Here is a 57014-nt window from a genome sequence, read left to right on the forward strand (position 1 = left end):
ACGAGGGCACGCATGACGTCCATGCGCTGATCCTCGGCAAGGCCCAGACCGGCCTCCAGGCCTTCTTCTGAGCCGCGCCGCAGAGAACGACACGAGGAACGACGAGGCATGAGCCAGATGGTGGACGCGGCAATCACGGATTTTGACACGGCCTATGGCAATGCCGGCGCGATTGCCGGGGCCGAGACCTATCCGCCGCGCTGGCGCGAACGGGCAGCCGCCTTCCGACGGGAGCTGGAAGCCGCCGGTCGCGCCCGCCTCGCCTGCCCCTATGGCGACGGCGAACGGGCGGTCTACGATCTCTTCCTGCCCGAAGGGACGCCCGCCGGTCTCGCCGTCTATGTCCATGGCGGTTACTGGAAGGCCTTCGGCCGGTCCGAATGGTCGCATCTGGCGGCCGGCACGCTGGCGCGCGGCTTTGCCGTCGCCATGCCGTCCTATCCGCTGTGCCCGGCGGTTCGCATCGCTGAAATCACCCGTCACGTGGGGCAGTTCCTCGACATGGTCGCCGCGGAGGTTTCCGGCCCGATCCGCCTGTCCGGCCATTCGGCCGGCGGCCATCTGGTGACGCGGATGATCTGCACGGATTCGCCGCTTTCCGAGGCGACCGCCGCCCGGATCGACCGGGTGCTGTCGATCAGCGGCGTGCACGACCTGCGTCCGCTCCTGAAGACGCAGATGAACGAGATCCTGGCCCTCGATCTCTCCGAAGCCCGCGCCGAAAGCCCGGCGCTGCTCGAACCGCACGGCGACGCAGCCCTCACCTGTCTCGTCGGCGGCGACGAACTGCCCGAATTTCGTCGGCAGAACACGCTGCTTGCCAGCGCCTGGCGCGGGCTCGGCCTGCGCACCGCGGCGATCGAAGCGCCGGGGCAGCACCATTTCGACGTCATCGATGCGCTGGAAGACCCCGCCAGCGACGCGGTTGCGCTGCTGGCGGGGTGACAGGCGTCCGGCTTAGCGGGCGGCGGCCAGGCCGAGGATCAGCCCGGTGGCCGCGGAGATCAGCAGATACTGGTTGTCGACCTTGATCCAGTTCTGCCCCCGGCCGGGCGCGCGCAGGCCGTGCCGGCGGAAATCCCGCACGCTCTGGTGACGCTTCCAGTTGCCGTAACGCTGGCCGGACCGGAACTTGGCCCGTGCGGCGGTCGGGCGCTGCGCCCGATGCCGCTGTGCGCCATGGTCGCGAGACTGGCTCTGCTGTGCGGTGGGACGGTTGTTGTCGTGCCGGCTCTGAGCCTGCGCCTGGGCCATCGGCGCGGCCAGCATGGAGACGGCTGCGATGGCGATGAGTGTGCGCTTGAACATGATATGTGTCCTCGTTGGTGGTGAGAGGACGGTAGGCCTCGGCACATGAACCGCATATGAACCAGTATGTTACGAAGTGTAACCGCAGTCATGGTTGAAGCACGGAGCATCGCCGCGACCGTCTGCAGCGCCTCCACATGGAGCGAAGGCCGAACGCGTCAGGCGTCCTGCGCCGAGGGCCAGACCGTGCGCACCGTCTCGATGAAGGCGGCGGCGACATCGCTCGGCCGGCGGTTGCGCGGCGAGAACAGCTCGAACTCGCAGGTATAGCCGATCTCCTCTGGCCGGATCGCCCGCAGCGTGCCGGCCGCCACCCCCTCGGCTGCGTAATGGTTCGGCAGGAGGCCGATATAGCGGCCGGATTGGATCAGGATGAGCTGTGGCTCGATCTGGAAGACCGTCGCCTCGACGCGCCAGTCGAGCTGGCGCAGCGTGTCCTCATCCCGCCAGTAGCCGCGGTGAACGAAGGGCATGGCCGCCAGACGCGCATCGGTCAGCTCGGCATCGTCGGCGTTGAACGCCTCGTGCATATGCCCGCAATAGAGACTGTGGCGCTCATCGTGCAGCCGGTCGTAGACGATGCCGTCGATCCGGTTGCGATAGCTGCCGATGGCGCAGTGATAGAGCCCGTCCAGCACCTTCTGCTGCAGATCCTGCGGCCGCTCCTGCGCGATCACCAGCCGGACATGCGGCGCGATCCGGCCATAGGCGGCGATGACATCGGCGAGGCGGTTGGCCGGATCGGACACCACCGCGTCGAGAATGCCGATCCGCAATTCGCCGCGCAGCTCGCCCCGCACCGAGGCCACGTCGGTGGAGAAGTCCTGGAGCGCCTTTTCGAGCTGGCGCCCGGCCTCCCAGACCGCCCGGCCCTTCTCGGTCATGTGGAAGCCGCCGCGGCCGCGCTGGCACAGGACAAAGCCCAGCCGCTCCTCGAGCGCCGTCATGTGGTTGGAGATGGTGGACTGGCTGACATTCAGATCCACCGCCGCGGCCGCGAATCCGCCATGCCGCACCACCGCGTCGAAGACCTGCAGCAGGCGAAGATCACTTCCGGAAACGCGCATGAGCGACCGCACCACCTTGACGTTTTTCAATGTTTGAATTGATAGGCCGATATTCCACCATGCGTCCAGCGCGGCACATGATGAGGAAAAGGGCACAGGCCCGGTTTGAGCAATCCGCAAGCAGCCGGTCGCTGCCATCATCCGGTGAGCGGGCTGTCGGAGAGAGTATCCATGATCCGTTTGGAGGCGGCAATATCCCGGTGAGAGGCCCGTCGAGCGTCCTGAAGAACCCCGCTGAGGCTGCGCCCCGCACGGGTCGCATGTTGCGGCCTGCCAACGCCCATCCGGATTGCCGGTGACCGCGCCGCTGCCCAATCCGCTGCTGACCGCCGTCTCGGTGCCCCCCATCGCGCGCGCCGGCCGCTGGATCGCCGCCTATGACGGAAGGCACGGTCCGCTGATCGACTGCAGCCAGGCCGTTCCGAACCATGCCCCGCCGGCCGGCTTCGCCACGCGCCTGGCCGAAGCCGCCGCCTCGGCGGCCGGCGCCCGCTACGGCGACATTCTCGGCGACCGCGCCTTGCACGAGGCCTATGCCGGCCATGTCGCGGCGCGCTACGGCACGCCCGTTGCGGCCGGCCGCGTCGCCATCACCAGCGGCTGCAACCAGGCCTTCTTCGCCGCCATGCTGACCGTCGCGCGCGCCGGCGACGTGGTCGTGCTGCCGGCGCCCTGGTACTTCAACCACAAGATGACGCTGGAAATGCTCGGCATCGAGGCGCGCCCGCTGCAGACCGAGGCGGCCGACGGCTTCCTGCCCTCCGTCGCCGGGCTGGAGGCGGTGCTCGACCCGCGCTGCCGGGCGCTGGTGCTGGTCAGCCCGAACAACCCGACCGGCGCCGTCTATCCGCCGGAACGCCTCGCCGAACTCATGAAAGTCTGCGTGTCGCGCGGAATGTATCTCGTCCTCGACGAGACCTACCGCGACTTCCTCGACCCGGCGCTCGGGAAACCGCACGGGCTCTTTGCCAAGACGGAGGCGCGCGAAAACCTGATCGCGCTCTATTCCTTCTCCAAATCCTACGCCATTCCCGGCCACCGGGTGGGCGCCATGATCGCCGGCGAAGCGACCATCGCCGAGTTGGAAAAGGTCATTGACTGCATCCAGATCTGCGCGCCCCGCCCGGCTCAGGCGGCACTGCCCTGGGCCATCGATGAACTGGCCGACTGGCGCGACGCAAACCGCGACGAGATCGCACGGCGGGCCGACATCTTCCGCGCCGCCTTCGCCAGCCTGCCGGGCTGGGATCTCGACCAGATCGGTGCCTATTTCGCCTATGTGCGCCATCCCTTCGCCGACCGGCCGGCCGAGGCCGTCGCCGAGGCGCTGACCCGCGAACTCGGGGTGCTGGTCCTGCCCGGCAGCTTCTTCGGCCCCGGCCAGGACCGGCATCTGCGGATCGCTTTCGCCAATGTGGATGCGGACGGCATCCGCGAGATGGCGCGCCGGATCGGCCTCGGCCTGTCCGCCGGCGCCTTTGCCAACGAACCAGACCGTCCAGCGAGGAACCTTCATGGATAGCGGCAAACTGGAAGCGCTGCGGCAGCGCTTCGCCGGCGACAACGAGCGGGTCATCTACGACGAGGGCTTCGCGGCCGTCGCCGACCGGCTCTTCGACCCCAGGGGCACCCGCGTCGCCCCCTATGCCGGCGTGCCGACCCTGCTCGACGCCCCCCATCGCGCCATCGACTGGGCCGCGCCGGACCTGTCGGACCTCGACGTCGCGATGATCGGCGTGCCGATGGATCTCGGCGTCACCAACCGCAACGGCTCGCGCTTCGGCCCGCGCGCCCTGCGCACCATGGAGCGCGTCGGACCCTACAATCACGTCCTCAAGACCATGCCGACGGCCAGTCTCAAGGTTGCCGACATCGGCGACGTGCCGTTTCGCAGCCGCTTCGATCTCGCCACGTCGCACGAGGATATCGAGCGCACCGCCGCGACGATCGCCAGGGCCGGCGTCCTGCCGCTCTTCGTCGGCGGCGACCATTCGATCACCCTGCCGATCCTGCGGGCGCTGGGCGCCGAAGCTCCGGTCGGGATGATCCATATCGACGCCCATTGCGACACGTCCGGGCCTTTCGACGGCTGCAAGTTCCACCATGGCGGCCCGTTCCGGCAGGCGGTTCTGGACGGCGTGCTCGACCCCGAGCGCACCATCCAGATCGGCATCCGCGGCGCCTCCGAATATCTGTGGGAGTTCTCCTTCGAATCCGGCATGACCGTTATCCATGCCGAGGAGATCCCCAGCCTCAGCCTCGACGCGGTGATCGCCAAGGCCCGCGCCGTCGTCGGCGACGGTCCGGTCTATGTCTCCTTCGACATCGACAGCCTCGATCCGGCCTTCGCCCCCGGCACCGGCACGCCGGAGATCGGCGGCCTGACGACCCGCGAGGTGCAGATGATCCTGCGCGGCCTCGCCGGGATCAACATGATCGGCGGCGACGTGGTCGAGGTCGCCCCGCAATACGACGCCACCACCAACACCGCCCATGCCGGCGCGCAGATGCTCTTCGAGCTTCTGAGCCTTCTGGATTTCACGCCGGACCGTTCCGGCGCCGCCCGCTGATCGACGTCACGTAGCAACCAAGGAGATGAAGTCATGACCCGGAAGTCCCCGCTCATCCTGAACCGGCGGCATCTGCTCGCCGCAGCCGGCGCCGCGGGCGCCACGCTGGCCATGCCGTCGATCCTCAGGGCTCAGGAGAAGAGCCTGAAGGTCGGCGTCTATGGCGGCTATTTCAAAGATTCCTTCGACAAGAACGTCTTCCCGGCCTTCACCGAGGCCACCGGCATCGCCGTCGAAAGCGTCGCCGAGCCGACCGGCGAAGCCTGGCTGGTGCAGCTCGAGCAGGCCGCCCGCGCGGGTGTCGCCCCCGCCGACGTCTCGATGATGTCCCAGGTCGCCATGCGCAAGGGCCTCGCGACCGAGCTCTGGCAGCCGCTGGACATGGACAGGATCGCCAACTCCGGCGACGTCCTGCCGCCCTTCGTCGTGAACTACCCCGACGGCCGCGTCGCCGGCGTCGGTGCCGTGGCCTGGTACATCAACCTCGTCACCAACACCGACACCTATCCGGACGCGCCGGAAAGCTGGGCGGCCCTGTGGGACCCGGCCAACAAGGAGAAGCTCGGCCTTCTCGCCCTCGTCTCCAACTCGTTCCTTCTGGAAGTCACCGCCAAGACCTTCTTCGGCGGCACCGACGTGCTCGACACCGAGGAAGGCATCCTGAAGGTGATGGACAAGCTCGCCGAGGTGAAGCCGAACGTCCAGCTCTGGTACCGCGACGAAGCCCAGTTCGAGCAGGCGCTGAAATCCGGCGAAATCCCGATGGGCCAGTACTATCACGACGTCACGGGCCTCGCCGCGGCCGACGGCTTCCCGGTCCGCTCGACCTTCCCGAAGGAAGGCGGCATTTCGGACTCGGGCTGCTGGGCGATCTCCAAGGCCTCCGAGAAGGGCGAAATCGCCCACGAGTTCATCGACTACATGACCCAGCCGGAGGTCCAGAGCCTGCTCGCCCGCAAGGTCGGCACGGCACCGGTGATCAAGCGCGACCTTCTCGATCTGACCGACGAGGAATTCGCGGCGGTCTCCTCCGAGATCGACCCGATCGTTCCGCGCTATGATCTCTATGTCGAGAAGTCCGACTGGCTGAACCAGAAGTGGACCGAACTCATCGTCGGCTGAGCCCGACGCCCGCCCATTCACCGGCCGCCTCGTCAGGGGCGGCCGGACCCCAGAACCAGGAAACGTCCAGGCCGATGAGCGCACTCGAACTTGCCAACGTCACCAAGCGCTACGGCTCGGTCCTCGCCGTCGACGACGCCGTCCTCGACGTGCCGGCCGGCAGCTTCGTCTGCCTGCTCGGGCCGTCGGGCTGCGGCAAGACCACCTTGATGCGGATGATCGCCGGTCTCGAAACCCCGACCGCCGGCACCATCCGCTTCAACGACGAGACCATCAACGACCGCCCGGTCCACCGCCGCGATTTCGGCATGGTGTTCCAGTCACTGGCGCTGTTTCCGCATCTGAGCGTCGGCGAGAACATCGCCTATCCCCTGAAGATCCGCGGCCGGCCCCGCGCCGAGCGCGACGCCCGCGTCGTCGAACTGCTCGATCTCGTTCGCCTTCCCGGCGTCGCCGACCGGTCGGTGGCGCAATTGTCGGGCGGCCAGCGCCAGCGCGTCGCCATCGCCCGGGCCCTTGCCGTCTCGCCCAAGCTCTTCCTTCTCGACGAGCCCCTGTCGGCCCTCGACGCCAAGCTGCGCGAAGCCATGCAGGTCGAACTGCGCCAGCTGCAGGAGCGGCTCGGCATCACCACCATCGTCGTCACCCACGACCAGCGCGAAGCCATGACCATGGCCGACACCATCGTCGTCATGAAGGGCGGCCGCATCCAGCAGATGGACCGGCCGATCGACATCTACCGCCGGCCTGCCAACGCCTTTGTCGCCGACTTCCTCGGCCAGACCAATCTCCTGACCGCCCATGCCGCCAACGGGGGCGCGACCATCGCCGACGCGCCGGTCCCCGGCCTGACACTGCCGGCCGGCTGCGCCACAGCGGAGATCTCGATCCGGCCGGAGGACGTCAGCGTCGAGCGCGAGGGCGCCGCGCCCCTGCCCGCCACCGTCGAGTTCGTCCGCGACATGGGCTCCGCCGTGGAGGTATATCTGGCCACCGCCGCCGGCCGCATCGTCGCCCAGCGCGCCGCCGGCCGGAACGATCTGATGGTCGGCGACACCGTCTCCCTGGCGCTCGATCCCGCCGCCATCGTCGTCTTCCCCGCCGGAGCCTCCGCGTGAGCGCCGCCGCCCCCGGAACGAAGGCCGGAGGCTGGCGCGAACAGGCGCCGCTGATCTTTCCGGCGCTGATGCTGCTCGCCTTCTTCGTCGTGCCCTTCGGCCTGATGATCGCCGTTTCGCTGTTCGAGCGGGTGGCCGGCGGCTTCTACCAGCCGGTGCTGACGACGGCGAACTATGCCCGCTTCCTCAGCCTGTTCTTCGGCAAGATCCTCGTCTTCTCGCTCGGCCTGTCGGCGCTGGTCTCGGCACTCTGCCTGATCGTCGGCGCACCCTTCACCTATCTGCTGACCAAGCTTCGCCGGAAATGGCAGGTGCCCTGGCTGGTGGCGATGCTGGCGGTCCTCTCCCTGTCCGAGGTGATCATCGGCTTTTCCTGGTCGACGCTGCTCAGCCGCACCGCCGGTCTCTCCAACCTGTTCGTCTCCCTCGGCCTGATGGACAACCCGGATGCCTGGACGCCCGGCTTCTTCGCCGTCCTTGCCGGCATGACCTACCAGGCCTTCCCCTATGCGGTGCTGGTGCTCTACCCGTCCTTCTCCCGGCTCGACCCGTCGCTGGCAGAGGCCGCCCGCACCCTCGGCGCCTCGCCGCTCAGGGCCTTCTTCACGGTGATCCTGCCGGCGCTGCGGATGGCGCTGATCGCCACCTTCATCATCGTCTTCGTCTTCGCGCTGGGCGCCTATCTCCTGCCGCAACTGCTCGGCCGGCCGGAGCACTGGACCCTGTCGGTGCTGATCACCGACCAGGCGATCTACCAGTCGAACATGCCGTTCGCTGCGGCGATGGCGGTGTTCCTGGTGGTCACCAGCCTGTCGCTCGTGCTGCTGACCACGACTCTCGGCCGGAAGGGACGTGCGGCATGATCGGCACGTTCCTCACCCGCCTGTTCTTTGCCGCCGTCGGGCTGTTCATGGCGGCGCCCATCGTCGTCATCGCCGGCGTCTCGATCAACGAGAAGCGCAGCCTGACCTTTCCGCCCGAGGGTTTTTCGCTCGCCTGGTACGGCCAGATCTTCGCCGACGACGGCTGGCGCGGCGCCCTGACGACTTCGGTTCTGATCGCCCTCGGCGCGGCGACCATCGCCGTCCTCATCGCCCTGCCGATCGCCTATGCGCTGTGGCGCCGGGTCACGGCAATCGGCCGGGCCGTGCAGTTGCTGGGCGTCTCGCCCTTCGTCCTGCCGCCGGTGATCACCGCGCTGGGCGCCCTGTCCTTCTGGGCGACGATGGGCGGCTACGGCGCCTGGTACACGGTGGTCATTTCCCACGCGATCTTCTTCACCAGCCTGCCGCTGGTGACCATCTCGCTCGGCTTCCAGACCATCGACCGCGAGGTGACCGAGGCCGCGCGCACCATGGGCGCCAACGACCGGACCATCCTGACGACCATCGTGCTGCCGATGATCGCGCCTTACATCATCTCGGGCTTCGCCTTCGCCTTCGTCCTGTCGCTGAACGAGTACATCGTCGCCTACATGACCGTCGGCTTCACGCTGGAGACGGTGCCGATCAAGATCTTCAACGCCCTGCGCTACGGCTACACGCCGACCATGGCCTCGGTCTCGATCCTCTTCGTCGCCGTGGCGGTGGTGGTGTTCGGCTTCGTCGCCCGTTTCGGCGACCTGCCGCGCCTGCTGGGCGCCTGGTCCAGCGGAGACGGCAAGTGAAGGTCGCCGCCATCCAGATGGACGCCGCGATGACCGACGCGGCCGACCGGCACGCGGCGATCCTGCGCAGCCTCGAGGACGCGGCCGCCGCCGGCGCCGACCTCGCCGTCCTGCCCGAGCTCGCGCCGACCGGCTACGGCGCCGGCCAGACGATCGCCGACACCGCGAAGGAAGCGGACGCCAGCCTTGCCGAGTGGCAGGAGGCGTCCGACCGGCTCGGCACCGCCATCGTCATGGGCCTTGCGATCCGCACGGCTCACGGCGTCGACAACGCCGCCGCGCTGGTTGCGCCCGGCCGCGCGCCGGTCCTCTACGCCAAGCGCATGCTCTATGGCGACTACGAGAAGGGCCTGTTCCGACCCGGCAATGCGCCCTCGCCCATCGTCGAGATCGCCGGCCTGCGCTGCGGCCTGCTCGTCTGCTTCGACGTGGAATTTCCCGAGCTGTGCCGCGACCTCGCGCTGCGGGGCGCCCAGGCGATCATCGTGCCGACGGCATTGCCCAGGAGCGATGGCGCGCGCTTCATCGCGCAGAACGTCGTGCCGGTGCGCGCCTTCGAAAACCAGCTCTTCGTGGTCTATGCCGATCATTGCGGCAGCGACGGCACCTTCGCCTATCAGGGCCTGTCGGTGATCGCGGCGCCGGACGGCTCGGTGCTGGCCTCGGCCGGTGAAAGCGACGCGGCGACGATCCTCGCCGATCTCGACCCCGCGGCCTACGGCGCCAGCCGCGATCAGAACCCGTATCTCGCCGAGGTCAGAGCCCACCTGCCGACCGGTCGCTGACGCTCCCCGGAACAAGCCCGCGTCACCCAGCCGGCATCGGTTCCGTCCCGTCAGACTAACGCCGCTGCCGCCGGGCGCGCAGCGCCTTGTCGATCTCCATGACGACCAGCACCGACAGCGCCATCGGCACCAGCAGCGCCCATTGCTCCCACGGGATCGGCGCAAGATCGAGCACGTCGCGCAGGCCCGGCGTGAAGGCGGCGCCGATGTGGATCGCCTGCGCCGCGACGATCGAGGCGAGCAGCGGCCAGTTGTTCGCCAACGGCACCCGGAAGGCCGAGATCGTCTCCGATCGGCAATTCATCACATGCACGTTCTCGAAGGCGACCATCAGGAACAGAAGGACGTTGCGGGCCTCGAACTCGCTCCAGCCGGCCGAGATCGCCCAGGCGAAGACGAGATAGCCGACGATGCCGATCACCGCGCCCGACAGGGCCGTCTGGCGGATCATCAGAGCGTCGAAGATCGCCTCGCCGGTGCGCCGCGGCGGCCGTGACAGGAGGCCCGGCTCCGGCTTCTCCAGCGCCAGGGCGACATGCTGGCCGCCGTTGGTCACGAGATTCAGCCAGAGCAGCTGCACCGCCGTCAGCGGCACCGGAAAGCCGGTGAACAGCGCCATCAGGAAGAACACCGCCTCGGCAGCGCCCGTGCTGATCGCCAGATAGATCACCTTGCGGATATTGGCGTAGGCGGCGCGCCCCTCGTGGATACCGGCGGTGATCGAGGCGAAATTGTCGTCGGTCAGAACGAGATCGGCCGCGTCGCGGGCCGCATCGGTGCCGTCGCGCCCCATCGCGACGCCGAGATCGGCCCGGTGCAGCGCCGGAGCGTCGTTGACCCCGTCGCCGGTCATCGCCACGACGTGGCCACCGCGCTGCAAGGCCTCGACGATCCGCACCTTGTGGGCCGGCTCGACCCGCGCGAAGACGGAGGTCGCAGCGATCTGAGCGTCGGTGCCGGTCGCCGGGTCGTCCATCTGGCGGCCGGTCATCACCTCCTCAGGCCGGGCTGCGATGCCGAGATCGCGGGCGATCGACAGCGCCGTGGCCGCATGGTCGCCGGTGATCATCTTCACCGCGACGCCGGCCCTGCGGCAATCGGCGACGGCCGCCTTCGCTTCCGTGCGCAGCGGGTCGATGAAGCCGACGAGGCCGAGAAGGGTCAGCCCTTCCAGCGGCTGGTCCATCGGCGGCAGGCGCCCCGCGGTCTCGTCCCGGCCGTGGGTCCTGGCGGCAACCGCCATGACGCGAAAGCCCTGCCCGGCCATCTCGTCGGCGAGCGCCAGCACCGCGCCCACATCGACGCCGAGGCAGTGCGGGACCAGCACCTCCGCCGCGCCCTTGACGTGCAGGCGGATGGCGCCGTCCTGTTCATCGACGCTCGCGGCATATTTTCGCTCGGCCGAGAACGGCAGTTCGGCCACCCGTCGTGCGGCATGGCGCAGGGCCGCGACGTCCAGTCCGGTCTTCATCGCCAGAACGAGAAACGCCAGGTCGACGGTGTCGCCGCTGCGCCCCGCCTCGCCGCCGTCCGGATCGAAGGCCGCGTCGTTGCAGAGCGCGGCGGCGGCAGCGAGATCCCGGGCCGCCTCCTGCGCCGTCGGGGCGAGCGGCGCCCCGTCCTGCAGCAGCCGGCCACCCAGATCGAAGCCCGCGCCCTCGATCGCGAGGGCCCCATGCCCGGGCAACCACAGCCGCTTGGCCGTCAGCTGGTTTCGGGTCAGCGTGCCGGTCTTGTCGGTCGCCACCACCGTACAGGCGCCCAGGCCCTCGACGGCCGGCAGATGCCGCACGATGACGTTGCGCCGGGCCATCCGGCGCGTCGCTACCGACAGGGCGACCGTGACGGCCACCGGCAACCCCTCGGGAATGACCGAGACGGCCAGCGCCACCGCCACGAAGAAGGTCGCCTGCAACGACGCCCCAATGCTGAATTGCTGGGCGACGACGACCGCCACCAGGGCAAGCGCGACGAGGCCGAGCATGCGGGTGAAACGGTCGAGCTTGACGGTCAGCGGCGGCGGCGCCGAGACCTCCTGCAGCGAGCCGGCGATCTGCCCGAGCTCGGTATGCGTGCCGGTGGCGACCACCATCGCCTGGCAGCGTCCACGATGCAGCGTCGAGCCGGCGAACAGCATGGTCGCGCGTTCGGCAAGGGGCGTGTCCGGTGCCAGCACACCACCGGCGGCCTTTTCCACCGGCAGCGATTCCCCGGTGAGCGAAGATTCGTCGGCCTGGAGTTCGGACGCGGACAGGAGGCGCAGATCGGCCGGGACCCGGTCCCCGGCCTCCAGGATCACCACGTCGCCGGGCACCAGTGCCTTGCTGTCCGTCAGACGCACCGCCCCCTGCCGCCAGACGCGGCAGACGGTCGTGATCGCCGTGCGCAATGCGGCGGTATTGGCTTCCGCGCGCGATTCCTGCGCCGCCCCGATGGCGGTGTTGATGGCCAGGACGATGAAGATGAAGACCGCCTGGTCGATCTCCGCAAGGACGAGCGATACGGCCGCAGCGGCGAGCAGCAGATAGATCAGCGGGCTTTTCAACTGACCGAGGACGATCAGCGCCAGCGAGCGCGACGGCGGCTCCGGCAGCGCGTTCGGACCGTACTCGGCGAGGCGCCGTGCCGCCTCGGCATCGTCGAGCCCGGCGGCCGTCGTGCCGAGCCTGCCGAAGGTCGCAGCCTCGTCGAGCGCGTGCCATCCATCCGCCGGCCGCTGGCCCGGCTCCGGGTCTGCGCTCATGGGGCTCATCGGATCGCTCACAGTCATTGCGCGGCCCGGATCTCGGCGTGAGGGGTGGTCGTGCCGAGCCGCGGATTTGCCGTCCGACGGGGCGGGCGAAACCGCCTCGCGCGTCACCGGCGCCCTATCGCGACATCAGAACCGGCACGGTCATGTGCTGCAGGATATGCCGGGTGACGCCGCCGAAGAGCATCTCGCGCAGCCGCGAATGGCCGTAGCAGCCCATCACCAGAAGATCGTGTCCGTGATCGACGAGTTGCGCCAGGACCTCGTCGCCGACCGAGATTTCGCCGCTATGCGAACGGGCCGCCTCGGCCCTGATGTCGTGCCGTGCCAGCGCCAGCGCCATGTCGTCGGCCGGGGCGAGGCCGGCCTTGGCGCCCGCCTTGTCGGGGTCGATGCAGAGCACCCGCACCAGTGACGCGTCCTTCAGAAGCGGCAGCGCGTCGAACACGGCGCCCGCCGATTCGCGGCTGCCGTTCCAGGCGACGAGCGGCTGCTTGCCCACCTGCGTATATTCGCCGGCATAGGGCACGAACAGCACTGGTCGCCCGGTTTCGATCAGGAGATCGGTCAGCGGCACGTCGGCGCCGCCGGCCGCCTGCCCGACCACGACGAGATCGGCGACGAGGGCATTCCGGGTCCAGACCGTGTCCGCATCGCCTGCCATCGGCTCCTCGCGCCGCCATTCGGTCGAGACGCTGGCGTTCGCGGTCGCCGTCTTGAAGACCTCGGCAATGGCATCGGCCTCGCTCTGCGCGGCCTGCCGGGCCTGGTCGATATATTCCAGCGAGACCTCGGTCGGAATGCTGACCACCACGTCCTGCACGACATGCAGGCCGACCAGATGGGCGCCCTGCCGCTCGGCGATCGCCAGCGCCGTCCGCAGGATCGCGCCGGCGCGCTCGCTGTTGTCGAGGCAGACCAGTATCGTCCGGTACATGGAAAACTCCCTTGGCTGGGCCGCGACGGGGCCGTCATTCGCCCGACCGTAACTCGCCCCCGCACGAGCACCCTTGACCTCGCGCAAATCCGCCGAGGCCCGGCGGACGGATCACCCTGACCGGACGGGATTCAGCGGCGCGTCGGCGTTTTGTCGCCGGCCGGCATTGGCCGTCCCCCGTCCCCGCGGCTATAGGCAGAGGGAACGCGAATGACCGGAGTTGTCCCGTGGCCGAACATCGTTTCCAGCCGACACGCTTCCACAACACGCTGGGCCCGCACGAGCCGGCGCTGAGCATTGCGCCGGGCGACACCGTCATCACCGACACGCTCGACGCCTGGGGCGCCGACGCCACCGGCGCCTTCGTCGGCACGCGGCCGAACCCGATGACCGGTCCCTTCCTCGTCGAAGGCGCCGAGCCGGGCGATACGCTGCGCGTCACCATCGAGCGCATGACGCCGAACCGCGACCGCGGCTGGACCTTCTCCGTCCTGGCGCCGAACGTCGTCGATCCGCAGCGCGCCGCGCAGATGCCGGAGCGCGAGCGGGTCGAGTGGATCATCGACAAGGATGCCAACACCGTGCGGCTGGAGAACCCGCCGACGCGGCTGCGCGACTGGGTGTTGCCGCTGGCGCCGATGATCGGCTGCTGCGGCGTCGCGCCGGCGCTCGGCCAGGCCATCTCCACCGCCACCAGCGGTCCCCATGGCGGCAACATGGACTATCGCGGCATCACGGCCGAGGTGACCCTGTCCTTCCCGGTCTTCCGGCCCGGCGCCCTGTTCTTTCTCGGCGATTGCCATGCCTCCCAGGGCGATGGCGAGATCGTCGGCACCGGCATCGAGACCTCCTTCGAGGTCGCCTTCACCGTGGAGATCGACAAGGGCCGCACCATCGGCTGGCCGCGCGGCGAGGACGCGCAGGGCATCTTCACCCTCGGCAATGCCCGCCCCCTCGACCAGGCGCTGCAGCACGCCACGACGGAAATGCTGGACTGGCTGTCCCGCGACTACGCAATGGACGCGGTGACGGCGAGCCACTTCCTCGGCCAGACGGTCCGCTACGACGTCGCCAACGTCTTCAACCCGGCCTATTCCGTCGCCTGCCGGATCGCGAGAGAGGACCTCGAACGGGCCGGCGCCGCCGCGTGAGCACCGGGCCGTTTCCGAAGGTTTCGCAGGATCGGCGACAAGATCGTTGCGCGACGGGCTTTCCGTGCGCGGGTCTGCTGCTAGCTTCGTTCCCGTCAACGAAACGCCACTGGAAGACTGTATGAACGCGCATGCGCTCGACGAGCAGACGGACGACTGGTTCTGGCGCCGGGAACGGGCCGACAGACTGTCGGTCATCATCGACGCCGCCGACTTCTTCAAGGCGGCCAAGGAGGCCATGCTCCAGGCCCGGCATTCGATCCTCCTGATCGGCTGGGATTTCGACGCGCGGATCGACCTGGAGCCGGAAGGCAAGACGCTGGACGGCCCCAACCCCGTCGGCCCGTTCCTCACATGGCTCGGCAAGCGCCGGCCCGAGCTCGATATCCGGATCCTCAAATGGGATACCGGCATGATGTACTCGATCGGCCGCGGCGAGACGCCCCTCACCCTGCTGCGCTGGAAACTGTCCGGCCCGGTGCAGATGCGTCTCGACGGCGTGCATCCGCCGCTCTCGACGCATCACATGAAACTACTGGTCATCGACGAGGCCCTGGCCTTTTGCGGCGGCATCGACATGACCACCGGGCGCTGGGACACCCGCGAACACGCCGAGGCGAGCCCGGGCCGGCTGTCGCCCCGCAAGGCGCCGCTCGGCCCCTGGCACGACGCGACGACCTGCGTCACCGGTCCGGCGGCCAAGGCGCTCTCCGATCTCGCCCGCAGCCGCTGGGCCCATGCGACCGGCAAGATGCTCGGTCCCTTCGCCGGAGACTTCGATATCTGGCCCAGCGACGTGACGGTGGATTTCGAGAATATCGACGTCTCGATCTGCCGTACGGTGCCCGAGCATCTCGAACGTCCGCAGGTGACCGAGATCGAACGCGCGACGCTGGCGGCCATCGCGACGGCCAGGCACCGCCTCTATATCGAAAGCCAGTATTTCGCCTCCCGCCGGATCGCGGAGGCGATCGCCGAACGGCTGGCCGAACCGGACGGGCCGGAGATCCTCGTGGTCAATCCCGACACGGCCGATGGCTGGCTGGAAGCCGAGTTCATGGATTCCTCGCGCATCCGCATGATGCAGATCGTGCGCCAGGCCGACCACAATGACCGCTTCCGTCTGGTCTATCCGGTGAACGCCGCCGGCACGCCGATCTACGTCCACGCCAAGATCATGATCGCCGACGACCGCCTGTTGAAGATCGGCTCGGCCAATCTCAACAACCGGTCCATGGGCTATGACAGCGAGTGCGATCTCGTCATCGAATCCGAGGACGACCCCGCGGTCGCGAAGCGGATCGCCCATATCCGGGACGATCTCCTCGGGGAGCATCTCGACCTCTCCCAGGACGCGGTCCGCGACGCGCTGGCCGACGGCGGATCGATGATCGCCCTCGTCGACAGGGTCAGCGCCACGAACGGCCGCCGCCTGGTGCCGCTGCCGATGCGCGAACTCACCCCGGACGAGGAAATGCTGGCCGAATCCAACCTCGCCGACCCGCTGCGCCCCGGCCGTCTCAAACGGACGTTCCGCAAGCTGCTCGGCTGATCACCGCCAGCGGCGGCGATCGGGGCATGCGCGCGATCCGTGCCGCAGCCCGGTCGCCATCGGCTCAATCGGCCTCGCTCATGGCCCGGCGCAGCTTCCGGATCATCACGCCCCGCGCCTTGTCGCCGGCCGCGTTCTCCAGACGCTCGTTGATGTCGAGAAGCAGGCGGGACACCTCGTTGTGCCAGTCCAGATGGCCAGGCTGGGCCGGATCGATGCGGGAGACGGGCTCCGAGGATACCGGCACGGCCGACCACGCCGTCAGCCTGAACGCCGCGTCCAGCTGCGGGATGACGATGCGCTCCGGGGCGACCACGCCCGCAAGCCGTTCCTTCAGTGCGTCGATGGCCTCCACCTCGCCATGGACGAGAAACACGCCGGCCGCCACCGGGCAGCGCTCGGAGAGCCATTCCCGCAATTCCGGCCCGTCGGCATGGCCCGAATAGAGATCGATCGCCCGGATCTTTGCCCGCACGATCACCTCGTCGCCCTGAATGCGGACCGTCAACGCTCCGTCCCGCAGGATGCGGCCGAGCGTCCCCTGGGCCTGGAATCCGACGAAGAGCACCGTCGCCTGCGGCCGCCACAGCCAGTTGCGCAGCCGATGGCGGATCCGCCCTGCCTCGCACATGCCGCTGGCGGCGATGACGATGTGGAAACCCTTCAGCCGGTCGAGCGCCTTGCTCTCCTCGGCGGATTCGGTGAAGCGGATATTCGGCGACGTCAGCGCCCGCGACAGGATCTCGCCGTGGTCCAGCTCCCTGGCGTGCCGGGCGAAGACGCCGGTGGCGCGGGTGGCCAGCGGCGAGTCGATGATGATCGGCACCGCCGGCAGATCGCCGCTCTCGATCAGGATCTGCAGGTCGACCAGCAGCTCCTGGGTCCGCTCCACCGCAAAGGACGGAATCAGCAGTGCCCCGTCCGGGTCCAGCGCGGCCTCCACCGCCTCGCGCAGTAAGAGGCGGCGATCGGCCTCGCTCGCGCCCTCCCGGTCGCGATCGCCATAGGTGCTCTCGCAGATGACGTAGTCGAAGCCGGAGGGCGCCGATGGATCGGCTTGCAGCAGCTTGTGCTCCGGGCCGATGTCGCCGGAAAACAGCAGGCGCCGCGGCCGCTCTCCCGGCGCCGGACATTCGAGCTCGATGGACGCCGAGCCGAGCAGGTGCCCGGCGTTCCAGTAGCGCGCCCTTATGCCGCCGGCGACCGTGAACCAGTCGCCGAGCGCTACGGGCTCGAACTGCTTCAGGCAGTTCACGACATCGGCGCCGTCGTAGATCGGCACGACCGTGCGCCGGCCCCGGCGCTTGTTGCGCCGGTTCAGATGCGCGACCTCGGTGTCCTGGATGTAGGCGGAATCGGGCAGCATCACCGTGCACAGATCCTCCGTCGCGCGGCTCGCGAAGATCGGACCGGCAAAACCCGCTTTCGTCAGCTTGGGAAGCAGTCCGGAATGGTCGATATGGGCGTGGGTCAGGAGCACCGCGTCGATGCCGTTCGGATCGAAGGGAAAAGCGCGATAGTTCAGTTCCTTCTCGGCCTTCGAGCCCTGGAACAGGCCGCAGTCGATCAGGATCCGCCTGCCGTCCGCTTCGAGCTCGTAGCAGGAGCCGGTGACGGCTCGCGCCGCACCGTGAAAGCGCAGGACGGGCTCGGCGAGCCTGTCGCGTCTTTCGGTCTGCAGTGCCGGATGGTCGTCCACGGGCGTCTCCTCAGGCTTTCAGGGTCCGGGATGGAAGGGAACGGCGGCAGGGCCCGGGCGGAGGACGCCGAAAACGGATGCTGCCGCTCGTCGCCCTTATGATTCTTGCTCCGGAGACGACGCGTCGCCGATGCCGGCAGGCGCGTTACGTCGTCAGGCGCTGGCCGCCGGCAAGTGGTCCCGGACCCACTGCACGATCTGCCCCGTTCCCATGGCGCCGGAGGTCCGCGCTACCTCCCGCCCCTTGGCGAACAGGATCATCGTCGGAATGCCACGGATCGACAGGCGGGAGGCGGCCGCCTGCTCGGCGTCGGAATTGAGCTTGATCAGCCGGACATGCGGTTCGAGTTCCGCGGTCGCCGCCGCATAGGCTGGCGCCATCGACAGGCACGGTCCGCACCAGGGCGCCCAGACATCCACCAGAACCGGGATCGTGCTGCGGGAGACCTGACGCTCGAAGACCGCCGCGTCGACATCTTCGGGATGGCCGGCAAACAGCTTCGATTTGCATTTCCCGCATTTGGCGGCGAGCGCCGGGCGGTCCGGCGCGACACGGTTGATGCCGCCGCATCTGGCGCAGACGACGAGGTTTTCGCTCATGGCATCGGCCTTCGAAATTGTTGCCCGATCATGATAGCGCTGCCTCCGCCGGACGCGAGGCTACCCCCTCGCCGGCCTCGGCGCGTGCCACATGCTGCTTCACGGCGACGAAGCTGTCCGGCGTGACGGAGATCGAATCGATGCCGCATTCGACGAGGAAGGCTGCGAAGGCGGGATTGTCGCTGGGCGCCTGGCCGCAGAGGCCGACCTTGGCGCCGGCCCGGTGCGCCTCGCCGATCACGTGGCGGATCATCCATTTTACCGCCGGGTTCTCCTCGTCGAAGGAGGCGGCGAGAAGGTCCGAATCCCGGTCGATGCCCAGCGTCAGCTGGGTCAGGTCGTTGGAGCCGATGGAGAAGCCGTCGAACCTTGTGGCGAACTCGCCCGCCAGGATCACGTTCGCGGGGATCTCGCACATGACATAGACCTCCAATCCGTTCTCGCCGCGCACCAGCCCGTTCTCGGCCATCACCGCGAGCACGCGATCGGCTTCCTCGAGGGTGCGGCAGAACGGGATCATGACGATGACGCCGGTAAAGCCCATCTCCTCGCGCAGCTTGCGGATCGCCCGGCATTCCAGCGCGAAGCCCTCGCGGTACTGGGGGGAATCGTAGCGCGAGGCGCCGCGAAAGCCGAGCATGGGGTTCTCCTCCTCGGGCTCGAAGGCCCGGCCGCCGAGAAGATGGGCATATTCGTTGGTCTTGAAGTCGCTCATCCGCACGATGCAGGGCTTGGGATGGACGGTCGCGGCGATGCGGGCGAGCCCCTCGGCCAGCCGGTCGACGAAGAAGGCGGGCTTGTCCTCGTATCCGCGGGTGAGCTCGGTGATCTCGTCCCGCTCCGCCCCGTCGGCGATGCGCTCTGGATGAACCAGCGCCATCGGGTGGATCTTGATGGCGTTGTTGATGACGAATTCCATCCGCGCCAGCCCCACCCCGTCGGCCGGCAGCCGCCACCAGCGCATTGCCGCCGCGGGATTGGCGAGGTTCAGCATGATGCGGGTCCGCGTCGGCGGGACATCGGCGAGATCGAGGACGTCAGCCGTCACCTCGGCCTCCCCTTCATAGACGAAGCCGACCTCGCCCTCGGCGCAGGAGACCGTCACCTCCTGCTCGTCATGCAGGATCTGCGTCGCGTTGCCCGTACCGACGATCGCCGGCAGGCCGAGCTCGCGGCTGACGATGGCGGCGTGCGAGGTGCGCCCGCCATGGTCTGTGACGATCGCTGCGGCGCGCTTCATGACCGGTACCCAGTCGGGATCGGTGATCTCCGTGACGAGCACCGATCCGTCGACGAAGCGTGCGATCTCGCTGGCATTCCGGATCACGCAGACCGGGCCCGACACGGCGGCCTCACCGATCGACAGGCCGGCGCAGAGCTCGCGGCCATGCGCGCCGACGCGGTAGCGCTTCACCGCGCCGACCTCGCGCCGCGACTGCACCGTCTCGGGCCGCGCCTGGACGATGAACAGCGAACCGTCGCGGCCGTCCTTGGCCCATTCAATGTCCATCGGGCAGCCGTAATGGGCCTCGATGATCACCGCCCAGCGGGCCAGCGCCAGAATGTCGGCGTCACCCAGCACGAACTGCCGTCGCTCGACGAGCGATGTCGCGACGTTCTTGACCGGCCGGTCTCCGCTCGTGGCGTAGATCATCTTCTTGTCCTTCGCCCCGAGCGCCCGGTGGATGATCGGCGTCAGCGCCGGGTCGTCGAGGAAGGGCTTGAAGACCTGATACTCGTCGGGATCGACGGCGCCCTGCACGACGTTCTCGCCAAGCCCCCAGGCGGCATTGATCAACACGACGTTCTCGCAGCCGGTGTCGGTGTCGAGCGAGAACATCACCCCCGAGCCGCAGAGATCGGACCGCACCATCCGCTGCACCCCGACGGACAGGGCCACCTTGAAATGGTCGAAGCCCTTGGCCTCGCGATAGGCGATCGCCCGGTCGGTGAACAGCGAGGCGTAACAGCGACGGCAGGCATCCAGCACGGCGGACGGGCCGGACACGTTGAGAAAGGTTTCCTGCTGCCCGGCGAAGCTGGCGTCCGGCAGGTCTTCCGCCGTCGCGCTGGAGCGGACGGCCACGTCGACATTTTCGATGGACGAACGCCGCGAAAGCTCGCGATAGGCTTCGCCGATGGCCGCCGCCGTCTCCGGGGGCCAGTCGCCGCGCACGAAGGCGGCGCGGATCGTGCTGCCGGCCTCGGCCAGGGTGATCTTGCCGGCGGCGCGTGCATCCAGCGTGTCGCGCAGGACCGCGTCGAACCCGTTGGCCGTCACGAAGCGGCGATAGGCGTCCGCGGTCGTGGCAAAGCCCGGCGGCACCGCCACGCCGGCCGGGGCCAGCGCGCGCACCATCTCGCCGAGCGAGGCATTCTTGCCGCCGACCCGCGCCACGTCACCGCGCCCGGTCGCTTCGAACCAGAGGATTTCCCTGTCGGGCATGTTCCGTCTCCTTCGATGTCCGGATGGGTGGCCGCGAACTGTCGCTCTCGCCGCGTCAGAAATGCCGCGCGAGGGCGGGTGCGATCAGCGGTAACCGGCCTTGAACCCGGCGATCGCCTTCAAGGTCGCGGTGGCAATCGCCATGGCCGGGGTGTTGCCGCGGGCCGCCGCCACGGTCTGATCGTCGTGGTGGCCTTCGCCCTCCCGCAGCACGCAGTGCCAGTGCCCGCCAGGACCCGTGCCGCCGCGCAGGATGATGCTCCAGCCCGGAAGCGCCCTCGCGACCATCGCCAGAGCCCCGTCGGCGGACGCCATGGCGCGGTCGGCGTCCGCGGCGCTCTCGACTGACGACGCATGCTCATGCAGCGCCGTGCGAAGCTCGGCCTCCAGCGCAGCGTCGGGCGCGGTGGCGGCCTCGCACCGGGCCAGGATTGCGTTCAGATCGGTCGTGACCATGATGGGCTCCTTCCCCGCCGGCTCCCGGGTTTCGCATCGGGGAACCGGCCGATGTCACAATGGGGGAGGATCACCCGGACGGGATTGATCTGGCGCAAGCACACGCAGCGATCGTCGCTTTACCCATGGTCCGGGATGCTGCCGTGCCTCGGCTCCTGAAAAGTGGCCGGCCCGCGCTGCATCGGCGCTGCGCACCATCGGGCCCAATCGACGCATCGGAGAGACGCTGTTGCTGCTCAATCTCGCCATCGGCACCCTGGTGATCGCGCTCACGGTCCTCGTCCATACGCTCGGCCTCGTCGCGCTCACCCGCGCCATGGCATGGGTGATCCGCTGGCTGAACCTGAACCGCCACGCTCTGGGACGGTCCCTGTCGATGCTCGGGACCGTGCTCGGCCTGTTCGCCCTGCACACGATCGAGATCTGGCTGTGGGCCTTCGCCTATGTACTGCTGGGCGCCCATGAGAGCTTTGCCGAGGCGCTGTATTTCTCGACCTCGACCTTCTCCACCGTCGGCTATGGCGACGTCGTCCTCCTGCCAGAATGGCGGTTGCTGGGGGCGCTGGAGGGGGTCGGCGGCTTCATCCTGATCGGGTGGTCGACCGCCTATCTCGTCGCTGCCTCCACCCGCCACGGGCCGTTCAGGATCGGCGTGCATTTCTGAGCCCTGCCGCGAATGTCGGCGGCGGAGGCGTCAGTGCGGTCCCCCGGCCGTCCCCGGATTGAAGGACGGCGCATCGCTGGCCGGAAAGGATTCCTTTCCCGCCTCGTCCAGCATGTCGTCGATCCGGCGCTTCATCTCGGCGGCTTCGCGTGCGACCGTAAGATCGTGGACGTGAACGTCCGACCCGCCATTGCGCCGCATGATGTCCACGGCGCGGGCCTCATGCTCGAGATCGCGGACATGCGCCCACAAGAGCAGCCCGCCATCGGCCAGCTGCTCTTCCAGGCGCTGCGAATACTTTCGCTCGATCGTCCGGTCGAGGACGCTGCCGAGCGAGCCGGCGATGTAGCCCGAAACCGAAGCAGCCGCGATGGCCGCGGCAAGCGTGCCGCCGGAGGCCAGCATGGCGCCGGCCGCGGCCACCGCGCCGACATAGATCAGCATCCCGGCGACCATGCCTTCGGCGTCCCCGAGACTCTCTTTCGAAACATAGGCGACGACGGGCACGGACGGATCATCCTCCAGGTCGCGCACTGATCTGTAGCGATGGCCGAGCTTCGCTTCGACGGCGGCGCGGCTGGCCAACAGGCTGATCTCCGCCCGGTCGAAGCCGCCGAGCAGCAGATCGTCGATCGCCGCCTGGAACTGCGTCCGGTCGTGGAAGACACCCACGGCCTCGCGCACCTGTGTCACGTCGTTCATGGCCAATCTCCCTGGTATCGACAGCGCGGCCGGCTCGAAGCGGCATCGACGCCGGATGCCTGATGCGGCGGATGTTCCGTGCGCCCGGACCTGCGGCGCGCTCGGCATCCTGCAGGATGACCCCGACTGCGATGCCCGGCCTTGATCCCGATCAACCTTCGCAACGTCCCGGTGGATTGAGGCAGGTCAAGGTATCGCGGCTCCGCTGATGCTCGTCTGGCTGGATGACGGACAACGCTGTCTTCGCGATGCAGGACGTCACGAAGGTCTACAGGACCGGCGGAGCGGACGTCTGGGCTCTGCGCGGCGTCAGTGCCGAACTCGCGGCCGGCGAGGTGGTGGTCATGCTGGGCCCGTCCGGCTCCGGCAAGTCGACGCTTCTCAACATCATGGGCGGGCTCGACCGGCCGACCGACGGCCACGTCGGCTTTCAGGGCACGGACCTCAGCGGCGCCAGCGACCGCGAACTGACGCTGTACCGGCGCAATCATGTCGGCTTCGTCTTCCAGTTCTACAATCTCGTCCCCAGCCTGACCGCCCGCGAGAACGTCGCACTGGTCACCGAGATCGCGCGCAATCCGATGACGCCGTCGCAGGCGCTGGAACTCGTCGGCCTGACCGAGCGCCGCGACCATTTCCCGGCGCAATTGTCCGGCGGCGAACAGCAGCGCGTCGCCATCGCCCGGGCCATCGCCAAGCAGCCGGAAGTGCTGCTGTGCGACGAGCCCACCGGAGCGCTCGACTCGGCGACCGGCATCATGGTGCTGGAGGCGCTGACCACCATCAACCGGACCCTCGGCACGACCACCGCCATCATCACCCACAATGCCGGCATCCAGGCGATCGCCCACCGCGTCTTCCAGTTCGTCGACGGGCGGATCGAGAGCATGCACCGCAACGAAACGCGCCTGGCCCCGAGCCAGGTGAGCTGGTGATCCCGGTGGCGGCGCTGGACCGCAAACTCCTGCGCGATCTCATGCGCCTCTGGGCGCAGGGCCTGGCGGTGGCATTGGTCATGGCTTGTGGTGTCATGACGATCATCATCGCGGTCGGTGCGCACCGCTCCCTGCTGCTGACCCGCGAGGCCTATTACGAGCGCTATCGCTTTGCCCATGTGGTGGCCGAGGCGAACCGGGCGCCGCTGTCGCTCGGCAAGGCGATCTCGGAAATCCCCGGCGTCGCCTCCTTCGAGATGCGGATCAGCCGCCGGGTGCTGCTCGACCTGCCGCAGATGCGCGAGCCCGCCTCCGGTCAGGTGATCTCGCTGCCCGCCCATGGCGAACCCCGGGTCAATCGGCTGCTGGTGCGCCGCGGCAGGCTCCCCGAAGCTGGCCGCGCCAACGAGGTCGCGGTCAACGAGGATTTCGCCAGGGCTCACGCCTTCCGCATCGGCGACAGTTTTTCGGCGATCCTCAACGGACGCAAGGAACAGTTGCAGATCACGGGCACGGTCCTGTCCCCGGAGTTCATCTACACGATCGGTCCGGGCGACATGGTCCCCGACCCGCGCCGCTACGCCATCCTCTACATGCCCGAAGACGTGCTGGGCCCGGTGTTCGACCGAAAGGAGGCGTTCAACAATCTGGTTCTGCGGCTGATGCCCGGCGCCGGCGAACCGGCGGTGATGATGGCGGTCGACCGCTTGCTCGAACCCTATGGCGGCATGGCAGCCTATGGGCGCAAGCATCAGATGTCGCACGCCTTTCTCGATGCCGAGCTCGACCAGCTCGCGGCCATGGCGCGGATCATCCCGCCGATCTTCCTGCTCGTCTCGGCCTTCCTCATCAACATCGTGCTGACGCGGCTGGTGGCCCTGGAGCGCGAACAGATCGGCCTCCTGAAGGCGCTCGGCTATTACGATCGCACGATCGCCTGGCACTACGCCAAGCTGGTGATCGCGATCTCGGCGGTCGGCGTCGCGATCGGCGCCGGAGCCGGAACCTGGCTCGGGCGCGGGCTCGCCCGTCTCTATGGCGAGTTCTTCTCCTTCCCCTTTCTGGTGTTCCAGTCGAGCCCCGACCTCTATGCCATCGCCGCGGGCATCTCGATCGCCGCGGCGCTGGCCGGGGCGATGAAGGCGATCCTGTCCGTCCTGGCGCTCGACCCCGCCGTGTCGATGCGCCCCCCGGCGCCGGCACGCTTCGGCCGGTCGCTCCTCGCCCGCCTGGGACTGGCGAACCTGTTCTCCAAGCTCACGGTCATGGCGTTTCGCCAGCTGCTGCATCAGCCGGTCCGTGCCGCGCTGACCAGCCTCGGCATGGCCCTCGGCGTCGCGCTTCTGGTCACGGCGCTGTTTGCGCGCGACTCGGTCGACTTCATGGTGGAAACGGTGTTCTGGCGGGCCGATCGGCAGCATGCGAGCCTTGCCTTCGGTGAGCCGGCGCAGCCCTCCGTCATAGCGGCCGTGCGCCATCTGCCCGGCGTCGTCGCCGCCGAGCCCTATCTCAGCGTGCCCGTCATCCTCAGCAACGGCAACCGGTCACGTCGCCTTGCCATCACGGGAAAGCCGCCGGCAACCACGCTCTCGCGGGTTCTGGACGCCGGCTTCGATCCGATGGTGCTGCCATCCGACGGCGTCGTCATTTCCGAACGCGTCGCCCAGGTGCTCGGTCTGACCCGGGGCGGAACGGCGAATGTCGAGGTGCTCACCGGCCGTCGGAACGCGACGACCGTGCGGATCAGCGCCGTCGTCCAGAGCTTTCTGGGGCTGGGCGTCTTCATGGACATCGACACCCTGTCACGCCTCACCGGCGAGGGACCGCGCGTCGGCGGCGCGCATCTGGCGGTCGACACGGCCGCGCTCGATGCCCTCTACGCAGCGATCAAGTCGACGCCGGCGATCGCTTCGCTCGGTCTGCAGACCCTGTCGCGCGACAAGTTCCGCGAGACGATCGACCGCAACATCTCGATCATGACGACCCTCTACCTCACGCTGGCGGTCATCATCGTCTTCGGCGTGATCTACAATTCGGCGCGCATCCAGCTGTCGGAACGGGCGCGGGAACTCGCCAGCCTGCGGGTGCTCGGCTTCACCCGGATGGAGGTCTCGCAGGTCCTTCTGACCGAACTCCTGCTGGTCGTCATCCTTGCGCAGCCCCTCGGCTGGGCGCTGGGGGCCGGTTTCGCGATGCTGGTGACGGACGGCTTCGCCAGCGACCTCTTCCAGATCCCGCTGGTGCTGGAACCCGCCATCTTCGCCAAGGCCAGCCTCATCGTGCTGGCGGCCGCCGCAGGCTCCGCCCTGCTGGTGCGTCGCCGGGTCGACCGGCTCGACCTGATCCGCGTCCTGAAGACGAGGGAGTAATCCATGGCACGCTGGCTGAAATACATCCTGCTCCCGCTGGTCCTCGGCGGTGTCGCCTTCGCCGCCTACGAGGCCCTTCGGCCGAAGCCGATCCCCGTCGACATCGCCGTCGTGACCACCGGCCCTCTCACCGTCACCGTCGACGAGGAAGGCATCGCCCAGTACCGCGACGTCTACACGGTGTCGGCGCCCTATGCGGCCCGGACCGAGCGCAGCCCCCTGCATGTCGGCGACCGGCTGGTGGCCGATCGCAGCCTGATCGCGACGCTGCATCCGATCGATCCGAGCTTCATCGACATGCGCTCGGAACGCGAACTGGCGGCCGCCGTCGGCGTGGCCCGCGCAGGGATCGAGCTGGCCGAGACAGACCTGACCTTTGCCGCGACGGATCTCAGGCAGGCCGAATCGGATCTGCAACGTGCCGAGAAGCTGAAGGCGACCAACATCATCTCCGCCGCCGCGCTGGAGGCCGCGAGAACCGCCGTCGAACTCAAGCAGGCCGCGCTGCAGCGTGCCGAGAACCAGGTTGCGCTCCGACAGAGTGAACTGGTGAGCGCCCAGGTGCGTCTGATCCAGCCGGACGACGCGCCCTCGGTCGGCTCCATGTCCGACCGTTGCGTGCCCCTGCTCTCTCCGACCGACGGCGTGGTGATCTCGGTGCCGGTGGAGAGCGAGGCGGTGGTGCCGGCCGGCACCGCCCTGGCCGAGATCGGCGACCCGCGCCGGCTGGAGGTGGTCGTCGACCTCCTCTCCTCGGACGCGGTCCGGGTACGCGAGGGCGCCACGGCCATCATCGCCGACTGGGGCGGACCCGATCTGACGGCCAAGGTGCGCCGCATCGAGCCGACCGCCTTCACCAAGGTGTCCGCCCTGGGCATCGAGGAACAGCGGGTGAATGTGCGGCTCGACATGGATCCGACCGACGCCGAGACGCCGCTGCCCGGCCACCGCTACCGCGTCTTCGTCAGGATCGCGGTCTGGCAGGCCGACGCCGTCCGCCGGGTGCCGCTCGGCGCGCTGTTCCGCTCGGGCGACGCCTGGAATGTATATGTGGTCGAGGACGGCCGCGCAGTCATGCGGCCAGTCGACATCGATCACCGCGACGACGCGATGGCCGAACTGCGGGACGGCGTGCCGGAGGGCGCGCGGGTCATCCTGTTTCCCAGCGACAGCGTCACCGACGGCGTCAGCGTCGAGTCCCGCGATGCGGATGCGCTTTGAAGGCTGAAGATGCGATGCCGGGACGCTGCGTCCGAGAATACGCGTCACATGAGTTTGCCGAACGGTGCTGCGCCGTCCGGCACGCTGCAACGGTCAATCGCCGGTCTGCGAGTCCTGCGGGGACACGACGACGCTGTCGGTCTGTTCGGACGTGGTCCGGGTGGAATCCGGTTCCAGCGTATCGCCATCGGGCTGTGTCGAATAACCGATCGCTCCGACGATGAAATAACCGACCACGATGAGGAAGAGACCGGCGATCAGGATCAGGAGGACGGGACGCCCCCTGCTTCCCTGCCGGGCCTCGGTCGAACTGACTTTCTTGACCATGCGTGCTCCGCTTCGTGTTCCAACTCAAGGGGTGAAACAGTGCGTGGCGCGATAGGTTGCGGATCGATTGGCGAGCACATTGCCGCATGCCCGTCGCAGACTGACCGGCCCCGCCTCGACACAACCGCCCGGACAATGACGGACGGGCTGGCGGCACGCGCGATTGCGCAGGCGATGGCGACGCGCAAAGGGACAAGCCCAAGCGCCGCGCCGTGAACGGCACGGACAGGCCGTGTCGTCTCAGAAATCATGCTGCGATGTCATGTGGGAAAGCTGGTCGGAGCGAGAGGATTCGAACCTCCGACCCCCTGAACCCCATTCAGGTGCGCTACCAGGCTGCGCTACGCTCCGACTGCGTCACTCCTAGAGGCCGGACGCTTTCGGTGCAACAGGAAAATCGGCGCGAAAGCGCCATCGTCTGATGTCGATCGGCGGCGCATGCGGGTGGCCCGGAACGCGGCGGCGGCGACGCGATGGTAGCCCCGCAATCGCGGCCCATACCGGCCGATCAGCGGACCTGATCGAGCAGGCGCTTGCACTCGAGAAGTTCGAGAATCACGTCGTCGAGGGCGGCGATGCTTTCGGCCGGAAGTCCGGTGCCGGCATCCGCGGCCGGCTCGCGATAGCGCTTCAGGAAACCGCCGCGTGGCCTGGCCGGCTCGTCCGGCTCCCGCATCTCCGGTTCGGGCGCAGCCATCGGTGCCGGCGCGGCCTCGGCGGCCGGTGGCTCGGGCAGCGGCTCGGTGGCGATCAGATCGAGATCATGCAGCGGCGGCTGGGGCGCCTCGGCCGCGGGCGCGGCGGCAGCGGGCAGATTGGTGCGGCCCGCCTGGATCTGGGCCAGCGCGGCCATGTCGCCGGTCCCGATGGCAACGACGAAGCGCGGACCGTTCTCCCTGAGGATCCGCTGCACGCCCTTGATGGTGAAGCCCTTGACGTAGAGCAGGTAGCGGATGCCGCGCAGGAGCTCGACATCGTCGGGCCGATAGTAGCGGCGCCCCCCGCCCCGCTTCATCGGCTTGATCTGCTGGAAACGGGTTTCCCAGAACCGCAGCACATGCTGCGGCAGGTCGAGTTCGTCGGCGACCTCGCTGATGGTCCGGAAGGCGTCGGCGCTCTTGTCGGTCATGGTCGCAATCGTCGAGCCGTTTCGGCTATTCGGCCGCCGCGTTCAGCATGGCCATGGATTCGGTCTCTTTGTCGGCGCTGCCGCCGTCCTGGCGCTGTACATGCGCCTCGACGATCCGGTCCTTGAGGACGTTGGAGGGCTTGAACACGGCAACGCGGCGCGGAAGGATCGGCACTTCTTCGCCGGTCTTCGGATTGCGGCCGATCCGCTCGTTCTTCTCGCGCACCAGAAACGACCCGAAGGACGAGATTTTCACCGATTCCCCGCTGGCGATCGTCGAGCACATCTCGTCGAGGACCATTTCCACCAGCTGCGCCGACTCGGTTCGCGACAGCCCGATCTTGCGAAAGACGGCCTCCGAAAGATCCGCTCTGGTGAGAGTTCTCTCTCCCATCAATGTCCCCTAACTTTGCCGGAAGACCGCAGGGCGAAACATGCGGGCAGCGCCTTGTTCGTTGCGAACATTAACGAAAACAGCATGTGAATCAAGGATCGATGTCTACCAGCGGATCAGAACTGCCCCCCACGTAAACCCGCCGCCCATCGCCTCCAGAAGCACGAGGTCGCCGCGCTTGATCCGGCCGTCCCGCACGGCCGCGTCGAGCGCCAGCGGAATCGAGGCGGCGGAGGTGTTGCCGTGCTGATTGACGGTGATCACCACCTTTTCCGGCGCAATTCCCAGCTTGCGCGCCGAGGCGTCGATGATCCGGCGATTGGCCTGGTGCGGCACGAACCAGTCGACGTCGTCCGGCCCGATGCCGGCCGCCGCGAAGGAATCCTCGATGACGTCGGTGATCATGCCCACCGCATGCTTGAAGACCTCGCGGCCCTCCATGCGCAGCTTGCCGACGGTGCCGGTCGTGGACGGGCCGCCATCGACATAGAGCTTGCCCTGGTGGGAACCGTCCGAGCGCAGCTTGCTGGTGATGATGCCCTGGGCCGAACCGGCATCGGCCGCGTCCGCAGGCACCGCTTCCAGCACCACCGCGCCGGCGCCGTCGCCGAACAGGACGCAGGTGGAGCGGTCTTCCCAGTCGAGAATGCGCGAGAAGGTTTCCGCGCCGATCACCAGCGCCCGCTTGGCGGCGCCGCCCTTCAGATAGAGATCGGCGGTCGTCAGCGCGTAGACGAAGCCACTGCACACCGCGTGGACGTCGAAGGCGAAGCCATGGGTGATGCCCAGCTTGTGCTGCACCTGCACGGCGGAGGCCGGAAAGGTGTTGTTCGGCGTGGCGGTCGCCAGGATGATCACGTCGATATCGGCGGGCGTCAGGCCGGCCGCGTCCAGCGCCTTGCGGGCCGCGCCCTCGGCGAGCGACACCGTCGTCTCACCCTCGCCGGCGATATGGCGCGCCTCGATGCCGGTGCGCTGGCGGATCCACTCGTCGGAGGTCTCGACGATGCCGGCGAAGTCCTGGTTGCGCATCGTGCGTGCGGGCAGAACGGAGCCCGTGCCGCGGATCACGGATCGGATGGACATCGTCATTGACTGCTGCTCTCGGGGGTCGCCGGTACGTCGTCGGACACACGCAGGTGAAAGTTTTCCAGGTCGGCTTCGATCTTCTCGCGCAGGCCGTGCCGGGCCATCGCATGGGCCAGATCGATCGCCGCCGCGATCCCTTCGGCGTCGGTCCCGCCATGGCTCTTGATGACGATGCCGTTGAGGCCGAGGAAGACCCCGCCATTGACCTTGCGCGGATCCATCTTGTCGCGCAGCCGCTGGAAGGCGCTGCGGGCCAGCAGATAGCCGGCGCGGGCCATCCAGGTCCGGTTCATCGCTGCCTTCAGATAGGCGCTGATCTGCCGGGCCGTGCCCTCGGCGGTCTTCAGGGCGATGTTACCGGTGAAGCCCTCGGTCACCACCACGTCCACCGTTCCCTGTCCCAGATCGTCGCCTTCGACGAAGCCGCGATAGTCGATGCCGGGGATCGGCGTCTCCTTGAGCAGGCGGCCCGCCTCGCGGATCTCGTCCTGGCCCTTCACCTCCTCGACGCCGATATTGAGGAGGCCGACCGTCGGCCGCTCGACGCCGAAGAGCGCGCGCGCCATGGCGCCGCCCATCATCGAGAAATCGATGAGCTGCTGGGCGTCGGCGCCGATCGTGGCGCCCACGTCGAGGACGATGCTCTCGCCGCGCAGGGTCGGCCAAATCGCCGCGATGGCCGGGCGCTCGATATTGGCCATGGTGCGCAGGCAGAACTTCGCCATCGCCATCAGGGCGCCGGTGTTGCCGGCCGAGACCGCGACATCCGCCTCATGGGTCTTCACCGCCTCGATGGCGCGCCACATGGACGATTTGTACCGCCCCTGCCGCAGCGCCTGGGACGGCTTGTCGTCCATGCGGATGGAGATCTCGCAATGGTGGAAGGTCGACGCCGCCTTCAGTTCGGGATGCTGGTCGAGCACCGGCAGCACCGCCTCGCTCTGACCGAACAGCACGAACCGCGTGCCCGGATGCCGCTGGAGCGCAATGGCGGCTCCCGGCAAGACGACGGAAGGGCCGTGGTCGCCGCCCATGGCGTCGACCGAAATCGTGATACCAGTGTTTGAAATCAATGGTCTCTCGCCTTTGCGCACGGCGTCCTGGCCGCGCGGCGCGAAGATATCGGTTTACGCGTGAACAGCAACCGCCGAATTGAAACAGTCATTCGCCCTTGGCGTCCTTGGTCTCGCGCGGCACCAGCGTGGTGAGCACGTCGAAGGCCGAGCGGACGCCCGCCTTGGGGTCGGGATCGGTATCGACGGCCTCGAAGGCGACGTCGGATTCGCGCGGATAGGGATCCAGCCCCAGCGACACCGCTTCCATCAGGAACGGCCCGACGTCGATCTGCGGTCCGCGGAAGGTCTCCGGCGGGTCCTCGCTTTCCAGATCGACGTGGATCTCGTTCTCGCCGGTCTGGGGCACCGGCGCCAGCCGCGAGCCCTCCGGCACGAAGGTGGTTTCGAACGCCTCGTTCAGCGCCTGGCTGACCGGCTCCAGCGTCACGACGCTCTCCTGGACCAGGGTCGCGCGCAGGCTGCCCTTCACCTTCACCCCCTCGCCGCGCCAGCGCGAGGCGGTGAGGTCGGCCCGCAGCTCGCGAACCTCGAGGATATCGAGATGCCGGGCCAGCGCGGCGCGCTCGGCCTCGTTCGCCTCGTAGTGGATCTCGAGGCCGTCGCGCGGCAGCTTCTCGGCGGCGATGTGAAGTCGGATCGGGTCGGGCCCGGTCTGCGGATTGCTCATGGTCTGGTCCCTGGTTGAAGCGTGCCGGCCAGGATCGTCTCGGCCGCTATCGCTCCAAATCGCTCGTTTTCCGCCATCATGTAGGTCGCAAGGCGCGCGCTTGCATCCTCCGGCGCGTCCGCCGGCACCGCCCGGCCTTTCAGGCCGGCCGAAAGGGCCGCCGCGTCGTCGGCGTCGAGCGCGGCATCATAGACCGACACCCGCTCGTAGAAGACGCCGGCCAGCTTGCGCATGCGCTTGGGCACGGACGGATCGCCGACGCCGAGTTCGCGGATCGAATCCTCGATGTCGGTGATGAAGCGATCGACCACCTCCTGCGCCAGCGGCCGCAGGGTCGCCTCGTCCCGGCAGCGCCGCAGGAACAGGAAGACGTGCACCGACAGCGCCTCGAAGCGTCCCATCACCGTGTCGGGAATGGCGCAGGCGAGATAGAGGTCGTCCTGGCGCGACCGGATCACCAGCGCGGCGTAGAGATCGTCGACGACCTCCCGGTTGCGCGCCTTGAGGCGACGGTTGGCTCTGAAACGTTGAAACATTGCTGGGCCGATCGATGGCTACACTGCCATGGGCGGTGCCACAGCGCCGGATCGATTGCAACGCTCCCGCAGGTGCTTTACCAAAACGCATCCGCCGCGCTCGCGCGTCAGCCGGAGGCGTCCGCTCGCGGACATCCCGCCGGCCGGCACTCCCGCGTCGCGGCAACGGACCTGCCAGCCGCGTATCGGCGATGGCCTCAAGGAGTAAGACAGCGTGAAGCCTTCCGTCCGACTCAAGCGCCCTCTCCTCGCCTCGGCCGCCGTTCTGGCCGCACTGACCCTGTCGAACTGCACGACCAGCGAAGTGCTGACCCAGGGCTACGTGATTGACGAAAAGACCGTCGAACTCGTGCCGGTCGGCTCGAGCCGCGAACAGGTGCTGCTGGCGCTGGGCTCACCCTCGACCACGGCGACCTTCGACAATGAGGTGTTCTACTACATCTCGCAGAAGCGGGTCCGGCCGGTCGCCTTCATGAAGCCGCAGCTCGTCGACCAGCGCGTCCTGTCGGTCTATTTCGACGGCGAGGGCCGGGTCGAGCGCATCGCCAATTACGGCCTGCAGGACGGCCAGCCCTTCGACTTCATCTCGCGCACCACGCCGACCGGCGGTCAGGACCGCACCTTCCTCGGCCAGATCCTGTCCGATACCGGCAGCGGCTCGCCGGGCCCGAACCTCTAGGGTTCGCCGACACCGTTACCGCGTCAACGAAAAGGCCCCGCAGGTTTTCGCCTGCGGGGCCTTTCTTGTTTCGGCCAGGCCGCGATCAGTTGTGCGCCAGCACCGCGAGCAGCAGCAGCGCGACGATGTTGGTGATCTTGATCGCCGGATTGACCGCCGGTCCGGCCGTATCCTTGTAGGGATCGCCCACCGTGTCGCCGGTCACCGAGGCCTTGTGGGCGTCGGAGCCCTTCTCGTGACGCACGCCTGCGCTGTCCACGAAGCCGTCCTCGAAGGACTTCTTCGCATTGTCCCAGGCACCGCCACCGGAGGTCATCGAGATGGCGACGAAGATGCCGGTGACGATGACGCCGAGCAGCATCGCGCCCACCGCCGAGAACGCCTGGCTCTTGTCGGCGATCAGATAGACGCCGAAATACACCACGATCGGCGCCAGCACCGGCAGCAGCGACGGCACGATCATCTCGCGGATCGCCGATTTGGTCAGAAGGTCGACGGCCCGTGCATAGTCCGGCCGCTCGGTGCCGGCCATGATGCCCGGCTTCTCGCGGAACTGCCGGCGCACCTCGTCCACCACCGAGCTCGCGGCGCGGCCGACGGCCGTCATCGCGATACCACCGAACAGGAACGGGATGAGGCCGCCGAGCAGCAGACCGACCACGACGAAGGGGTTGGTCAGGGCGAAATCCGGTTCGACGCCCCGGAAATATTCGAAGCCGTTGCCGGCATTCGCCTGCTCGACGAAATAGGCCAGGTCGTAATTATAGGCCGCGAACAGCACCAGCGCGCCAAGACCGGCCGAGCCGATCGCATAGCCCTTTGTAACCGCCTTCGTCGTGTTGCCGACCGCATCGAGCGCGTCCGTCGACTTGCGGACATCCGCCGGCAGCCCGGCCATTTCGGCAATGCCGCCGGCATTGTCGGTGACCGGACCGAAGGCATCGAGCGCCACGATCATGCCGGCGATGCCGAGCATGGCCGTCACGGCGATGCCGGTGCCGTAGAGCCCGGCGAGCTGGAAGGTCGAGATGATGCCGGCGACGATGACGATCGTCGGCAGCGCCGTCGATTCCAGCGAGATGGCGAGGCCCTGGATGACGTTGGTGCCATGGCCCGACACCGACGCCTCGCTGATCGAGCGGACCGGCCGGAAGCCGACGCCCGTGTAGTATTCGGTGATCCAGACGATCAGGCCGGTCACCACGAGGCCGATGATGCCGCAGACGAACAGGTTGAGACCGTTGATGGTCATGCCCGACGCCGCTTGACCGATGTCGCCGAAGCCGATGGTCGCCCAGGTGGCGACGGCGATGCCGACGATCGACAGAAGCGTTGTCGCCCACAGGCCCTTGTAGAGCGCGCCCATGATCGAGCCGTTCGAGCCGAGCCGCACGAAGAACGTGCCGACGATCGAGGTCAGGATGCAGGCACCGCCGATCGCCAGCGGGTAGATCATGACGCTTTCGATGATGTCGGTGCCGGCGAAGAAGATCGCGCCGAGCACCATGGTCGCGACGACGGTCACGGCGTAGGTCTCGAACAGATCGGCTGCCATGCCCGCGCAGTCGCCGACATTGTCACCCACATTGTCGGCGATGGTCGCCGGGTTGCGCGGGTCGTCCTCGGGAATGCCGGCTTCCACCTTGCCGACGAGATCGCCGCCGACATCGGCGCCCTTGGTGAAGATGCCGCCGCCGAGGCGGGCGAAGATCGAGATCAGCGAGGCGCCGAAGCCGAGCGAGACCAGCGAGTCGATGACCGTGCGATCGGACACGTCGAGGCCGATCGAGACCGTCAGGACGTAGAAATACACGGTGACGCCGAGCAGCGCGAGGCCGGCAACCAGAAGGCCGGTGATGGCGCCGGACTTGAAGGCGATGCCGAGACCGAGGCTGAGCGAGCGCGAGCAGGCCTGCGCGGTGCGCACATTGGCCCGGACCGAGACGTTCATGCCGATGAAGCCGGCCAGACCGGACAGGACGGCACCGATGACGAAGCCGACCGCCGCGTAGATCGACAGGAGCAGCGCGGTGACGATCGCCACGACCACGCCGACAATGGCGATCGTCGTGTACTGGCGGGCGAGATAGGCCTGGGCACCCTCGCGAATGGCCCCGGCGATTTCCTGCATCCGGGCGTTGCCCTGGTCGGCCGCAAGGACCGATCGCGTCGCCCAGCCCGCATAGGCAAGAGCCAGCAGCCCGCACAGGGCCACCACTATGAGAATTGTCGGCATGCTGTCCCCTCGATCCGTGCCGGTTTGGTCCGGCAATCTTCGATTGTTCTGCCGAAGACGGGGAAGGCTCCCCGCCTTGCCAAGCGGGTCGAGGTTATATGGAGTCGGCAAGCCGTCAAGCGCCGTGATCTTCGGCACGACGCGGTCGCGGTCAGGCTGGAATTCGGGCGCGTGTCCGTCCGGGCCGGAGGGGCGCCCGGCACGAGGATCTCAGTCGGCGGCCGGTTGCAGCGGCGCGAAGCGCGCCTGCAGGACGAGAACCACGAGACAGACCAGCACCACCGGGAAGACGACCATGTTCATCGTCTCCCATCCGGCGGCCACGAAGGTGCGCCCCGACAGGAAGGAGGCCAGCGAGACCGACGAGAACAGGACGAAGTCGTGCAGGCCTTGCGTCTTGTTCTTCTCCGAGGGGCGATAGGTCTCCGCCACGATGGCGGTGGAGCCGATGAAGCCGAAGTTCCAGCCAAGACCGAGCAGGATGAGGCCGGTCCAGAACTGCCAGACCGCGAGACCCGACAGGGAGACGGCGGCGCTGGCGGCCAGCAGCAGCAGGCCGGTCGCGACGATGCGCTCCTTGCCGAAGCGCTGGATCAGCCGGCCGGTGAAGAAGCTCGGGCCGAACATCGCCAGGACATGCCACTGGATGCCGAGCGTGCTGATGTCCTTGGACAGGCCGCAGCCGACCATGGCCAGCGGTGCGCCGGTCATCACGAAGCTCATCATGGCGAAGCTGCCGACACCGCAGCACAAGCCGGCCAGGAACCGCGGCTGCGCCACGACCGTCGTCAGCGGCCGCGCCGGCAAGGCCCAGGAAGACCAGCCCGATGAAGGCGCCGGCAAATTCCACCGGCAGGAACAGGTCGGCCGTATAGCGCACCGTCTGCGGGCCGATCACCGCGGCGAAGATGCCGCCGGCCAAAACGATGGAGATGGCCCGCGACTGGAACGAGCGGCGCGCGCCGTCGGTGGCGGCGAAGCGATATTGCTGGACGAAGGAGCCGCCGATGCCGATCAGCATCAGCGCGAAGGCGAACAGCCAGAAGCTTTCCTGGAAGAGCGCGGTCGCCGCGACGAGGCCACCGGCCGATGTCACCAGCGCTCCCGAGATGAAGCCGTAGCGCCGGCCGACCGCACGCATCAGCGCGGCGGCCGGTAGTGCGCCAAGGGCGACGCCGAGATTGTAGCCGGTCACCGGCAGGGTCGCGAGCGACTTGTCGGCCAGGAGAAGCCAGGAGCCGGCCAGGCCGCCGATCGAGATGGCGACGGGCCCGGAGGCGCCGCACAGCGCCTGTGCAGCGGCCAGGATGATGGCGTTGCGACGGACGGTCTTTTCGCCGAGCACCGGCCCGGCGGCTGGCGTTGCGGCGACCGGGGCGCTCACGCCGAGGGCTCACCGCCCGCTGCGCCGCGACGTGCGGTCCGGGTCTCGCCGGGCTTCTCGGCCCGCACACTGCGCGCCACGCGGTCGAGCACGGCATTGACCAGGCCGGGTTCGTCGCCGGTGTAGAAGGCCTTGGCGACGTCGATATATTCCGAGACGATCACCGCGACCGGCACGTCCTTGCGGTTCGACAATTCGTAGGTGCCCGCCCGCAGGATCGCCCGCAGCGTCGTGTCGATGCGCGACAGCGGCCAGTCGGTCGGCAGCGATGCGTGGATCTTGGGATCGATCTCGGTCTGGCTGCGGACGACACCCGACACCACGTCGCGGAACCAGCCGGCATCGGCCTCGCGATAGGTCTCGCCGTCGATCTCGCTGCCCAGCCGGAAATTCTCGTATTCGGCGACGGTCTCCAGCAGCGCGGTGCCGCCGACTTCCATCTGGTAGAGGGCCTGCACGGCGGCGAGCCGTGCCGCGCCGCGCTTGTTGGCCTGCTTGACCGGCCGCGCCTGGGGTTCGGAACTGGACATGATCAGGCTCCCATCCGCTCGCGCAGGGCAATCATCGCCAGTGCCGTACGGGCCGCGGCACCGCCCTTGTCCTTGCGCTTGGGGTCGGCCCGGTCGCGGGCCTGTTCCTCGTTCTCGACGGTCAGAATGCCGTTGCCGAGGGCGATCGATTCATGGACCGTCAGGTCGGTCAGCGCCCGGCCCGATTCATTCGAGACCAGCTCGAAATGATAGGTCTCGCCGCGGATCACGCAGCCGAGCGCGACGAAGCCGTCATACTCGGTGCCCGATTCATCGGCTGCGCCGAGGGCGAAACCGATCGCGGCCGGGATCTCCAGCGCACCGGGAACGGTGACGACGTCGAAATCGGCGCCGGCTTCCGTCAGCGCCGCCGTCGCACCGTCCAGAAGGAGGTCTGCGATGGGGTCATAGAAGCGGGCCTCGACGACGAGGAGATTCAGCTTGGCAGCCATTGCGGTATCCTTCGGGGAAGCGATGGCGTGGGTTACCCCTCGCGCGCCCTGCACGCAACAGGACCGAGGCGGCGAAAGCGTGTCGCGACGGGCAAAACCCGCAAAGACATGCAGAAAAGACGATAGGTCTTCGGCTCGCTCGGAGCCTCAGCTCTCCGCCGACCGTGCGCCGAACAGCCGTTCGGCATAGCGCGCGATCTGATCGACCTCGAGATTCACCCTGTCGCCGGCTTTTCGCGTGCCCCAGGTGGTCACGTCCAGCGAGTGGCGGATCAGGAGAACGTCGAAGCGGTCGCCATCGACGCCGTTCACCGTCAGCGAGGTGCCGTCGAGGCAGACGGAGCCCTTGCGGGCGATGAAACGGCTGAGGTCGCGGGGCGCCTGCAGCGTGAAGCGGACCGCCTCGCCCTCCTCGGTGACTGCGACGATCTCCGCCTGCCCGTCCACGTGACCCGACACGAGGTGCCCGCCGATCTCGTCGCCAATCTTCAGGGATCGCTCGAGATTGAGGGCGCTCCCCTCCTCCCAGCTTCCGGCCGTGGTCAGACGCAGCGCCTCCTCCCAGGCTTCCACCTCGAACCATCGGTCGGCGTCGCCCGGCTGGGGCAGCGCCGTCACGGTCAGGCAGACGCCCGAGCAGGCGATGGATGCGCCCAGCGCGATCCCGGCCGGGTCGTATTGGGTGGCGACGCGGAAGCGGCGGCCGGCGTCGAGGCGCTCGGTGCGCACGATCCGGCCGACGTCGGTGACGATCCCGGTGAACATCAGGCGGCCCTTCTCTCGAACTCGTACCAATGGTCGTCGCCGAAGCGATATTCGCGGACCAGGCGGAAGCGGCTGCGCGCCGTGGCGACATCGATGGGCGCGCGCACGCCCTCCTCGCCGATCTCCACGGGCCCCTGCACCAGGATCAGCCGGTCTACGAGATCGCTGTCGAGGAAACTGGCGCCGGTCTCGGCGCCGCCCTCCACCAGCACGCTCGCAACGCCCGTCGCCGCCAGATCCTCCAGCAGTTCGGGCAGTGCGATGCGCCCGGTCTCCGGATCGGCCTCGCAGGCGATGAACTGCACGCCCTGCCGGGCCAGCGCCGCCCGGCGCTCGGGATCGGCGCTGGCGAGGGTGGCGATCAGCGTCGGCGTCTCGGCGGCGGTGCGCGCGATGGTCAGCTCCGGTGGGGTCCGCAGCCGCGGATCGAGCACGATGCGGTTGGGCGACCGGTCGGCCATGCCCGGCAGACGGCAGTCGAGCCGCGGATCGTCTTCCTGCGCGGTCCCGGCACCGATCAGAATGGTATCGTGGCGGCCCCGAGCCAGATGGGTCTGGGCGTCGGCGACGGCCCCGGTGATCTTCACCTGGCCGCCGCCGCGAATACCGATCCGGCCATCGCGGGACAGCGCCATCTTCAGGAGGATTTCCGGCCGGCCCGCGCCATGCCGGGTCAGATAGCCCGAGATGGGCGCGGCGGCCTCGGCGGCCATGACGCGCGGGGTGACCGACAATCCGCCGGCCCGCAGGATCGCGTGGCCGCGGCCGTCGACACGCGGGTCGGGATCGGCCGCCGCCGAAACGACGCGCGTGATTCCCGCCGTCACCAGCGCCTCGGCGCAGGGGGGCGTGCGGCCGTGATGGGCGCAGGGCTCCAGCGTGACATAGGCAGTGGCGCCGCGCGCAAGCTCACCGGCTTCGGCGAGCGCGCCCGTCTCGGCATGCGGCCTGCCACCGATCGCGGTGACACCGCGCCCAACGATGCGCGGGCCGGTCTCGTCGTCGCGCACGATCAGCGTCGCGACGGACGGGTTGGTCGCCGTGCGTCCGACATGGCGCTGGGCGTAGCGGATAGCGGCCGCCATGAAGCGCCGGTCCATTTCGGTGGCCGGACGTTCGGGGCTCGTCGAAGTGCCCTGCCCGGTCACGAGGAGGTCTCGTCGGGCGGGGTCTCGTCCTCGTCGATCGCCGCGGCGCCGTCGCCGCGTCCCAGCTCGCCGATCAGCGACTGGAAATCGCGAGCCTCGCGGAAATCGCGATAGACGGAGGCGAAGCGGACATAGGCGACGTCATCGAGCCCCTTCAGGGCCTCCATGACCATCTCGCCCAGCGCTTCGGACCGCACTTCCTGTTCGCCGGACTGCTCGAGCCGGCGCACGATGCCGGAGATCAGCCGCTCGACCCGGTCGGGATCGACGGAGCGCTTGCGCAGCGCCACCTCGACCGAACGGGCCAGCTTGTCGCGATCGAACGGCACCTTGCGGCCGGACTTCTTCAGCACCTGAAGCTCGCGGAGCTGGATGCGCTCGAAGGTCGTGAAGCGACCGTTGCAATCCGGGCAGACCCGCCGGCGCCGGATCGTGCCGCCATCCTCGGCGGGGCGCGAATCCTTCACCTGACTGTCCTGCGAGCCGCAATAGGGACAGCGCATGGCACCTCTTCGATCCTGGAAGCGATCATGCGTGCCGATGGCCGACGCGCATGATCCCTGGCTGGGCCGTACCGGCCCGGGCGGCTGTCAGAGGCCTTCGTAGATCGGGAACCGGTCCGTCAGCGCGACGACCTTCTCCTTCACCGCAGCCTCGACGGCGGCGTTGCCCTCTTCGGAGTTCGCCGCCTTCAGGCCATCGAGCACCTCGACGATCATCCGGCCGACTTCCTGGAACTCCGGCACGCCGAAGCCGCGGCTGGTGGCCGCGGGGGTGCCGAGCCGGATGCCCGAGGTCACCATCGGCTTTTCCGGGTCGTTGGGCACGCCGTTCTTGTTGCAGGTGATGTTGGCCCGGCCGAGCGCCAGTTCCGACGCCTTGCCGGTCAGGCCCTTCGGCCGCAGATCGACGAGCATCAGATGGGTGTCGGTGCCGCCCGACACGATGTCGACGCCGCCCTCGCGCAGCGTCTCCGCCAGCGCCCGCGCATTCTCGCAGACCGCCCCGATATAGGAGCGGAAGCCCGGCGTCAGCGCCTCGCCGAAGGCCACGGCCTTGCCGGCGATGACATGCATCAGCGGTCCGCCCTGCAGACCTGGGAACACCGCCGAGTTGATCTTCTTGGCGATCGCCTCGTCATTGGTCAAGACGATGCCGCCGCGCGGACCGCGCAGGGTCTTGTGGGTCGTCGAGGTGGCGACATGGGCGTGCGGGAACGGGCTCGGGTGGAGACCCGCGGCCACGATGCCGGCGAAATGCGCCATGTCGACCCACAGATACGCCCCGACCTTGTCGGCGATCGCCCGGAAGCGGGCGAAGTCGATCTGGCGCGAATAGGCCGAACCGCCCGCCACGATGATCGCCGGCTTGTTCTCGATGGCCAGCGCCTCGACCTGGTCGTAGTCGATCAGGCCGGTCTCCAGGTCGAGACCATACTGCACGGCGTTGAACCAGCGGCCCGAGAGATTGGGCTTGGCGCCATGGGTCAGATGGCCGCCGGCGTCGAGGCTCATGCCGAGCAGCGTATCGCCCGGCTTCGACAGGGCAAGCAGCACCGCCTGGTTGGCCTGGCTGCCGGAATTGGGCTGCACATTGGCGAATTCGCAGCCGAACAGCTGCTTGACCCGGTCGATGGCCAGGGTCTCGACGACGTCGACGAACTCGCAGCCGCCATAATAGCGCCGGCCCGGATAGCCCTCGGCATATTTGTTGGTCAGCACCGAGCCCTGCGCCTCGAGTACGGCGCGCGACACGATGTTCTCGGACGCGATCAGTTCGATCTCGTGGCGCTGGCGCGACAGTTCGTTGCCGACGGCGCCGAAGATGTCGGGGTCGCGGTCGGCCAGCGAGGCGGTGAAGAAATCGCCGAACTCACGCGACGCATCGTTACGAATGGCCTGGCTCATGATGGTCTCCTTCGGGCGGCGCGGCGACCCGGCGGGGTCCTGCCACGAGATGGCTGCGCCAATACCATAGCCGCTAGCGCAGCACCAACGGCGAAAGGCCGCGCATGAAAAAGGCCGGGCGCATTGCTGCACCCGGCCCGCATGTCGTCGCGTTGGCTTGGCTCAGTAGCCGTCGTCGCCGCGGGCGTAGGGGTTCTGCTGGTTCGGCGCATAGGCCGTCGCCGTCAGTTCGCTCATCGCCAGCTGCTCGACGCCGTCGCGGTGATAGATATCGTCGCGGAACTGCACGACCGTCGGGTCGGTCGCCCAGGCGGTGATGTAGGTGAAATGCACCGGCACCGGGTTCAAAAGGTCGATGTCCTGACGCTCGCGGGCGGCGATCACCTGCTCGATGCGCTGGCGATCCCAGCCCGGCACGTCGCGGGCTAGCCAGACGATCAGGTCGCGCACGTTCTGCACGCGCACGCAGCCCGACGATTCGAACCGCATCAGCTCCGAGAACAGGCTCTGCTGCGGCGTATCGTGCATGTAGACCGCATGCGGGTTCGGGAAGTTGATCTTCACCGACGCCATCGCGTTGATCTTGCCCGGATCCTGGCGGAACAGGTACTTCACCGCCTCTTCCGTGTTCCAGTCGATCGTCTGCGGCGGGATTTCCTGACCATTGCCGTCGAAGATGCGGATGGCGTTCCGCTCCAGATAGGTCGGGTCCTTCTGCATCAGCGGGATGATGTCCTTGCGGACGATCGACACCGGGGCATGCCAGTACGGGTTCAGGTTGAGATTGGTGATGCGCGAGTCGAGGATCGGCGTCTGCCGGTCGACCTTGCCGACGACCGCCGTATGGCGCTGCACGACGCGGCCGTTCTCGACGGCCTCGATCGAGGCGGCCGGAATGTTGACCACGACGTAGCGCTGGCCGAGATCGGTGGCGACCTTCTCGCGAAGACGCTGCAGATTGGTCTGGAGCTGGCCGAGACGCAAATCGGCGCCGACATTCATCGCCTTGTAGGTGTGCCCCGAGACGACGCCGTCGGCCGGAAGGCCGTGGCGGGCCTGGAAGCGCTTCACCGCCGCATCGACATAGGTATCGAAGGCGGGCGATCCGCCGGCATTGCTGCCGAGGTCGCCGGCGATCGCCAGGCGCTGCCGCAGCACGGGCACGGTGCGAGACTGCACGCCGATCTTCAGCGTTTCGCCTTCCGGCACCATCGGCCAGCCGCCGCCCTGCACGATGGCGGAATAGCTGTTGATCGCCTCCTGCAGCGAATAGATCGTGTTTTCGGAGAGCACCGGGGAGTTCGAGGCGACCTGACGGACGTTGGAGCCGCGCGTGTCGAACTGATCGTCCCAATTGCCGCGGGTCGGCGCCTGCAGCAGTTCGCCGAGGGCGTTCTGCGCAAAGGCGGCACCGGGCAGCATCGCTGCACTGGCGGCCGCCGTGCCGAGCACGAAGCGACGGCGGCTGAGCCGCTTGCCGTTGCACGCGTCGTTGGAAATCGTCATCGAAACTCCTCGTGGATATGCACGTCCCTGCAGAACCTAGCCCGTCATGGTAAACGGAAGCTGACGGGTCTTGCCGGATTCGCCCGCTGACCAAGCGTTACAAGCTCGTAACGCACTCCAATATGGCCAAAGCATGAAGCCGGAAGTCCGCCTGGCACGGCCTTGCGGGCTATCGCCGCGACCGTGTCCGAACGGCCACCGATGCGTCGCGCGATTCACGCAAGCGTGAAGACAAACGCTTGGCGCCACAGGGCTTTTCCTGTCGCCCCGGGCAGCAGGGGCTAGAAAGCGCACGAGGTGCGCCCTATAACTCATGCACGGATGATACGCTGCGATTCGATATTTGCCGCCATGCCTTTTGGCAGGCGCCGCGCGCGCTCGCTGCGACACAGTCTTTAAAGGCAACTTGCCGCCGCCAGATCGGGGCAAGTTCAATGCAGTTGATATGATGATGATCTGCTTTGCGCGCGCCGGGATGGCCTGCACGCCGAGCGGAATGAGAGAGGAACCGGCTCCATGATGGAAGTGCTGCGCGAAAGACTCGCCGAACGTTCGATGCTGCGCGGCAGCGACCCCTCGGGCACCCAGACCGGGACGATCCCCTATGCGGTGGTCGGCGACCAGCCGGTCTTCCTCCTGATCACCTCGCGCCGGACCGGCCGCTGGATCTTTCCGAAGGGCTCCCTGATGGAGGGTCTGGCCCCCTGGGAGAGCGCCGCGCAGGAAGCCTTTGAGGAAGCCGGTGTCGAGGGTCACGTCGATCCGGCTCCGCTCGGCACCTACCGCACGCTCAAGCGCGGGCTTCGCCAGACCAAGGTCCTCGACGTGACGCTCTATCCGCTGCGGGTCGAGCAGCAGCACGACGCCTGGCAGGAAATGCGCCAGCGCTACCGGCACTGGGCGACTTTCGCCGAAACCCGCCGCCTCTTGACGGAAAAGCCGGTCGTCGAATTGACCGAGAAGCTCTATCGCCGGCTGACCGCTAGCTGACGACCATCGCCGACATGGCGAGGTAGAGCAGCGCCGAGAGCAGAGCTGCCGCAGGCACCGTGATCACCCAGGCGGCGGCGATGCCGAACAGGTGCTGACGCCGCACCAGACGCCGCCGCTCCCGCTTCTGGTAATTGGCGATCGCCTCCTCCGGCGTCGCGTTCAGCCGCGACGTCTTCAGGAACAAAGTCCGCGGCTGCACGCCGGGATTGACCAGCCCGCGGTTCGACTTGAACTCGCGCAGGAAGCCGACGCCGAAGATCGCGCCCACCGCGATATGGGTCGAGGACACCGGCAGGCCGAGGCTCGAGGCCAGCAGCACCGTGATCGCGGCCGACAGCGCGACGCAATAGGCGCGGATCTCGTTCATCTTGGTGATTTTCTCGCCGACGGTGCGGATCACCCGCGGTCCGAACAATGCGAGGCCGACGGCGATGCCGATCGCGCCGATCGACAGCACCCAGAGCGGCAGGACCACCTGCCCGTCGGCGGTCGATCCCGACGTGGCGGTCGCCACGATCGCGGCCAGCGGTCCGACCGCATTGGCGACGTCGTTGGCGCCATGGGCAAAGGAGAGCAGCGCGGTCGCGAAGATCAGCGGCGGCACGAACAGGCCGCTGATCGTCTTGATCCGGCTGTCCATCCCCGTGGAACGCCGGCGGATCCAGGGCCGCGCGACGAGCCAGCCGACGATGGCGAAGGCCAGCCCGCCCGCCAGCACATGCATCGGCTCCGGCTTCCACAGCCGCTTCAGGCCCTTGGTCATCAGATACATGGCGAAGATGCCGGACATCAGCGCCACCAGCACCGGCACCCAGCGCCGGGCCGCCGCGAGACGGTCCTCGCGGTTGAGAATCAGGGTCTCGACCAATGCCAGGAGCAGCGCCGCGATGCCGCCGCCCAGCGCCGGCGAAATGATCCAGCTCGCGACGATCGCGCCCAGCATCGGCCACGCGACGATCCCGGCGCCGGCTGCCGCCACGCCGGAGCCGACGACACCGCCGACGATGGCGTGGGTGGTGGAGATCGGCGCGCCGAAGACGGTTGCCAGATGAATCCACAGGCCGGCCGCCAGGAACGCCGCCATCATGATCAGGATGAAGTCGATCGCCTCCATCGCCGCGTGCGGCTGCAGGAGATCGCGGGAGATCGTGCTGACCACGTCGCCGCCGGCGATGATGGCGCCCGCGCCCTCGCAGACCGCGGCGATGGCCAGCGCACCGGCCAGCGTCAGCGCCTTCGACCCGACGGCCGGGCCCATGTTGTTGGCAACGTCGTTGGCGCCGACATTCAACGCCATGTAGCCGGCGATCACCGCGGCGATGACGACGAGATAGGTCAGCGGACCATCGGCCACGAAGACGCTGGCCAGCGCCATCGCCCCCAGAAGGAAGAGCACCGCCATGCCGGGCGCCGCGACCGAGCGGGCCGAACCGTAGGTGGCCGTTTCCAGTGAAACGACCTTTTTCAGATCCTTGTCGAGGGCGCTTTTCGGCATCGCTAGAAGACTGCTCCGTCACATGATGTCGGGCGCCCTTAGCACATGTGTTCCCCGATGCACGCCGCGGCTCACGATGCCGGCGCCGCTGTCGCACAAGCGCCACGGCGTCTTGGCCGGCCTCGCCTCCCCGATACGGCAACAGCCGGCAGGGTTACCTGCCGGCTGTTGGTTGCAACGCGAAGAACGGTGGCGCTAGTCGGACTTGTGCTCCGGCTTGCCCTTGCGCTCGGTGGACGCCATGTCGTCGAGCTCTTTCTCGCTCATCGATTCGTACATGCCTTTCGACGCGCCCTGCAGATCGGAGACCTTGGTGTCGCCGCGCTTGGCGGACAGGGCCGCGCCGGCGGCCTTCTGCTGTGACTTGGACTGAGCGGGCATGGATACCTCCTCGAGTTGCCTCGACCGCGAAACGTCCTGGCGTCGATGCCGTTCCCGACTACCGCCATCCGGCGGGCAACCTATGTGGCAAGGCGCCGGACGCGCGAAATCGATGCGTTCCGCCTCGCCGCAGTCGGAACGAAACGGCGCGCCGTGCGTCGTCGAAGCACCGCCGATCGCCAAGCGCCCTAAACAGCCACCGCCGAGCCATGATGATCCCAACGCGCTTCTTCGACCGTGACGTCGTGTCCGTCGCCCGGGACCTGATCGGTGCGACGCTCGTCGTCGACGGCACCGTCGGCGGCACGATCGTCGAGACCGAGGCCTACGACCAGCAGGACCCCGCCTCCCACAGCTTCAAGGGCGCCACGGCGCGCAACGCCGCGATGTTCGGCGAACCGGGTCGGGCCTATGTCTATCGCTCCTACGGCATCCACTGGTGCCTCAATTTCGTCTGCGAGGCGCCGGGCAATGCCAGCGCCGTCCTGATCCGGGCGATCGAACCGACGCTCGGCCTCGACACCATGGCGACGCGGCGCGGCCTCGCCGACATCCGCAAGCTTTGCGCCGGTCCGGGACGACTCACCCAGGCTCTCGGGATTACCGCCGCGCAGGATGGCTGCCGGCTCGACGCGCCGCCGTTCCGGCTGGAGCCGGCAGCCGCATCGCCGCAGATCGTCGTCGGGCCACGAATCGGCATCACCAAGGGCGCCGAGACGCCGTGGCGGTTCGGCCTCGCGGGCTCGCGCTTTCTCAGCGCCCGCTTTCCGGTCGACGCCCGACCGGGCGACGCATGACCTTGACGTGGCCCCGTCACGGGCCGCCGCCGGCACGTGACGGATCGCCGCCGGTCCGACACCGGCCGACGAGTTGCGTTGCGCCGCCCGATGACCGACCCTCGCGCGGCGATTCCCGGAGACGATGATGCAGCAAGAAGGACGCCGGTCCGCCGGGCCGGCCAAGACCGATCCCCTGTTCGACAGGAACGGCCCGACGCAGGCGACCAATGCCGGCGCGACGGCCGATCCGCGCGAGATGCTGCGGACGGTCTTCGGCCACGCGGCCTTTCGCGGCCAGCAGGAAGCGGTGGTCGACCAGGTCGTCGCCGGCGGCGATGCCGTCGTCCTGTTCCCGACCGGCGCGGGCAAGTCGGTCTGCTACCAGATCCCGTCGCTCTGCCGTCCCGGCGTCGGCATCGTCGTCTCGCCGCTGATCGCGCTGATGCACGACCAGGTCGAGGGCCTGCGCCAAGCCGGCGTCAACGCCGCCTCCCTGAACTCGTCCATGAGCGACGAGGAGCGCGACACGGTGCGCGCCGACCTTCTCGCCGGCAGACTCGACCTTCTCTACGTCACGCCGGAGCGGATCGTCAGCGAGGGGTTCCGGCGCACGCTCTCGCGTGTCCGCATTGCTCTCTTCGCCATCGACGAAGCCCATTGCGTCAGCGCCTGGGGCCACGATTTCCGGCCCGAATACCGGCTGCTCGAAACCCTTGCCGACGATTTCCCGTCGGTGCCGCGGATCGCCCTGACCGCGACCGCTGATCCGACGACGCGGGCCGACATCATCGAGCGCCTGCGGCTGACCCACGCGCCGGTCTACATGACCAGCTTCGACCGGCCGAACATCCGCTACGCCATCGTCGAGCGCGACAATCCGAAGAAGCAGCTCCTGTCGTTCCTGGAACGCCATGAAGGCGCCAGCGGCATCGTCTACTGCCTGTCACGCCGCAAGGTGGAAGAGACGGCGGCCTGGCTGAACACCCAGGGCATCCGCGCCCTGCCCTACCATGCGGGTCTCGATGCCGGCGTGCGCGCGGCCAACCAGGCGGCCTTCCTCAACGAAGAGAATCTCTGCCTCGTCGCGACCGTGGCCTTCGGCATGGGCATCGACAAGCCGGACGTGCGCTTCGTCGCCCATCTCGACCTGCCCTCGTCGGTCGAGGCCTATTACCAAGAGACCGGCCGCGCCGGCCGTGACGGCCAGCCGAGCGACGCCTGGATGGCCTACGGGATGCAGGACGTGGTCCAGCGCCGGCGGATGATCGATCAGGGCGGCTCGGAGGAAACCATCAAGCGGGTCGAGCGCGCCAAGCTCGACGCCCTTCTGGCCATCTGCGAGACAGCCGAATGCCGCCGCGCCGCCATCCTCGCCCATTTCGGCGAGCACCACGAGGGGCGTTGCGGCAATTGCGACACCTGCCTGTCGCCGGTCGAGACCTGGGACGGCACCGAGGCGGCGGTCAAGCTCCTCGCCGCCGTCTACCGCACCGGCGAGCGGTTCGGCTCGGGCCATGTGATCGATGTTCTCACCGGCAAGGCGACCGACAAGGTCGTGCGCGCCGGCCAGGACGGCATCCCGGTCTTCGGCGCCGGCAAGGACACCGAACAGCGCGTCTGGCAGTCGGTCGCCCGCCAGCTCACCGCATCTGGCCTTCTGACCATCGACCACGCCGCTTTCGGCGCCCTGAAGCTGGGCGAGGATGCCCGCGCCGTGTTCCGCGGCGAGCGCAAGGTGATCCTGCGCAAGGATCGGGTCCGCAAGGCCACACAGTTCCGCCGCAGCGATCATGCGACGGAAGGGATGGACGAGACCGCCGCGACGCTGTTCGAGGCGCTGCGCCAGGAACGGCTGCGGCTTGCCAAGGAGCAGCAGGTCCCGCCCTACATGGTGTTTTCCGACGCGACCCTCAGGGCCATGGCCGAGCGGCGACCGCATGATGCCGACGCCTTGCACGCGGTTCCGGGCGTCGGTCTCGCCAAGCTGGAACGCTACGGCGACACCTTCCTCGCCGTCATCGCCGATGCGGCGGAACGCGCCTGACAGCGATATTTCGCCGTCGCATGCGCGACCATTTGCTGGTAAATCATTCGCGGGAAACAGCTATCGCGCGAGCGGAGGATGTAAAACGCATCCTCTGCCGCTTGCGCGTGATGCCGTTTCCTTTACATATTCCGCAATCCGAACATGTCCAAGCTGAGACCACCATGGGTAAATACCGAGACCACCGCGACACGCGCCGCCGCGGATTCGATGATGACGGCGCCTTGCCGGCGGAGCGGGATGCCGAGCCGAGCTACTTCCAGCGCTCGTCGCCCGCGGGCGGGTCCGGCGGATCGCTGCCGTCCGACGCAGAAGTGATGTGGTTCAACGCCACCAAGGGCTTCGGCTTCGTGAAGGCCACCGACGGCACCGAGGCATTCCTGCACGTGCGGGCCCTCGAGGCGGCCGGCGCCAGCGCCGACGGCGTGACCGAAGGCACCCGCCTCACGGTCCGGATCGACCAGGGCCAGAAGGGCATGCAGGTCACCGAAGTGCTCTCGGTTGCGGCCGGCTCCGGCAATCCCGCACCGGCACGCGCCCGTCCTGCGCCCCAGCGCCAGGGCGGCGGTGCTCCCGGCGGTCCCGAGGAAGAGGCCACCGGCACGGTCAAATGGTACAATGCCGACAAGGGCTTCGGCTTCATCGGCCTCGACGACGGCGCCGGCAAGGACGTCTTCGTCCATGCCACGGCCCTCAACCGCTCCGGCCTGACCACCCTCGCCGACGGCCAGAAGGTCACCGTCCGCTTCGTCCAGGGCAACAAGGGCCCGGAAGCACGGACCCTCAGCGCCGACTGATACGCCGCGGGGCGGGCCTTCCCGCCTGCCCCGCCGGCAGCCGTCCGCAGCGCCATGCCGCGCGGACCGCACCCTGCCAGCGGCACCCCTGCCCGCTCCGGCCCTGCCGCACATTTTCTCCGATTTCTGATTGCAAGCCACGACGCCGGCCTTTGTTCGCTGTGCGATGCCGGCCCCTGAAACGCAAAACACCGGTCAGGCTTGCGCCTGGACCGGTGTCTTTACGTTCGCACTGCTGCGGCCGCAGGGGCCACGCCAGGACTTACTTGTTGTTGACGGCGTCCTTGAGACCCTTGCCGGCAGCGAACTTCGGCACGTTGCGGGCCGGGATGTCGACCTCGGCACCGGTCGAGGGGTTGCGGCCCTTGGAGGCGGCGCGATGCGACACCGAGAAGGTGCCGAAGCCGACGAGGCGGATGTCGTCGCCCTTCGCCATGGTGGCCTGCAGCGTGTCGAACACCGCGTCCACTGCGGAGCTGGCGTCCTGCTTGGACAGGTCAGCCTTCTCGGATACGGCGGCGATCAGTTCATTCTTGTTCATGGATACCCTCCTTTTATCGTTGGCGCATCTTAGCGATCCGTGAGTACGGCCGCGACTTTCGCGGATGATACAACGTTCTGCAACGCCAAAGCCCCTGTTTTCAGGGCTTTGGGGCAAAAAAATGCCGCCGACGAGCGGCGGCATTACTAACAAGATGTGAAGGTGAGCCTAGTGGGCAACAGCCGTGGCGCCGTTTTCCACCAGCGGCTGACCGGACATCGGCTCGTCCACTTCCGACCATTCGACCGGAGTCGGCATCTCGATCAGCGCGTGCCGCAGCACCTCGCCCATCCGCGACACCGGCACGATCTCCAGCCCGTTCTTCACATTGTCCGGGATGTCGGCCAGATCCTTGGCGTTTTCCTGCGGAATCAGCACCTTCTTGATGCCGCCACGCAGCGCCGCCAGGAGCTTCTCCTTCAGGCCGCCGATCGGCAGGACCCGCCCACGCAGGGTGATCTCGCCGGTCATGGCGATATCGCGGCGCACCGGAATGCCCGTGAGCACCGAGACGATGGCCGTGGCCATGCCGACACCGGCGGACGGGCCGTCCTTCGGCGTCGCGCCTTCCGGCACGTGGACGTGGATGTCCCGCTTCTCGAACAGCGGCGGCTTGATGCCGTAGTCGAGGGCCCGCGACCGGACATAGGAGGCCGCAGCCGAGATCGACTCCTTCATCACCTCCTTGAGGTTGCCGGTCACCGTCATCTTGCCCTTGCCGGGCATCATGACGCCTTCGATCGTCAGCAATTCGCCGCCGACCTCGGTCCATGCCAGCCCGGTCACCACGCCGACCTGATCCTCGGTCTCCGCTTCGCCGTAGCGATAACGCGGCACGCCGAGATAGTCCGACAGATTCGCGGCCGTGACCTCGATCTTGCTCTCTTCGCCCTTGAGGATCTTGGTGACGGCCTTGCGGGCGAGCGTCATCAGCTCGCGCTCGAAGTTCCGCACGCCGGCCTCGCGGGTGTAGCGACGGGCGATCTCCTGCAGCGCATCGGCGCTGACGGAAAACTCCTCGGGCTTCAGCGCATGGTCGCGGATCGCCTTCGGCAGCAGGTGCCGCGACGCGATCTCGACCTTCTCGTCCTCGGTGTAGCCGGCGATGCGGATGATCTCCATCCGATCCATCAGCGGCGCCGGGATGTTCAGCGTGTTGGCCGTCGTCACGAACATGGTCGAGGACAGATCGTATTCGACCTCGAGATAGTGATCGACGAAGCTGGCGTTCTGCTCGGGATCGAGCACCTCCAGAAGCGCCGACGACGGATCGCCGCGGAAGTCCTGGCCCATCTTGTCGATCTCGTCGAGAAGGAACAGCGGGTTGGTCTTCTTGGCCTTCTTCATCGACTGGATGACCTTGCCGGGCATCGAGCCGATATAGGTCCGCCGGTGGCCTCGGATCTCGGCCTCGTCACGCACGCCGCCCAGCGCCATGCGCACATATTCGCGGCCGGTCGCCTTGGCGATCGACTTGGCGAGCGAGGTCTTGCCGACTCCCGGAGGGCCGACGAGGCACAGGATCGGCCCCTTCAGCTTCGACTGGCGGCTCTGCACGGCCAGATACTCGACGATCCGCTCCTTGACCTTCTCGAGCCCGAAATGATCGGCTTCGAGAACGTCCTCGGCCTTCTTCAGATCCACCTTGACGCGCGACTTCACGCCCCAGGGCAGCCCGAGGATCCAGTCCAGATAATTGCGCACGACCGTCGATTCGGCGGACATGGGCGACATCTGCTTCAGCTTCTTCATCTCGGCGGCGACCTTCTCGCGCGCCTCCTTGGAGAGCTTGGTCTTCTTGATCCGGTCTTCCAGCTCGGCCATCTCGTCGCGGCCGTCCTCGCCGTCGCCGAGTTCCTTCTGGATCGCCTTCATCTGCTCGTTCAGGTAGTACTCGCGCTGGGTCTTCTCCATCTGGCGCTTGACGCGCGAGCGGATACGCTTCTCCACCTGCAGAACCGAGATCTCCGATTCCATGAAGCCGAGGGCCTTTTCCAGCCGCTCGCGCACGCTGATCATCGCCAGCATGTCCTGCTTCTCGGGAATCTTGATCGCCAGATGCGAGGCGACCGTGTCGGCGAGCTTCGAGTAGTCCTCGATCTGGCCGGCAGCCCCCACCACTTCGGGCGAGATCTTCTTGTTCAGCTTGACGTAGTTCTCGAACTCCGAGACCACCGAACGCGCCAGCGCCTCGATCTCGACCGGGTCTTCCTCGGTCTCCTCGATCAGGCTGGCGGAGGCCTCGTGCCACTCGGTCCGCGGCGAGAAGCTCTCGATCTTCGCCCGGCCCATGCCTTCGACCAGCACCTTCACGGTGCCGTCCGGGAGTTTCAGGAGCTGCAGCACGTTGGCCACGGTGCCGATCTCGTAGATCGCATCCGCGGTCGGGTCCTCGTCGGAGGCGTTCTTCTGGGTCGCAAGCAGGATCTGCTTGTCGGCACCCATCACCTCCTCGAGCGCCTTGATCGATTTTTCGCGGCCGACGAAGAGCGGCACGATCATGTGCGGAAACACGACGATGTCGCGCAGCGGCAGAACCGGGTACAGAGCCGCCCCGGCGGCACCCTGGCGTTCTTGCATATCAGACATGGTATTCCTTTCTACGGCATCCTCGCCGTGTTCGGCCACCGATCCTGCGCCTTCTTCGAAGCGCGCAGGTCCAGCGCCATCACGACCGTAATGTGGGCGTCACACGCCTGCTATTCAAGCGATTCGGCAGCGGGACGCGGGTGCTGTCCGATGTCGCAGGCGGCGGTCCTCGAAAATGAAAAGCCCGCCCCGGCGCCAAGCCGGGACGGGCTCATAAGCCGTCAAACCTCGCCTTGATGATTCACATCAGGCGCTGACGTTTTCCTTTTCGCCGTTCCGCTCGGAATAGATATAGAGCGGGCGGGCATTGCCGTCGATCACGTCCTCGGAGATCACGACTTCCTGCACGCCTTCCAGCGTCGGCAGGTCGAACATCGTGTCGAGGAGCATGGCTTCCATGATCGAGCGCAGGCCGCGGGCGCCGGTCTTGCGCTCGATCGCCTTGCGGGCGATGGCGCGCAGCGCGTCCTCGTGGAACGACAGCTCGACATTCTCCATCTCGAACAGGCGCTGGTACTGCTTGACCAGTGCGTTCTTCGGCTCTTCCAGGATCTGGACCAGCGCCGCCTCGTCGAGGTCCTCGAGCGTCGCCAGAACCGGCAGACGGCCGACGAACTCGGGGATGAGACCGAACTTCAGGAGATCCTCGGGCTCGACCTGACGGAACACGTCTCCCGTGCGCCGGTCGTCGGGACCCGCGACATTCGCCGCGAAGCCGATCGAGGTCTTGCGACCGCGATCCGAGATGATCTTGTCGAGACCGGCAAAGGCGCCGCCGCAGATGAACAGGATGTTCGCCGTGTCCACCTGCAGGAATTCCTGCTGCGGGTGCTTGCGGCCGCCCTGCGGCGGAACCGAAGCGACGGTGCCTTCCATGATCTTCAACAGCGCCTGCTGGACGCCCTCGCCCGATACGTCGCGGGTGATCGAGGGATTGTCCGACTTGCGGCTGATCTTGTCGATCTCGTCGATATAGACGATGCCGCGCTGGGCGCGCTCGACATTGTAGTCGGCCGACTGCAGCAGCTTGAGGATGATGTTCTCGACATCCTCGCCGACATAGCCGGCTTCGGTCAGCGTGGTCGCGTCCGCCATGGTGAACGGCACGTCGAGGATGCGGGCCAGCGTCTGCGCGAGCAGCGTCTTGCCGCAACCGGTCGGGCCGATCAGCAGGATGTTGGACTTCGCCAGTTCGACGTCATTGCTCTTGGCTGCGTGGGCGAGCCGCTTGTAATGGTTGTGCACGGCGACGGAGAGCACCTTCTTGGCGAAGGACTGCCCGATCACGTAGTCGTCGAGAACCGCGATGATTTCCTGCGGGGTGGGGACACCCTCCCGCGACTTCACCATGGAGGATTTGTTTTCCTCCCTGATGATATCCATGCACAGCTCGACGCACTCGTCGCAGATAAAGACCGTCGGCCCGGCGATCAGCTTACGGACTTCGTGCTGGCTCTTCCCGCAGAAAGAGCAGTAGAGCGTGTTCTTGGAGTCGCCGCCGCTCGTTTTGCTCATGCGTCTTTCCTTCCGATCCGGTCCCCTCCAGGGATCCGTTTCTCGTTTGGTCTACCGAACCTAGTGCCCCCGGCCCCGTTCGGCAAAGCGACTCTCACCCGAAAGCCACGACCCGATACCATCGGCCACTCTTGCACATCGTCCAGCGTAGCGTCGATTGCTTGAGCGGCGCTTAACGCACGCGCCGCCATGATCGCGATGCAAGTGTGGCCGTGGCGTGACGACGCAGCCCTACTTGGTGCCTTCGGCCTCGAGGGCGTCGCGCGACGAATAGACCTTGTCGATCAGACCGAACTCGCGCGCCTCCTGGGCGGTCATGAAGTGGTCACGATCGAGCGTGCGTTCAACCGTCTCGTAGTCCTGGCCGGTGTGCTCGACATAGACTTCGTTCAGGCGGCGCTTCAGCTTGATGATGTCCTGGGCATGACGCTCGATATCCGAGGCCTGGCCCGAGAAGCCGCCGGACGGCTGATGCACCATGATGCGGGCGTTCGGCGTGGCGAAGCGCATGTCCTTGTGACCGGCGCACAGCAGCAGCGAGCCCATCGAGGCCGCCTGGCCGATGCACAGGGTCGAGACCGCCGGCTTGATGAACTGCATGGTGTCGTAGATCGCCATGCCGCTGGTCACCACGCCGCCGGGCGAGTTGATGTAGAGGGCGATTTCCTTCTTCGGATTCTCGGCCTCGAGGAACAGCAGCTGGGCGCAGACCAGCGTGGCCATCGAGTCTTCGATCGGGCCGGTGATGAAGATCACCCGCTCCTTCAGAAGCCGCGAGAAGATGTCGTAGGCGCGCTCGCCCCGGTTGGTCTGCTCGACCACCATGGGAACGAGGTTCATCGCGGTTTCCACGGGATGTGTCATCGGTCGTCGTCTCGCTGCTTGGTCTGATGAGCGGCACCACCGGGTGCCGCGGGAATAGCGAAGGGATTCGTCTGGTTCAGTAGATAGGACTTGGCCAAGCGCCTATGCAAGGCGTTCCCCCGCGCCGAATGCCATGAGGCCCAAGGGATTGGCCCCTGCGCTCCATATGGTCGTGCGCGGGCCGTTGCGCAATCAGCCCCTGCCCTCGCCGGCGCTGTCGATGTCGCCGCCGCCCGGCGGTATCGGCTTGCGGTCCGCGTCGTGGGTGCCGTAGTCGCCGCCCTCGGTCGGCTGGCCGCTCGCCTCGATCGCCGGATGCGCCGTGTCGGCCTCCAGGTTCTGGCGAACCCGCACCGGCGGCGCTTTGCCGTTCCGGTCCTCGCCGAACCACAGCGTCATGTGCGGGAACGGGATCTCGATGCCGCGTTCGTCGGACATCCGCTTGATGATCTCGCGATAGGCCCGGCCGACGCCCCACTGGGTCGACGGCTTGGTCATCACTCGGCCGCGCACGACGACAGCCGAATCGCCAAGCTCGTTGACGCCCCACATGTCGAGCTCGCTCAGGAGGTTCTCCCCGACGGCGGTGGTCTTCAGCTCGTCGAAGGCGTCGAACATCATCTGCTTCACGTCGTCGACATTCTCGCGATAGGCGACGCCGATATCGGCGACGTAATAGGCGAAGTCCTTGGAGAAGTTCGCCACCTGGTCCACCGAGGAGAACGGGATCAGGTACCAGGTGCCTTCCAGCGTGCGCAGGCCGACGGACCGCACGGTCAGCTCCTCGACCGTGCCTGAGATGCCGTTGAGCTCGACGATGTCGCCCTCGTTCATGGCGTTCTGGATCTGGATGAAGGCGCCGGTGATGATGTCCTGGACGAATTTCTGGGCGCCGAAACCGATGGCCAGGCCGACGACACCGGCACCGGCGAGGAGCGGTGCGATGTCGATGCCGATCTGCGACAGAACCAGCATCGCCACCAGCACGATCATGGTGATCGTGAAGGCATTGCGGAACAGCGACAGCAGCGTGCGCTCGCGGGCCGTCGGCACCGTGCCGTAATTCGGGTTGAGCCGGTACTCCACCCAGGACGACACGCCGATATAGATCGCCACGCCGACGGCAAGGATGATGCCCGCGCCGACGAGCCCGCCTGCGAAGCGCTGCCCCAGCGGGCTGGCCAGCCAGTCGCTGAACGACAACAGGTTCCAGGCCTCCAGGATCACCGCCAGGACGACGACGATGACGACGCCGCGCAGGACGGTCAGCGCGTTGGGGATGAAGGAGTTCACCCGGCGCTCCAGAAGCGGCAACCGGTCCTTGAGGTTCTGCGGGATCGGGATGCCCCGGGCGATGACCCGCGACAGGATCGACACGATCAGTCCGCCGACGGCCATGGCCGCGATCGACTTCAGCGTCGCCGTCGTCATGAAGGCCAGGCCGGATTCGGGGCTGCGGACCCACACGATGAACAGCGCGAGCGCGAAGCCGATCGCCAGCACCCACCAGATCTGGCCGACAAAGGCATAGACCCAGGCACTGACCGAACGGTCGCCCTGGTGCTTGGCGCGCTTCAGCCGCTCGCGCACGACGCCGCGATTCTTCAGGATCAGCCCGATGGTCAGGAGCAGGCAGAGGACCACGACGATGAAGCGCACCGCCTCGGCCGCCGCGATGCTCGACGATTGCTGCACGATCGGCGCGACGAACATGAAGGTGTAGCCGAGGATCGAGATCAGCCGCGAGATCCAGAAATACCAGTAGCTCGCCTGCCGGTTCGAGAACGGCGTCAGGCGCAATTGCGGGTAGGACGGCGACACGAAGCTGGCAAGGCCGACCTTGACCATCTCGATCAAAAGGAAGGCGTTGAGGAACAGGGCCTGGTTGATGCCCGGCTCGCCGCCGAAGAAGATCACCGCGGCGAGATAGCCGGCGGCCCAGCCGACCACCACCGACAACGCGTCGACGATCGACGAGATGACCAGCAGCAGGAGCTTGTTGATCGGCCCGGTGCGCTCGGCGGCATCGGCCAGCCGCCGGAAGATCGGATATTTGATGACCCGGCTGGCGAAC

50 protein-coding genes, 1 tRNA gene and 1 pseudogene (1 of these 52 running past the window's edge) are annotated in these 57014 nt (G+C 67.6%); 19 read left to right on the plus strand and 33 right to left on the minus strand.

Annotated elements, in window-relative coordinates:
- The first annotated feature begins 108 nt into the window (after window positions 1-108).
- Complete coding sequence (locus N7I30_RS17805; RefSeq protein WP_498640624.1) at window positions 109-945, plus strand: hormone-sensitive lipase; 837 nt, start codon at window positions 109-111, stop codon at window positions 943-945.
- Between the two features lie 12 nt (window positions 946-957).
- On the opposite strand, the gene N7I30_RS17810 is transcribed toward N7I30_RS17805, so the two are convergent.
- Window positions 958-1308 carry an RcnB family protein gene (locus tag N7I30_RS17810; protein WP_024351390.1) on the minus strand — a complete coding sequence of 117 codons (351 nt, stop codon included), beginning with the start codon at window positions 1306-1308 and terminating at the stop codon, window positions 958-960.
- 158 nt (window positions 1309-1466) lie between these two features.
- A complete protein-coding gene (locus N7I30_RS17815) occupies window positions 1467-2375 on the minus strand; it encodes a LysR family transcriptional regulator (RefSeq protein ID WP_498640626.1) in 909 nt (302 codons plus the stop codon).
- Window positions 2376-2670: 295 nt separating this feature from the next.
- Here N7I30_RS17815 and N7I30_RS17820 point away from each other — a divergent pair, with 295 nt between their 5' ends.
- From N7I30_RS17820 to N7I30_RS17850, 7 genes are all read left to right on the plus strand, one after another.
- Complete coding sequence (locus N7I30_RS17820) at window positions 2671-3897, plus strand: aminotransferase (protein ID WP_498640628.1); 1227 nt, start codon at window positions 2671-2673, stop codon at window positions 3895-3897.
- Window positions 3890-4945, plus strand: coding sequence for an agmatinase (gene speB, locus N7I30_RS17825; protein ID WP_498640630.1), 1056 nt, complete (start codon window positions 3890-3892; stop codon window positions 4943-4945). The genes N7I30_RS17820 and speB overlap by 8 nt, the downstream gene beginning before the upstream one ends.
- A 33-nt stretch (window positions 4946-4978) precedes the next feature.
- On the plus strand, window positions 4979-6067 hold the full coding sequence (locus N7I30_RS17830) for an ABC transporter substrate-binding protein (protein WP_498640632.1): 1089 nt from the start codon (window positions 4979-4981) through the stop codon (window positions 6065-6067).
- 74 nt (window positions 6068-6141) lie between these two features.
- On the plus strand, window positions 6142-7185 hold the full coding sequence (locus tag N7I30_RS17835) for an ABC transporter ATP-binding protein (protein WP_188077488.1): 1044 nt from the start codon (window positions 6142-6144) through the stop codon (window positions 7183-7185).
- A 68-nt stretch (window positions 7186-7253) separates the two neighbouring features.
- Window positions 7254-8048 (plus strand): ABC transporter permease, encoded by a 795-nt coding sequence (locus tag N7I30_RS17840; protein WP_051141626.1) that lies wholly within the window; start codon window positions 7254-7256, stop codon window positions 8046-8048.
- Window positions 8045-8851: an ABC transporter permease gene (locus N7I30_RS17845; protein WP_498640635.1), complete on the plus strand. Its 807-nt coding sequence runs from the start codon at window positions 8045-8047 to the stop codon at window positions 8849-8851. The genes N7I30_RS17840 and N7I30_RS17845 overlap by 4 nt, the downstream gene beginning before the upstream one ends.
- Window positions 8848-9636 carry a carbon-nitrogen hydrolase family protein gene (locus tag N7I30_RS17850; RefSeq protein ID WP_498640637.1) on the plus strand — a complete coding sequence of 263 codons (789 nt, stop codon included), beginning with the start codon at window positions 8848-8850 and terminating at the stop codon, window positions 9634-9636. The genes N7I30_RS17845 and N7I30_RS17850 overlap by 4 nt, the downstream gene beginning before the upstream one ends.
- A gap of 55 nt (window positions 9637-9691) precedes the next feature.
- On the opposite strand, the gene N7I30_RS17855 is transcribed toward N7I30_RS17850, so the two are convergent.
- Entirely contained in the window at window positions 9692-12379 is a 2688-nt protein-coding gene (locus N7I30_RS17855; RefSeq protein ID WP_498640639.1) for a cation-translocating P-type ATPase, read from the minus strand.
- A 124-nt stretch (window positions 12380-12503) separates the two neighbouring features.
- Entirely contained in the window at window positions 12504-13322 is an 819-nt protein-coding gene (locus N7I30_RS17860) for a universal stress protein (protein ID WP_498640640.1), read from the minus strand.
- Between the two features lie 227 nt (window positions 13323-13549).
- Here N7I30_RS17860 and N7I30_RS17865 point away from each other — a divergent pair, with 227 nt between their 5' ends.
- Complete coding sequence (locus tag N7I30_RS17865) at window positions 13550-14473, plus strand: acetamidase/formamidase family protein (RefSeq protein WP_498640642.1); 924 nt, start codon at window positions 13550-13552, stop codon at window positions 14471-14473.
- A 121-nt stretch (window positions 14474-14594) separates the two neighbouring features.
- The gene (locus N7I30_RS17870; protein ID WP_498640645.1) at window positions 14595-16025 is read left to right on the plus strand and encodes a phospholipase D-like domain-containing protein; all 1431 of its coding nucleotides are present in this window, start codon (window positions 14595-14597) and stop codon (window positions 16023-16025) included.
- A gap of 64 nt (window positions 16026-16089) precedes the next feature.
- On the opposite strand, the gene N7I30_RS17875 is transcribed toward N7I30_RS17870, so the two are convergent.
- The 4 genes from N7I30_RS17875 to N7I30_RS17890 all read right to left on the minus strand — a co-directional run bounded on the left by N7I30_RS17875 (window position 16090) and on the right by N7I30_RS17890 (window position 21226).
- Window positions 16090-17724 (minus strand): MBL fold metallo-hydrolase, encoded by a 1635-nt coding sequence (locus N7I30_RS17875; RefSeq protein ID WP_498640647.1) that lies wholly within the window; start codon window positions 17722-17724, stop codon window positions 16090-16092.
- 153 nt (window positions 17725-17877) lie between these two features.
- Window positions 17878-18324, minus strand: a complete 447-nt coding sequence (gene trxC / locus N7I30_RS17880) for a thioredoxin TrxC (protein WP_498640648.1) — start codon at window positions 18322-18324, stop codon at window positions 17878-17880.
- A 28-nt stretch (window positions 18325-18352) separates the two neighbouring features.
- Window positions 18353-20770, minus strand: coding sequence for a phosphoenolpyruvate synthase (ppsA, locus tag N7I30_RS17885; RefSeq protein ID WP_498640650.1), 2418 nt, complete (start codon window positions 20768-20770; stop codon window positions 18353-18355).
- An 84-nt stretch (window positions 20771-20854) separates the two neighbouring features.
- A complete protein-coding gene (locus N7I30_RS17890; protein WP_498640652.1) occupies window positions 20855-21226 on the minus strand; it encodes a hypothetical protein in 372 nt (123 codons plus the stop codon).
- A gap of 229 nt (window positions 21227-21455) precedes the next feature.
- Here N7I30_RS17890 and N7I30_RS17895 point away from each other — a divergent pair, with 229 nt between their 5' ends.
- Window positions 21456-21890, plus strand: a complete 435-nt coding sequence (locus N7I30_RS17895) for a potassium channel family protein (RefSeq protein ID WP_498640654.1) — start codon at window positions 21456-21458, stop codon at window positions 21888-21890.
- Between the two features lie 30 nt (window positions 21891-21920).
- Here the strand turns inward: N7I30_RS17895 and N7I30_RS17900 are convergent, their stop codons facing one another.
- Window positions 21921-22592 carry a hypothetical protein gene (locus tag N7I30_RS17900; RefSeq protein WP_498640656.1) on the minus strand — a complete coding sequence of 224 codons (672 nt, stop codon included), beginning with the start codon at window positions 22590-22592 and terminating at the stop codon, window positions 21921-21923.
- A 224-nt stretch (window positions 22593-22816) separates the two neighbouring features.
- On the opposite strand from N7I30_RS17900, the gene N7I30_RS17905 reads away from it, so the two are divergent.
- Genes N7I30_RS17905 through N7I30_RS17915 form a run of 3 tightly spaced genes read left to right on the plus strand, consistent with a single transcriptional unit; the run spans window position 22817 to window position 27117 of the window.
- Complete coding sequence (locus tag N7I30_RS17905) at window positions 22817-23527, plus strand: ABC transporter ATP-binding protein (RefSeq protein ID WP_498640658.1); 711 nt, start codon at window positions 22817-22819, stop codon at window positions 23525-23527.
- The gene (locus N7I30_RS17910) at window positions 23524-25896 is read left to right on the plus strand and encodes an ABC transporter permease (protein ID WP_498640660.1); all 2373 of its coding nucleotides are present in this window, start codon (window positions 23524-23526) and stop codon (window positions 25894-25896) included. Before N7I30_RS17905 ends, N7I30_RS17910 begins: the two co-directional genes overlap by 4 nt.
- Before the next feature lie 3 nt (window positions 25897-25899).
- Window positions 25900-27117 (plus strand): efflux RND transporter periplasmic adaptor subunit, encoded by a 1218-nt coding sequence (locus tag N7I30_RS17915; protein ID WP_498640662.1) that lies wholly within the window; start codon window positions 25900-25902, stop codon window positions 27115-27117.
- A 93-nt stretch (window positions 27118-27210) separates the two neighbouring features.
- Here the strand turns inward: N7I30_RS17915 and N7I30_RS17920 are convergent, their stop codons facing one another.
- From N7I30_RS17920 to N7I30_RS17955, 8 genes are all read right to left on the minus strand, one after another.
- Window positions 27211-27444 carry a hypothetical protein gene (locus tag N7I30_RS17920; RefSeq protein WP_024351411.1) on the minus strand — a complete coding sequence of 78 codons (234 nt, stop codon included), beginning with the start codon at window positions 27442-27444 and terminating at the stop codon, window positions 27211-27213.
- A gap of 274 nt (window positions 27445-27718) precedes the next feature.
- Window positions 27719-27795 (minus strand) — tRNA-Pro (locus tag N7I30_RS17925).
- Between the two features lie 157 nt (window positions 27796-27952).
- A complete protein-coding gene (locus tag N7I30_RS17930) occupies window positions 27953-28573 on the minus strand; it encodes a MerR family transcriptional regulator (RefSeq protein WP_498640664.1) in 621 nt (206 codons plus the stop codon).
- Window positions 28574-28598: 25 nt separating this feature from the next.
- On the minus strand, window positions 28599-28967 hold the full coding sequence (locus tag N7I30_RS17935) for an integration host factor subunit alpha (protein ID WP_024351413.1): 369 nt from the start codon (window positions 28965-28967) through the stop codon (window positions 28599-28601).
- A gap of 105 nt (window positions 28968-29072) precedes the next feature.
- Window positions 29073-30059, minus strand: coding sequence for a beta-ketoacyl-ACP synthase III (locus N7I30_RS17940; protein WP_188077474.1), 987 nt, complete (start codon window positions 30057-30059; stop codon window positions 29073-29075).
- Window positions 30056-31129: a phosphate acyltransferase PlsX gene (gene plsX / locus N7I30_RS17945; protein WP_210310320.1), complete on the minus strand. Its 1074-nt coding sequence runs from the start codon at window positions 31127-31129 to the stop codon at window positions 30056-30058. Before plsX ends, N7I30_RS17940 begins: the two co-directional genes overlap by 4 nt.
- An 88-nt stretch (window positions 31130-31217) precedes the next feature.
- Window positions 31218-31799 (minus strand): YceD family protein, encoded by a 582-nt coding sequence (locus N7I30_RS17950; RefSeq protein ID WP_024351416.1) that lies wholly within the window; start codon window positions 31797-31799, stop codon window positions 31218-31220.
- Window positions 31796-32335, minus strand: a complete 540-nt coding sequence (locus tag N7I30_RS17955) for a ubiquinol-cytochrome C chaperone family protein (RefSeq protein ID WP_498640667.1) — start codon at window positions 32333-32335, stop codon at window positions 31796-31798. Before N7I30_RS17955 ends, N7I30_RS17950 begins: the two co-directional genes overlap by 4 nt.
- Before the next feature lie 214 nt (window positions 32336-32549).
- On the opposite strand from N7I30_RS17955, the gene N7I30_RS17960 reads away from it, so the two are divergent.
- Window positions 32550-33014 carry an outer membrane protein assembly factor BamE gene (locus N7I30_RS17960; protein WP_498640670.1) on the plus strand — a complete coding sequence of 155 codons (465 nt, stop codon included), beginning with the start codon at window positions 32550-32552 and terminating at the stop codon, window positions 33012-33014.
- 85 nt (window positions 33015-33099) lie between these two features.
- On the opposite strand, the gene N7I30_RS17965 is transcribed toward N7I30_RS17960, so the two are convergent.
- The 9 genes and pseudogenes from N7I30_RS17965 to N7I30_RS18005 form a co-directional block, all read right to left on the minus strand.
- Window positions 33100-35250 carry a sodium-translocating pyrophosphatase gene (locus N7I30_RS17965; RefSeq protein WP_187391022.1) on the minus strand — a complete coding sequence of 717 codons (2151 nt, stop codon included), beginning with the start codon at window positions 35248-35250 and terminating at the stop codon, window positions 33100-33102.
- A 210-nt stretch (window positions 35251-35460) separates the two neighbouring features.
- A pseudogene (locus N7I30_RS17970) lies at window positions 35461-36595 on the minus strand (MFS transporter).
- Window positions 36596-36630: 35 nt separating this feature from the next.
- A complete protein-coding gene (gene nusB, locus N7I30_RS17975; RefSeq protein ID WP_187391021.1) occupies window positions 36631-37164 on the minus strand; it encodes a transcription antitermination factor NusB in 534 nt (177 codons plus the stop codon).
- A gap of 2 nt (window positions 37165-37166) precedes the next feature.
- A complete protein-coding gene (locus tag N7I30_RS17980) occupies window positions 37167-37616 on the minus strand; it encodes a 6,7-dimethyl-8-ribityllumazine synthase (RefSeq protein ID WP_024351422.1) in 450 nt (149 codons plus the stop codon).
- Between the two features lie 147 nt (window positions 37617-37763).
- The gene (locus tag N7I30_RS17985) at window positions 37764-38381 is read right to left on the minus strand and encodes a riboflavin synthase (protein ID WP_498640673.1); all 618 of its coding nucleotides are present in this window, start codon (window positions 38379-38381) and stop codon (window positions 37764-37766) included.
- The gene (gene ribD / locus N7I30_RS17990; protein ID WP_498640839.1) at window positions 38381-39481 is read right to left on the minus strand and encodes a bifunctional diaminohydroxyphosphoribosylaminopyrimidine deaminase/5-amino-6-(5-phosphoribosylamino)uracil reductase RibD; all 1101 of its coding nucleotides are present in this window, start codon (window positions 39479-39481) and stop codon (window positions 38381-38383) included. Before ribD ends, N7I30_RS17985 begins: the two co-directional genes overlap by 1 nt.
- A 44-nt stretch (window positions 39482-39525) precedes the next feature.
- Window positions 39526-40032, minus strand: coding sequence for a transcriptional regulator NrdR (nrdR, locus tag N7I30_RS17995; protein WP_498640675.1), 507 nt, complete (start codon window positions 40030-40032; stop codon window positions 39526-39528).
- Window positions 40033-40119: 87 nt separating this feature from the next.
- Window positions 40120-41436 carry a serine hydroxymethyltransferase gene (gene glyA, locus N7I30_RS18000; protein ID WP_498640677.1) on the minus strand — a complete coding sequence of 439 codons (1317 nt, stop codon included), beginning with the start codon at window positions 41434-41436 and terminating at the stop codon, window positions 40120-40122.
- A gap of 162 nt (window positions 41437-41598) precedes the next feature.
- Window positions 41599-42942: a L,D-transpeptidase family protein gene (locus N7I30_RS18005; RefSeq protein WP_370195527.1), complete on the minus strand. Its 1344-nt coding sequence runs from the start codon at window positions 42940-42942 to the stop codon at window positions 41599-41601.
- Window positions 42943-43458: 516 nt separating this feature from the next.
- On the opposite strand from N7I30_RS18005, the gene N7I30_RS18010 reads away from it, so the two are divergent.
- Complete coding sequence (locus tag N7I30_RS18010) at window positions 43459-43932, plus strand: NUDIX hydrolase (RefSeq protein WP_230786098.1); 474 nt, start codon at window positions 43459-43461, stop codon at window positions 43930-43932.
- Here N7I30_RS18010 and N7I30_RS18015 read toward each other — a convergent pair.
- Together N7I30_RS18015 and N7I30_RS18020 are read right to left on the minus strand one after the other, a co-directional pair.
- The gene (locus N7I30_RS18015) at window positions 43925-45430 is read right to left on the minus strand and encodes an inorganic phosphate transporter (RefSeq protein ID WP_498640679.1); all 1506 of its coding nucleotides are present in this window, start codon (window positions 45428-45430) and stop codon (window positions 43925-43927) included. The two genes, N7I30_RS18010 and N7I30_RS18015, sit on opposite strands and share 8 nt — an antisense overlap.
- 195 nt (window positions 45431-45625) lie before the next feature.
- Window positions 45626-45811 carry a DUF3008 family protein gene (locus N7I30_RS18020; RefSeq protein WP_188077467.1) on the minus strand — a complete coding sequence of 62 codons (186 nt, stop codon included), beginning with the start codon at window positions 45809-45811 and terminating at the stop codon, window positions 45626-45628.
- Window positions 45812-46020: 209 nt separating this feature from the next.
- On the opposite strand from N7I30_RS18020, the gene N7I30_RS18025 reads away from it, so the two are divergent.
- From N7I30_RS18025 to N7I30_RS18035, 3 genes are all read left to right on the plus strand, one after another.
- Window positions 46021-46608, plus strand: a complete 588-nt coding sequence (locus tag N7I30_RS18025) for a DNA-3-methyladenine glycosylase (RefSeq protein WP_498640681.1) — start codon at window positions 46021-46023, stop codon at window positions 46606-46608.
- 127 nt (window positions 46609-46735) lie between these two features.
- Window positions 46736-48634: a DNA helicase RecQ gene (gene recQ / locus N7I30_RS18030; RefSeq protein ID WP_498640683.1), complete on the plus strand. Its 1899-nt coding sequence runs from the start codon at window positions 46736-46738 to the stop codon at window positions 48632-48634.
- Window positions 48635-48798: 164 nt separating this feature from the next.
- Window positions 48799-49431, plus strand: a complete 633-nt coding sequence (locus tag N7I30_RS18035; protein ID WP_498640685.1) for a cold-shock protein — start codon at window positions 48799-48801, stop codon at window positions 49429-49431.
- 262 nt (window positions 49432-49693) lie between these two features.
- Here N7I30_RS18035 and N7I30_RS18040 read toward each other — a convergent pair whose 3' ends face one another.
- The 5 genes from N7I30_RS18040 to N7I30_RS18060 all read right to left on the minus strand — a co-directional run.
- On the minus strand, window positions 49694-50116 hold the full coding sequence (locus N7I30_RS18040; protein ID WP_458363648.1) for a non-specific DNA-binding protein Hbs: 423 nt from the start codon (window positions 50114-50116) through the stop codon (window positions 49694-49696).
- Window positions 50117-50140: 24 nt separating this feature from the next.
- Window positions 50141-52561 (minus strand): endopeptidase La, encoded by a 2421-nt coding sequence (lon, locus tag N7I30_RS18045; protein ID WP_081651953.1) that lies wholly within the window; start codon window positions 52559-52561, stop codon window positions 50141-50143.
- Window positions 52562-52807: 246 nt separating this feature from the next.
- Window positions 52808-54076, minus strand: coding sequence for an ATP-dependent Clp protease ATP-binding subunit ClpX (gene clpX / locus N7I30_RS18050; RefSeq protein ID WP_009209288.1), 1269 nt, complete (start codon window positions 54074-54076; stop codon window positions 52808-52810).
- A 231-nt stretch (window positions 54077-54307) separates the two neighbouring features.
- Window positions 54308-54940, minus strand: a complete 633-nt coding sequence (locus N7I30_RS18055; RefSeq protein WP_009209287.1) for an ATP-dependent Clp protease proteolytic subunit — start codon at window positions 54938-54940, stop codon at window positions 54308-54310.
- A 192-nt stretch (window positions 54941-55132) separates the two neighbouring features.
- On the minus strand, window positions 55133-57014 hold the 3' portion of the coding sequence (locus tag N7I30_RS18060; RefSeq protein WP_498640688.1) for a mechanosensitive ion channel domain-containing protein. 464 nt of this gene lie beyond the right edge of the window; 1882 of the gene's 2346 nt are visible here — the last part of the coding sequence; the start codon falls outside the window, past its right edge; the stop codon is at window positions 55133-55135.

Source organism: Aurantimonas litoralis, from assembly GCF_026153195.1.
In the GTDB taxonomy this organism is placed as follows: Bacteria; Pseudomonadota; Alphaproteobacteria; order Rhizobiales; family Rhizobiaceae; genus Aurantimonas; species Aurantimonas coralicida.

What these genes read in the sequence shown, in the direction of transcription:
- N7I30_RS17805 (WP_498640624.1), top strand. Translation starts at nt 109, where the DNA reads ATGAGCCAGATGGTGGACGCGGCAATCACGGATTTTGACACGGCCTAT.
- N7I30_RS17810 (WP_024351390.1), bottom strand. Translation starts at nt 1,308, where the DNA reads ATGTTCAAGCGCACACTCATCGCCATCGCAGCCGTCTCCATGCTGGCC.
- N7I30_RS17815 (WP_498640626.1), bottom strand. Translation starts at nt 2,375, where the DNA reads ATGCGCGTTTCCGGAAGTGATCTTCGCCTGCTGCAGGTCTTCGACGCG.
- speB (WP_498640630.1), top strand. Translation starts at nt 3,890, where the DNA reads ATGGATAGCGGCAAACTGGAAGCGCTGCGGCAGCGCTTCGCCGGCGAC.
- N7I30_RS17830 (WP_498640632.1), top strand. Translation starts at nt 4,979, where the DNA reads ATGACCCGGAAGTCCCCGCTCATCCTGAACCGGCGGCATCTGCTCGCC.
- N7I30_RS17835 (WP_188077488.1), top strand. Translation starts at nt 6,142, where the DNA reads ATGAGCGCACTCGAACTTGCCAACGTCACCAAGCGCTACGGCTCGGTC.
- N7I30_RS17840 (WP_051141626.1), top strand. Translation starts at nt 7,254, where the DNA reads ATGCTGCTCGCCTTCTTCGTCGTGCCCTTCGGCCTGATGATCGCCGTT.
- N7I30_RS17845 (WP_498640635.1), top strand. Translation starts at nt 8,045, where the DNA reads ATGATCGGCACGTTCCTCACCCGCCTGTTCTTTGCCGCCGTCGGGCTG.
- N7I30_RS17855 (WP_498640639.1), bottom strand. Translation starts at nt 12,379, where the DNA reads ATGAGCGCAGACCCGGAGCCGGGCCAGCGGCCGGCGGATGGATGGCAC.
- N7I30_RS17860 (WP_498640640.1), bottom strand. Translation starts at nt 13,322, where the DNA reads ATGTACCGGACGATACTGGTCTGCCTCGACAACAGCGAGCGCGCCGGC.
- N7I30_RS17870 (WP_498640645.1), top strand. Translation starts at nt 14,595, where the DNA reads ATGAACGCGCATGCGCTCGACGAGCAGACGGACGACTGGTTCTGGCGC.
- trxC (WP_498640648.1), bottom strand. Translation starts at nt 18,324, where the DNA reads ATGAGCGAAAACCTCGTCGTCTGCGCCAGATGCGGCGGCATCAACCGT.
- ppsA (WP_498640650.1), bottom strand. Translation starts at nt 20,770, where the DNA reads ATGCCCGACAGGGAAATCCTCTGGTTCGAAGCGACCGGGCGCGGTGAC.
- N7I30_RS17890 (WP_498640652.1), bottom strand. Translation starts at nt 21,226, where the DNA reads ATGGTCACGACCGATCTGAACGCAATCCTGGCCCGGTGCGAGGCCGCC.
- N7I30_RS17900 (WP_498640656.1), bottom strand. Translation starts at nt 22,592, where the DNA reads ATGAACGACGTGACACAGGTGCGCGAGGCCGTGGGTGTCTTCCACGAC.
- N7I30_RS17905 (WP_498640658.1), top strand. Translation starts at nt 22,817, where the DNA reads ATGACGGACAACGCTGTCTTCGCGATGCAGGACGTCACGAAGGTCTAC.
- N7I30_RS17915 (WP_498640662.1), top strand. Translation starts at nt 25,900, where the DNA reads ATGGCACGCTGGCTGAAATACATCCTGCTCCCGCTGGTCCTCGGCGGT.
- N7I30_RS17920 (WP_024351411.1), bottom strand. Translation starts at nt 27,444, where the DNA reads ATGGTCAAGAAAGTCAGTTCGACCGAGGCCCGGCAGGGAAGCAGGGGG.
- N7I30_RS17930 (WP_498640664.1), bottom strand. Translation starts at nt 28,573, where the DNA reads ATGACCGACAAGAGCGCCGACGCCTTCCGGACCATCAGCGAGGTCGCC.
- N7I30_RS17935 (WP_024351413.1), bottom strand. Translation starts at nt 28,967, where the DNA reads ATGGGAGAGAGAACTCTCACCAGAGCGGATCTTTCGGAGGCCGTCTTT.
- N7I30_RS17940 (WP_188077474.1), bottom strand. Translation starts at nt 30,059, where the DNA reads ATGACGATGTCCATCCGATCCGTGATCCGCGGCACGGGCTCCGTTCTG.
- N7I30_RS17950 (WP_024351416.1), bottom strand. Translation starts at nt 31,799, where the DNA reads ATGAGCAATCCGCAGACCGGGCCCGACCCGATCCGACTTCACATCGCC.
- N7I30_RS17955 (WP_498640667.1), bottom strand. Translation starts at nt 32,335, where the DNA reads ATGTTTCAACGTTTCAGAGCCAACCGTCGCCTCAAGGCGCGCAACCGG.
- N7I30_RS17965 (WP_187391022.1), bottom strand. Translation starts at nt 35,250, where the DNA reads ATGCCGACAATTCTCATAGTGGTGGCCCTGTGCGGGCTGCTGGCTCTT.
- nusB (WP_187391021.1), bottom strand. Translation starts at nt 37,164, where the DNA reads ATGTCCAGTTCCGAACCCCAGGCGCGGCCGGTCAAGCAGGCCAACAAG.
- N7I30_RS17980 (WP_024351422.1), bottom strand. Translation starts at nt 37,616, where the DNA reads ATGGCTGCCAAGCTGAATCTCCTCGTCGTCGAGGCCCGCTTCTATGAC.
- N7I30_RS17985 (WP_498640673.1), bottom strand. Translation starts at nt 38,381, where the DNA reads ATGTTCACCGGGATCGTCACCGACGTCGGCCGGATCGTGCGCACCGAG.
- ribD (WP_498640839.1), bottom strand. Translation starts at nt 39,481, where the DNA reads ATGGACCGGCGCTTCATGGCGGCCGCTATCCGCTACGCCCAGCGCCAT.
- nrdR (WP_498640675.1), bottom strand. Translation starts at nt 40,032, where the DNA reads ATGCGCTGTCCCTATTGCGGCTCGCAGGACAGTCAGGTGAAGGATTCG.
- glyA (WP_498640677.1), bottom strand. Translation starts at nt 41,436, where the DNA reads ATGAGCCAGGCCATTCGTAACGATGCGTCGCGTGAGTTCGGCGATTTC.
- N7I30_RS18005 (WP_370195527.1), bottom strand. Translation starts at nt 42,942, where the DNA reads ATGACGATTTCCAACGACGCGTGCAACGGCAAGCGGCTCAGCCGCCGT.
- N7I30_RS18010 (WP_230786098.1), top strand. Translation starts at nt 43,459, where the DNA reads ATGATGGAAGTGCTGCGCGAAAGACTCGCCGAACGTTCGATGCTGCGC.
- N7I30_RS18015 (WP_498640679.1), bottom strand. Translation starts at nt 45,430, where the DNA reads ATGCCGAAAAGCGCCCTCGACAAGGATCTGAAAAAGGTCGTTTCACTG.
- N7I30_RS18020 (WP_188077467.1), bottom strand. Translation starts at nt 45,811, where the DNA reads ATGCCCGCTCAGTCCAAGTCACAGCAGAAGGCCGCCGGCGCGGCCCTG.
- N7I30_RS18025 (WP_498640681.1), top strand. Translation starts at nt 46,021, where the DNA reads ATGATGATCCCAACGCGCTTCTTCGACCGTGACGTCGTGTCCGTCGCC.
- recQ (WP_498640683.1), top strand. Translation starts at nt 46,736, where the DNA reads ATGCAGCAAGAAGGACGCCGGTCCGCCGGGCCGGCCAAGACCGATCCC.
- N7I30_RS18035 (WP_498640685.1), top strand. Translation starts at nt 48,799, where the DNA reads ATGGGTAAATACCGAGACCACCGCGACACGCGCCGCCGCGGATTCGAT.
- N7I30_RS18040 (WP_458363648.1), bottom strand. Translation starts at nt 50,116, where the DNA reads ATGCCGCCGCTCGTCGGCGGCATTTTTTTGCCCCAAAGCCCTGAAAAC.
- lon (WP_081651953.1), bottom strand. Translation starts at nt 52,561, where the DNA reads ATGTCTGATATGCAAGAACGCCAGGGTGCCGCCGGGGCGGCTCTGTAC.
- clpX (WP_009209288.1), bottom strand. Translation starts at nt 54,076, where the DNA reads ATGAGCAAAACGAGCGGCGGCGACTCCAAGAACACGCTCTACTGCTCT.
- N7I30_RS18055 (WP_009209287.1), bottom strand. Translation starts at nt 54,940, where the DNA reads ATGACACATCCCGTGGAAACCGCGATGAACCTCGTTCCCATGGTGGTC.